This window comes from Luteimonas aestuarii (genome assembly GCF_004357985.1).
GTDB lineage: Bacteria > Pseudomonadota > Gammaproteobacteria > Xanthomonadales > Xanthomonadaceae > Luteimonas > Luteimonas aestuarii.
This window is the reverse complement of record NZ_SMTF01000005.1, coordinates 112,511-168,490: the sequence shown is the minus strand read 5'-3', so window position 1 is coordinate 168,490 and position 55,980 is coordinate 112,511. Positions and strand designations below refer to the sequence as shown.

Sequence of the window (55,980 nt, the reverse complement as noted above, 5' to 3'; positions counted from 1 at the left end):
CACCGACTACATGAACCCGCGCACCGCGCGCCTGTTCAACCAGAGCATGTCGCTGTCGCTGGAGGGCATCGGCGCGCAACTGCAGAAGCAGGACGACGTGGTGGTGATCCGCGAGCTGATCGCGGGCGGCCCGGCGATGTTGAGCGAGCAGTTCAAGCCCGGCGATCGCATCGTCGGCGTCGGCCAGGGAACCAGCGGCGCCATGGAAGACGTGGTGGGCTGGCGCATCGACGACGTGGTCGACAAGATCAAGGGACCGTCCGGCACCCAGGTGCGGCTGGACGTGATCCCGGCCGAAGCCACGCTCGACAGCACGCCCAACCGCATCGTGCTGACCCGCGCGCGCATCCGGCTGGAAGAGCAGGCCGCCAAGTCCGAGATCATCGAGATCCCGTCCGCCACCCAGGGCGCGCCGGCGCAGCGCATCGGCGTGATCAAGCTGCCGGCGTTCTACCAGGATTTCGAGCGTCGCCGCACGCGCGATGGCGACTACGCCTCGGCGACCCGCGACGTCGCCCGCATCCTCGAGCAGTACAAGTCGGACAACATCGATGGCGTGGTGCTGGACCTGCGCAACAATGGTGGCGGTTCGCTCAACGAAGCGATCGAACTCACCGGCCTGTTCATCGAACGCGGCCCGGTGGTGCAGGTGCGCCAGTCCGGTGGCCGCATCTCGGTCGAGAGCGATCGCAGCGGCGCCGTGGCCTGGACCGGCCCGCTGGCGGTGCTGACCAACCGCGGCTCGGCGTCGGCGTCGGAAATCGTGGCCGGTGCCATCCAGGACTACGGTCGTGGCCTGGTCATCGGCGAGGCGACCTTCGGCAAGGGCACGGTGCAGAACATCGTGCCGCTGGACCGCTGGCCGGCCAACGAGACCGAGCGCTTCGGCCACGTGAAGCTGACCGTCGCGCAGTTCTTCCGCCCCGGCGGCAGCAGCACCCAGAACAAGGGCGTGGTGCCCGACCTCGCGTTCCCGGTGACCGTCGATGCCACCGAGTACGGCGAGAGCACATACGACAATGCGCTGCCATGGCGACAGATCGCGGCCGTGCCGCACGAGACCTACGGCAACTTCGGCCAGCTGCTGCCGCGGCTGCAGTCGCTGCACCAGGCGCGCGTGGCCGAGGATCCCGAGTTCCGCTGGTGGAAGGAAGACGTGGCCGAGTTCCGTGCCGAGCGTGACAAGACCTGGATCTCGCTCAACGAGGCCGAACGCCGCGCCGAGCGCGACCGCCAGGACGCGCGCCGCCAGGCGCGGCAGGAAGAGCGTCGTCGCCTGGGCCTGGCGATCGACCCGCTGGGCGACGAGACCGACGATGGCCTGCAGGCCGGCGAGCGCAACGTGGCGCAGGATGCCGCACGGCAGAAGGCGGCCGAGAAGCGTCCGGACCCGCTGCTGCGTGAGTCCGCCGCGATCCTCGGAGATGCGATGCGGCTTCTCGACGGCGACCGCCAGCTGTCGGCCCAGGTGCTGCCGAGTTCGACCGCGCCAGGGCGCTGGACGCAGTAACCACGGCGGTAACCATGGCGCGCGCGGTCGCGATTGCGCTGGCGGCCGCCAGCGCAATCGCCTACACGGGGGAGACCGCAACGTTCACCGGGGACGAGGTTGCACCGCTACGCGTCCCCGAAGGCCGCTGGCAAGGTCAGGCGCCCCATGGCGGCGCGTTCCACGCGCAGTAGGGTTTCGCTGACGCCGATACCTTGCGCTTGCGCCGTTTCGCCGACGGCAGCTTCGCCACGGAGACCGATGGCAGCACGGTGACCTGGCGCAAGGGTGTGGTGGAGTCGTGCCGGGCCGGGTTCACCCGGCGGGCGACTGAGCTGGTCGACGGCAAGGCCTGCTTCGAACGGAGCGACGCGCCGAGTGCGGTCTGCTGGCAACGCCCGATGCCGCGACCTTCCACGTCGCCCAGCGTTGGACCGACGCACAAGGCCGCGCACGAGAGATGCGTCTTGCCCCTGCGTCGCATCGACGTGCCATAGGCGTGTCCGCGGCAACATGGTGTTCCACGCCCGTCGTTCGCCGCGGGCGTAGAATCCCGCCACCGGGCCAGGCCCGGCCGTCCTGTTCCCTTCCCGGTATCCGCGATGAGCGCCGATTCGACTGCGGCTGTTCCCCTGCGTGCCTCCGCCATGTCCGTCGCCTGCGCACTGGCGCTGGTGTACGTGGTCTGGGGTTCGACCTATCTCGCGATCCGGCTTGCGCTGGAGGGCGGCTGGCCGCCGCTGCTGATGGCGGGCAGCCGCTTCCTCGTCGCCGGCGGCCTGATGTACGCGGTGTTGCGCTGGCGCGGTGTACCGGCGCCCACCGGCGCGCAGTGGCGCAACGTCGCGGTGATGGCAGTGCTGCTGCTGGGCTTCGGCAACGGCATGGTCTGCATCGCAGAACAGACGGTGTCGTCGGGGCTCGCCGCGGTGGCGGTGGCCTCGGCACCGCTGTGGATGGGGTTGTTCGCGAGCCTTCGCGGCGAACGTCCGCAGGGACTGGAATGGATCGGTCTGGCGATCGGTTTCGTCGGGGTGTTGTGGCTCAATGCCGGCAGCAGCCTCACCGGCACGCCGGTGGGATTGATCGCCTTGCTGATCGCGCCGCTGGCGTGGGCCTATGGGTCGATCTGGAGCCGCGGCCGCGACCTGCCGTCGCCGTTCATGGGCGCAGCGGCGCAGATGCTGGTTGCCGGCGTGCTGCTGCCGCTGGCCGGTTTCGCCATGGGCGAGCGCCTGCACCAGTGGCCAACCTGGCAGTCCACGCTGTCGGTGGGTTACCTGGTGTCGTTCGGCTCCATCGTCGGCTTCACCGCCTACGTGTGGCTTCTGCACCACGTACGGCCTGCGCTGGCCGGCAGCTATGCCTACGTCAATCCGGTGATCGCGGTGGTGCTGGGCGCGTGGCTGGCGGCCGAGCGCTTCAGCGCGCACGACATCGGTGCGATGGTGGTGGTGCTGGCGGGCGTGGTGGCGATCACGCTGGCGAAGGCACGCAAGGCACCTGCGCCACGGCCGGTTGCGGTGGATGCCGAGCGTGGGTGACGCCACTTTGGACCGGCGCGGCTTGTGGGCCGGGTTCGCGGCGTTCGCGCTGTGGGGCTTGATGCCGCTGTACTGGCACCTGCTCAAGTCGGTGCCGTCGCTGCAGATCGTGCTGCATCGCGTGGTCTGGGGCGCGGCCTTCGTCTGTGCGTGGCTGCTGTGGAAGCAGGGCCGCGGCTGGTTGCGCGCGACGCTGCGGCAGCCGCGCGCGCTGGCCATGCTGACGCTCAGTGGCCTGCTGATCGCGTTCAACTGGGGCCTGTACATCTGGGCGGTGAATGCAGGCCATGTCATCGAGACCAGCCTGGGCTACTTCATCAACCCGCTGCTCAACGTGCTGATCGGCGTGCTGCTGCTGCGCGAGCGACTGCGCAGCGCGCAATGGGCGGCAGTCGGCATCGCCGCGCTCGGCGTGCTGTGGCTGACCTTCAACTACGGCAGCTTCCCGTGGATCGCGCTGCTGCTCGCCACGTCGTTCGGTCTGTACGGTTTGGTGCGCAAGCTGGTGGCCGTGGATGCTGTGGCCGGGCTGGGCGTGGAAAGCCTGGTGCTGCTGCTGCCGGCGCTCGCGTGGCTGGTGTGGATCGAAGGGCAGGGCGGCGGCGCGTTCCTCGCCGGTCACTGGCAGGTCGAAGCCCTGCTGGTGTTTGCCGGTGCGCTGACCGTGCTGCCGCTGGTGGGATTCGCCTACGCCGTGCGCCGGGTGCCGTATTCGACCATCGGCGTGCTGCAGTACGTCGCGCCGACGCTGCAGCTGCTGTGCGGCATCTTCGTGTTCCGCGAGCCGTTCGGCAGCGACCGCATGATCGGCTTCGCGTGCATCTGGGTCGCGCTGGCGGTGTATGCGGCCGATGGCATCACGGCGTCGCGGCGCAGTGCGAAGGCGGGTGGATAGCGGAGCAGGGCGACGTCCCGGCGCAACGCCTCGCGCGGTGTCTCAGGCAGGCGCCAGTGGATTCGGGCAGCCGCGCGCGGGCGAGGCCTGCCCCGTGTGATCGAGCCAGTCGATCACCGTCGGTGCCAGCAGGTCGAGGCGCATCGGCAGGCTGATGTGGTCCTCGCCGGGGACTTCCACATAGCGTGCACTTGGCGCCGCTGCGGCCAGTGCGCGGCCGTGCGCCACCGGCACGTGTTCGTCATCGCTGCCGTGCACCAGCAACACGCAGGCCTGCACGTCCGCCAGCGCCGCGCCGACGTCGATCGTGTCCAGCGGAAGCGACAGCGCATCGCCCGCGGACGCGATGGCGCGCTCCAGTGCCGCGTCGTCCATCCGCCAGCGCAGCCAGCGGTGCGTGAACTGCTGCGCCAGGGTTTCCGGCGCCTTGTGCAGCAGGTGCGGCACCATGTCGCGGATCGCGTGTCCCGCGTTCTCGAACGACTCGATCGCGACCACGCCGTCGATCACGCTGCCCAGGTCGCGCGCACTGAAGATCGCCGTGGCGGCACCGTAGGACACGCCCATCACGTGCAATGGGCCCGTGATCTCGCCATCCGCGCGCAAGGCCGCCACGACATCGGCGATGTCGCGTGCCTCGCGGGTGCCGTATCCGCTCGGAGCCGCGCCCGAGCGACCGTGGTTGCGCAGGTCGATGGTGATCGTGCGATAGCCGGCCTGCGCCAGCTGCAGCGACCATGGCAGCAGCGAGCCGCCATCCATCATCCAGCCATGCAACAGCAGCACCGTGCCACGGGGCGGCGCGTCGAAAGGCGTGGGCGCGGAAAAGTCGAGCGCGAAGTCCATGCGTCCGGGTTGGCCGCCGCCGGTGCGATAGGCGTAGTCAAGCCGATAGGCGCCCGGATCGAGCGTGCGCCAGTACAGCGCGATGCCAGATGACACATCGACATACCCCTCGCGATGCGGCAGCCGCGCAAAGGCCTGTTCGATGCGCCCGGGCTGCAGCAGCGGCGAAGCGGCGCCCGGCGCCACCAGGCGCTGGCTGAGCGCAGCCTCGGGTGCAGGCCAGGCGAAACCGGCGAGCAGCAGGAGGCAGGCGAGGGAGAGCAACAATGCGCGGCGCATCGGCAAGACCGGTCAATGAAACGGGCCGGGCAGGCTAGCGATCGCGCGCGCATCCAGCTACCGCATTTCCATGACACTGGCGTGACAGTGGGCTGCCGTTCACCAACGGCGGCGAGGGTCACGCGGCCGGGCAGGGCGCGCCGCCATCCATCCACGTGCGGAACGCAGCAACGAAGTCGGCGTGCGGCACCGGCACCGGCACGCGGTTGCCGCCCGGTGCCCAGCCCCACAGCACCAGCGCGTCGTCGGTGACGTGCTTGAGCATGGCGTCGAGATCACGATCGCCGGTCTGCCTGCGATCCTTGATCATCGCGCACAACTCGGCGGCGGGCAGTCCGATCCATGCCATCTTCTGGTCCGGCGGCGGCAGTGCCCAATGCGGCGCGCCGGGCGGCGCGTGCGGGCCGTAGCTGTCGGGCAGGTTCTTCTCGCCATGGCAGGCGCTGCAGGGCAGGCCTGGCGCACCGTGGCCTTCGGGGCCGCGCACCACGCCCTGTGCATGTACCAGTTGCGCGTCGAACTGCAGCGGTGCATCGCCGGGGATGTGGCAGTTGCTGCAGCGCGGGTGCTGGAACACCTGTTCGACGATGTCGAATGCCTGCAGCGCCTGCGCGGTTTGCTCCGGCGAGGCCTTGCTGCTGCAGCCGGCCAGCAGAAGCGCGGCGGCGAATGAGGCCGTGGCGAGGAATGCGATGCGGCAGATCTTCATGGCAGGGTCCTCACGAAGCCGTCGTGGCGGCAGGGGCGCCGGCAAGCCGGAGCGGCAGGCTGCGCAGCCGCTGCCCGGTCAACGCGAACACGGCATTGGCGACGGCCGGCGCGATCGGTGGCGTCCCCGGTTCGCCGACACCACCCATGCGTTCGGTGCTGGGCACGATATGCACTTCGACCTGCGGCATCTCGTCCATGCGCAGCACGCGGTAGTCGTGGTAGTTCGACTCCTGCACGCGCCCCTCCCTGAGCGTCAGCGTCGAATGCAGCGCCGCGCCCAAGCCGAACACGATGCCGCTTTCCATCTGCGCCACCACGTTGTCGGGATTGACCACGGGGCCGCAGTCGATCGCGCAGACCACGCGATGCACGCGGATGCGGCCGTCCTGCACCGACACTTCCGCCACCTGCGCGACGTAACTGCCGAACGATTCGTGCACCGCGACGCCATGGCCGCGGCCTTCGGCAGGCGCGGTGCCCCAGCCGGATTTCTCCGCGGCAAGGTTCAGCGCGGCCAAATGGCGGGGATGCTTCTCCAGCAGCCTGCGGCGATATGCCACAGGGTCCTGCCCGGCCGCATGCGCCAGTTCGTCGACCACGCTTTCCATCACGAAGCCGTTGACGCTGTGCCCGACCGAACGCCACCAAAGCACCGGGATGCCGGTGCGCGGCGAATGCAGGTCGACGCGGTGCGCGGCGGTGTCGAGCACGTAGGGAGAGTTGGCGACGCCTTCGGTCGAGGTGGCATCCACGCCGTCCTTGACCATCATCGCTTCCATGAAAGTGCCGGCCATGATCGACTGCCCCACCATGACCTGGTGCCAGCCCACCGGGACGCCATCCTCGCCCAGGCCGACGCGGACGCGCTCGACGAATGCCGAGCGATAGAAGCCGCCGCGGGTGTCGTCCTCGCGCGTCCACACCGTCTTGACCGGCGCGTTGGCAGCCTTCGCGATCTCGACCGCTTCGGCCACCACTTCGGAGCCGGGCGTGGCGCGGCGTCCGAAACCGCCGCCCAGGAACGGGGTATGGATCCTGACCTTGTCCGGCGCGATGCCGAGGATGCGCGCGGCCGCGCCCTGGTCGAGCGTCGGGAACTGGGTGCCGCACCAGATGTCGCATTCACCGTTGTCGATCTTCACCGTGCAGTTGAGCGGTTCCATCGCCGCATGCGCGAGGTAGGGCACGGCGTACTCGGCCTCGACGGTCTTCGCCGCCCCGCCGATCGCGGTGGCGACATCGCCGGCCTGCGCGGCGACCGGACCTTCGGTGGCCGCGAGTCGTGCAAACTCGGCACGTAGCGCATCACTGTCGAGCGTGCCGTGTGCGCCTTCGTCCCATTCCACGGTGAGCGCATCGCGTCCCAGTTTTGCGGCCCAGTAGTGATCGGCGACCACGGCGATGCCGCTGGGCACCTGCACCACGTGGCGCACGCCGGGCACGGCCTTCGCCGCGGCGGCGTCGAACGATGCCACCTTGCCGCCGAACACCGGCGCGCGCGCGACCACCGCGGTCAGCAGACCATCGAATTGCACGTCCATGCCGAATACGGCGCGGCCGGTGATCTTCTCCGGCGTGTCCAGCCGTTTGGTGGACTTGCCGATGACGCGCCAGTCCTTCGCTTCGCGCAGCGTGAGCGAAGCGGGGTCCGGCGGCGTCAGCTTGCCGGCATCGTCGGCGAGTTCGCCGTAGCGCAGGCGCTGGTCGCCGGCGATGACCACGCCGTTCTCGGTGCGGATTTCAGCGATCGGCACGCCGGTGCGCGCGGCCGCGGCCTGCACCAGCAGCGTGCGCGCCGCGGCACCGGCCTGGCGGTAGCGGTCGAACTCCGACCAGGTGCTGGTGGAGCCACCGGTGCCCTGCATGCCGAACACCGGGCTGTCGTAGGCCTTGTCGACCGGGCCGTGCTCGACGCGGATCCTCGACCAGTCGGCGTCGAGTTCCTCGGCGATCAGCATCGGCAACGTGGTCCAGATGCCCTGGCCCATTTCGGAGTGCGAGAGCAGCACGGTAATGGTGTCGTCCGCTGCCACGCGCAGGAAGGCGTTGGGCGCGAAGGCCGCGACGGCCGCCTGCGCTTCCTGCGCCTGTGCGAAGCGCCGCGCGGCGGGGATGGCGAAGCCGATCACCAGGCCGCCGCCAACGAGGGCTGACGTGCGCAGGAAATCGCGGCGCGAGAACTTGTTTTCAGAGGACTTGTTGTCGACGTTCACTGGATTGACTCCGTCGGACCCGTGGGAAGGCGACGCGCCGCGTCGCCGCTCAGGCCTTGCCGAGCTCGGCGGCGCGATGCACCGCCGCGCGAATGCGCTGGTACGTGCCGCAGCGGCAGAGGTTTCCCGAAAATGCACGGTCGATGTCCTGGTCGTCGGGCGAGGGCACTTGTGCCAGCAGCGCGACCGTGGTCATGATCTGCCCCGACTGGCAGTAGCCGCACTGCACCACGTCCAGTTCCGCCCACGCACGCTGCACCGGATGGCTGCCATCGGGAGAAAGGCCTTCGATGGTGGTGATCGGCTTGCCGGCGACCGCTTCCACCGGCGTGACGCAACTGCGCCGCGGCTCTCCGTCGACATGTACCGTGCAGGCACCGCATTGCGCGATGCCGCAACCGAACTTGGTGCCGGTCAGTCCCATCAGGTCGCGTAACACCCACAGCAGGGGCATGTCGGGCGGGGCGTCGACCTCGTGCTCGGTTCCGTTGACGTGCAGCTTCATCGGTGGCTCCCTGGCGTCGGCTTGGGACCTCACGACCTTACTCCTGCAAGGCGGCAACCGCCAGCGCTCCGGCGCGTTTCATCATGCCGATCCGAGGCGATCGGGATTGTCCCGTTTCGCATCGCGATTGTCCCGGGACCACGAACCCGATCGACGACGATGTGTGTCCGTCGATCCCGTGGCGGGCGGGTCGCGGCTGCCTTGCGTCGTGCGGGTGCGTGCGCCATCGTGGCCGCCATGTCCGCGCATCGCCACTTGCTCGAAGCCTCCGCGCATGCCGGCGAGACCGATGCGGCCGCGGCGTTGGCCGTGGTGGTCGAGACCGAAGGCTCCACCTACGTGCGCCGCGGCGCGATGGCGCTGTTTGGCGAGGACCTGCAGGTCGGCTGGCTGAGTGGTGGCTGCCTCGAACCGGAGATCGCCAGGCGTGCACAGGCGGCGATCACCAGTGGCCGCCTGGGCTGGATGGAGATCGACACCCGCGATGACGAGGACTTGCTGTCCGGTTCCGCGCCAGGTTGCCGCGGTCGCCTGCGCATTGCGCTGATGCCGCTGCGGGCGCTGCCCGGGTGGTCGGCGCCGGTCCGCGCATGGCTGCGCCGTGAAGGTGAACTGCAGTTGCGTTTGCAGGCTGATGGCGCGCTAGCGCTGCAGGCGGGGAAGGCGGCAGCCAGCTGGTCGCTGCCGTGCGATGCCCCGCCGTGGCAGTCGGAGGCGATGAGCGTGCGAGTGCCGGCGCCGCTGGCGATCACGCTGTTCGGCGCGGGACCGGAGACGCAGGTGCTGGTGCCGTTGCTCCGGCAACTGGGCTGGATGACGCAGGTGGTGGAGCGGCGCACGCGCTGGCTGGCCGCCGCATCCGTGGCCGACCATGTGCTGCAGGCGACGCCACGCGATGCCGCCGAGGCCATCGCAGGCATGGGTTGCAACGCCGCGCTGGTGATGCACCACGATTTCGAACTCGATCGCGAAGCACTGGATGTGCTGGCGCACAACGACGTGTCCTATATCGGGCTGCTGGGGCCGCGCCGCCGCCGCGACGATCTGTTCAAGCTGCTCACCCAAGGGATGCGCGAATCACTGCAGCCCCGGCTGCACTCGCCGGTGGGCATGCCGCTGGGCGGACACGGCCCGGAAGCGATCGCCCTGAGCATCGCCGCGCAACTGCAGGCGTGGCGCGCGGGTGTCGAAACCTCGTGACGACATCGATGCCCGCGCATGCCGCGGTGCTGCTGGCGGCAGGCGGCAGCCGGCGCCTCGGACAAGCGAAGCAACTACTGACGCGCGATGGCGAGACACTGGTGCATCGCGCCGCAAGGTTGTTGCACGACACACGCCCTTGCCGGCTGGTGGTCGTGGCCGGCGCGCAGGGCGATGCGGTGGAGTCGGCTGTGGACGACCTAAATGCCATGGTGGTGCGCAACGACGACTGGCAGGCAGGCCTGTCGGCAAGCCTGGGCGTGGCCGGTGCCGCGCTGGCCGGCTTCGACGGGCAGGTGTTGGTCACCACCTGCGACCAGCCGGCGCTGGAAGCGGTGCATCTGCATGCCCTGCTGATGGGTGCGGCCGACAGCCCCTCCGGCTGCGCGGCCTTGCTGCACAACGGACTTGCAGGCGTGCCGGCCGTGGTGCCCGTGGCGTGGCTGCATTCGCAGCCATCACGCAAGGATGATCGCGGCGATGTCGGATTGGGCGCACGCTTGCGCGCCATCCCGCAACAGGAACTGCACCTGCTTGATGCAGCGGAGGCGGCGTTCGACATCGACTCGCCGGACGATGTCGTGTTCGCGGTCGCGCGCGGCTGGCTGGATCCGCCAACCGCACGCTGACGCGACGGACCACGCGGCGACGGTCAGGCTGCGCGCAGGGCGTCGGTGACCGGCAGGCTGGCCGCGCGCAGTGCCGGGAACAGGCCGCCGACGAAGCCGATCGCCAATGCCCACTTAAGGCCCTGCCAGAGCAACTCCGGCGAGACTTTGAAGTCGAAGCTGAGGATGGCCACGCCGGTCGAAGTGGACGCGGTGTAGCCGTTGAACACCAGCCACGCGACCAGCCCGCCCAGCAGCCCGCCCAGCGCGGCGAGCAGCATCGTCTCCAGCATCACCGCCACCACCACCGGCAGGCCGCGGAAACCGATCGCGCGCAGCGTGGCGATCTCCCGCGCACGCGCCGCGACCGTGGCGAACATCGTGTTCAGCGCGCCGAACACCGCGCCCACCGCCATGATTGAACCGACCACGATGCCGATGATGCGCAACATGCGGGTGATGGCTTCGGACTGCTCGCGGAAGTACTCCAGCGTGGTCTTGGCCTCCACCTGCAGGCGCGGGTCGGCATCCAGCGTGGCCTTGAACGCGTTGAAGTCGCCGGCTTCGCGCAGCCTCGCCACCACCGAGGCGCGGCTGCTGCCGCGGTTGTAGGACGAGGCCACGATCTCGGCATCGGCCCACATTTCCGAATCCGTCGAATCGCCGGATTCGAACACGCCCACCACCGCCCAGACCTGGTTGCCGAGTCGCACCTCGTCGCCCGGGTCCAGGCCGGAGAACTGGCGCTGTGCGCCGCGGCCGACCACCAGTTCGCGGCGACCGGTCTCGAAGCGACGGCCTTCCGCCACGCGCAGTCCGGGCCGCACGGCCCACGCCATGTCGCCGACGCCGCGCAGGGTGACGCTGCCGTCCTGGCCATCGGCACGCGGCACGTTGGCCGACACCACGATCTCGGCCGACGCCAGCGGGCGCCCTTCGCCGTCGCGCGCGATTTCCGGCGCACGCTCGATCGCGGTGATCGCATCGTGCGACATCACCGACATCAGTTCCGCCGACGAACCGCCACGCAGCACGATCGCCGTGTCCTCGCTGCCGCTGCTGTCCATGGTGTGTCGGTAGCCCTCGGCCATCGCCAGCAGCGCGACCAGCACCCCGACCACGCCGGCGATGCCGACCACCACCACCGACGATGCGCCCAGGCGCTGGGTCAGCGTGCTCACGCCGACGCGGGTGACCGACGCGGCCTGGCGGCCGCTGCGGGTCAGGCCCATCCACAGTGCGAACAGCACCGCGATACCCAGCAACGCCTGCCAGGGCAGCATGATCCACGCGGCGAGGAACGCAGCGATGATGAGGAACAGCGCGAAACCGCGCAGGAAGCTTTTGATGATCTTCATGTCGTTTCCCTCAGCGGCCGGCCAATGCATCGACGATGTTCAGGCGCATCGCACGGATCGCCGGCAGGGCCCCCACCAGCAGGCCGATGCCACCCATCAGCGTGAGTCCCAGCAGCCAGCTTTGTGCCCCGATCGCCGGCAGGCTGATGGTGCCGCCGCTGAACGTGCCCACGGCCGGTCCCAGCACCGCGGCCAGGCCCAGTCCCAGCACGCCGCCGATGACGACCAGCAGCACCGATTCGGCCAGCACCATCGCCAGCACGCTGCCGCTGGTGAAGCCGATGGTCTTCAGCACCGCCAGTTCCGAGGTGCGCTCGCGCACGGCCTGCGCCATGGTGTTGCCGGTCAGCAGCAGCAGGGTGAAGAACACCGCGCCCATGATCGAGCCGACGATCAGGCCGATGTCGGCCATCTGGCTGATCTGCGCGGCCATCGCCGCCTGTTCGTTCATCGTGCGCGTTTCGTGCGGCGAGTTCATCGACAGCGCGTCGATGGCCTTGGCCGCGGCGTCGCTGCGGTTCACGTCGGACACGCGGCTGATGTACCAGCCGACGTTGGCGTTGACGTAGGGCGTGGATTCCTCGAAGTACTTGTAGTGCATCAGGATCAACGCTTCGGTGAAGCCCGCGCTGCGGCCTTCCTTCGCCTGGATCACGCCGACGATCTGGAACGACCAGTTCAGCGTGCCGTCGCTGTTGGGGAAGATGGTCGACTGCAGCGGGATGGTCTGCCCGACCTCCCACTTGAAGCGGTCCATCATCGCCTTGCCGACCAGGATGCCGGTGCGCGTGCGCTGCCATGCCTCCAGCTGGCCGGGGCCGACTTCGACTTCCGGGTACAGGTCGAGGTAGTTCGGCGCCACCGCGAAGGTGAACAGCTGGTTGCGCGGGTTCTGGTACGCGCCGCCGAACCAGTTGGCGTAGGTGACGGCCTCGATGTTGTCGACCTGGCGGATGCGGTTCTCGAGCGACAGCGGCAGGGTCTCGACCATCGACAGCCGCGACGTGGTCTGCAGGCGCTGCGCGCCGTCGGCGCTCTGGCCCAGCTGCGCGAACGTGGTGCGGATGCCGTCGAGCATGCCGAACAGCAGGAACGCCGCCATGATCGAGGCCAGCGTGAGGAAGGTGCGGGTCTTGCGCCGGAACAGCGCGGCCCAGATCAGGTGGAAGTATTTCATCTAGGTGTCTCCAGCGTTTCCTTCTCCCATCGGGAGAAGGTGCCCGAAGGGCGGATGAGGGGCGGCGAAGGGAAGGACGTCCGGATCGCTGTCGCTTCGCCGCACCCTCACTCCAACCCTCTCCCGGAGGGAGAGGGGCTACGGATTCAGGCGGCGTGCGCGGGTTCGCCGACCAGCGTGCCCTTGTCCAGGTGCAGGGTGTGGGTGGCGTACTCGGCGGCCTTCGGGTCGTGGGTGACCATCACGATGGTCTTGCCGTGCTCGCGGTTGAGCGTCTGCAGCAGGCCCAGGATGTCCTCGGCCGACTGGCGGTCGAGGTCGCCGGTGGGTTCGTCGCAGATCAGCAGGGTCGGGTCGGAGACGATGGCGCGGGCGATGGCCACGCGCTGCTGCTGGCCGCCGGAGAGTTCGTTGGGTTTGTGCGACTTGCGATCGGCCAGGCCCACCAGCTGCAGCGCGATCTCGGCATTGCGCTTGCGCTGCGCGCCACCCAGCCTGGTCAGCAGCAGCGGCAGTTCGACGTTCTTCTGCGCGGTCAGCGCCGGCATCAGGTTGTAGAACTGGAACACATAGCCGACGTTCTGGCTGCGCCAGTGCGAGAGCTGGCCACCGCCGAGCTGGTCGATGCGCTGGCCGCCGACGTCGATCTGCCCCGACGTAGGCGAGTCGAGTCCGCCGATCAGGTTGAGCAGGGTGGTCTTGCCGGAACCGGACGGGCCCATCAGCGCGACGAAGTCGCCGGCCTCGATGTCGAGGTCGACACCATGCAGCACTTCGACCTTCTCGGGTCCGCGCTGGTAGGTCTTGGTGAGGTTGCGGATCGATACCAGGGTTGCCATGGCGTGCCTCTTGGTGATGTGTTGCGTGATGTGTTGCCGGGAGCGTCCCGGTGGCGTGCGTCTAGGGAAACACGGACTTCCGTCATCCCGGCGCATGCCGGGACCCGGTACCTTTCCTTGCGAATCGCATCCATCGCCACGGCATCCCGCCGCGGCGCTTGACTCAGTTCGTCCCGGTGCCGACCACGTCGCTGTCGGCCAGCCCGTCGGGCGGCGACAGCACCACGGTTTCGCCCGGCGCCAGTCCCGAGACCACCTCGCGCTGTTCGCCCAGTGCATCGCCGGGCTGCACCCTGCGCAGCTCGACGCGGTTCTCGCGGCCGACCACGAACACCGCGTCGCCGCCGTCGCGCTGCACCAGCGCCGTCGCCGGTACGCGCACGCCGCGGCGCGGTTCGGCGTCGGGTTCCGGCGCCTTCTCCAGGAAACTCACGGTCACGCCCATGTCGGGCACGATGCGCGCGTCCTTTTCCCGCAGTGCCACGCGCACCTTCACGGTGGCCTTGCCACGGTCGGCGGTGGGGATGATGGCGATGACCTCGGCGGGGATCTTCCAGTCCGGGTAGGAGTTGAGCGTGGCCTCGACCGGCATCTTCGGCTGCACCCGGCCGATGTACGACTCGCCCACGTCCACTTCCACTTCCAGCGAATCCATGTCGACGATGGTGCCGATGCCGGTGCGGGTGAAGCCGCCGCCGGCCGACAGTGGCGACACGATCTCGCCCGGCTGCGCGGCCTTGGCGATCACCACGCCGGCGAACGGGGCGCGCACGATGGTGTTGTCCACGCCGATGTCGGAGATGCGCAGCGAATCGGAGGCGACCTGCGCATTGCGCTGCGCGGTCGACAACTGCGCGCGCAGCGAGTCGCGCGTGGCCACGGCCTGTTCGTACTGGGCGCGCGACACCAGCTGCTGGTCGACCAGCGAGCGCAGGCGAGAGGCGTTGGATTCGGCCTCGGTCAGCTGTGCACGCACGCCGTCGGCCTGGCTGCGCGCGGCGGCCAGCTGCGAACGCGAGAGCTCGCGCGCGGCGTCGGCGTCGATCGGGTCCAGCGTGGCCATCACCTGGCCGGCTTCCACCCGCATGCCTTCCTCGATCAGGACCTCGCGCACGCGGCCGGTGATCTTGGACGACACCGTGGCCATGCGCCGTGCCACCACGTAGCCGCTGGCGTCGAGCACCGAGGTCGAGGCATTGCCGGCGGCCAGCGACACCGCGGTCGCGGTCTGCACCGCCACCGGCTGTGCGCGTCCGAACAGCAGCCAGCCGACAACAGCCAGCAGCACGATGGCGGCCGCGATGCCGAGCGCGATCCACAGCCCCTTGCGCGAAGGCGGCGGGCCGGGCGAGCGGTCGATGCGGAGTTCCTTGAGCAGGTCGGCGTTGGTATTCATCGAAGGACAGGACGGGGGTTCGCGGCCATTGTGACCAATCCAGCGCGCCGGGGGTGTTGCCGGAAGTCACTTTCGCGTGGTGCACAGCCTAGGCGGCCGTGGGCGGCGCGGCCGCTGACAACTGTCATGACGTTCGCCTGACGGCGGCGAATGTCACGGTGCAGGCGGCCGCGCGAGGATGAGTCCATGGTCCGCCACCCGATTCCGCCGATGATTGCCCACCCCACCCGTGATGCTGTCCCACTGGCGCGCCTGCAGGGCATTCGCAAGCGCTACGGCGCGATCACCGCGCTCGATGGCCTGGACCTGACGCTGCATACGGGGCAGGTGACCGCGCTGCTGGGGGCGAACGGGGCAGGCAAGACCACCGCCGTCGGCCTGTTGCTGGGCCTGCTGTCCGCGGACGCAGGCACGGTGGAGGTATTCGGCCAGTCGCCATCGCGGCTGCACGTGCGCCAGCGCGTCGGCACCATGCTGCAGTCGGCGAACATCCCGGAGCGGCTGCAGGTCGGCGAACTGCTGGCGCTGGTGCGCAGCTATTACCCACGGCCGCGCAGCGTCGACGAATGCATCGCGATGGCGGGGCTGCAGGGACTGCTCGGTCGACGCTACGGCAAGCTTTCCGGCGGCCAGCAGCGGCGCGTGCAGTTCGCACTGGCGATCTGCGGCCGTCCCGCGCTGCTGTTCCTCGACGAGCCGACCACGGGGCTGGACATCGAGGCGCGCCAGGCGCTGTGGCAGGCGATCCGCGGCCTTGTCGCCGAAGGCGCCGCGGTGCTGCTGACCACGCATTACCTGGAGGAAGCCGAGGCGCTGTCGGATCGCGTCGCGGTGATCGACCAGGGCCGGCGCGTGGCCGAAGGCACCGTGCACGAGATCCGCGCGCACGTGTCGCTGCGCAGGATCCGCTGCATCACCACCCTGGCCGAGGACGAGGTGGCCGCGTGGCCGCAGGTGCGCGAGGTGGAACGCGACGGCGAGTACCTGCGGGTGGTGGCCGACGTCGCCGAGCCGGTGGTGCGCAGGCTGCTGGCGGCCGACGCCGACCTGCACGAACTCGAGATCCAGCGCGCCGGACTGGCCGATGCCTTCCTGGCGCTGACGCAGAAAGCGACCCGGGAGGCCACGTGATGGACGGCATGACGACTTCGATGGTGGCACGGCCCGCGCCGCGCTGGCGCAGCTATGTGCTGGAAGCGAAATGCGAGCTGCTGCGGCTGCTGCGCGAGCCAGCCTTCGGCGTGCCGGTCATCGCGTTCCCGGCGTTCTTCTACGTGCTGTTCGGCGTGCTGCTCAACCGCGGCAATGCGGGCGCGGCCGAATACCTGCTGGCGACCTATGGCGTGTTCGGCGTGGTCGGCGCGGCGATGTTCGGCTTCGGCGTGACCATCGCCATCGACCGCGAGCAGGGCTTCCTGCGCCTCAAGCGCGCGCTGCCCACGCCCACCGGTGCGCCGCTGCTGGCGAAGATGGCGATGGCGATGGTGTTCTGCGCGGTGATCTCGCTGGTGCTGGCGCTGCTGGCGGTGGCCGTTGCCGGGGTGCGGCTGTCGCCCGGGCAGTGGGCGCTGCTGCTGGTGGTGAACGTGCTGGGCAGCCTGCCGTTCGCCGCCATCGGCCTGTACATCGGCACCCTGGTCGGCGGCAACGCCGCGCCGGCCGTGCTCAACCTCATCTACCTGCCGATGGCCTTCCTGTCCGGCCTGTGGCTGCCGCTGACGATGCTGCCTGCGATCTTCGGCAAACTGGCGGCGCTGTGGCCGGCCTACCACCTGGGGCAGGCGGCATTGAAGGTCGTGGGCCACGATGCCGGGCAGCCGCTGTGGCTGCATGTCGTGGTGCTGCTGGTGGTCACGGTTGTGTTCGCGGTGCTCGCGCAGCGGCGGCTGTCGGCGGCGGAATGAACGGGGTGTCCGGTGTCATCGAGAAAAACCGCTGTTGATCGTCGCTCCTGCGCTGTCACGTATGGCCAGGATGATTCGAATTCCCTTTGAAGCCGAACGGCGGGAGCCTGATGATGAAGCGTTGGCCTGAACTGATCGCCGCCACTACCCTGTGCCTGGTCCTCGGCCTGGCGATGGCCATGACCACCCCTGCGCCGGCGTCGTCTTCCGCCGACGCCGATCCCGCTGGCTTCGTGGTACACGGCGCGCGCGTGTTCGATGGCGAGCGTGATCTCGGCGTCGCCACCGTCGTGGTGCGCGACGGCCGCGTCGAGGCGGTCGGTGCGGACATCGCCGTGCCCGAGGGCCTGCCGGTCGTCGATGGCGTCGGCAAGACCCTGCTGCCCGGCTTCTTCGACGCGCACGTGCATGCCTGGGGCGATGCGCAGCGCGACATGGCACGGTTCGGCGTGACCTCCGCACTGGACATGCATGGCATGGCCGAACGCCTTCCGGCCTTGCGCGCCGAGCGCGATTCGCGGGACAACGGCAGCCGCGCCGACCTGTGGGCCACCGGCTACGCGATCACCGCGCCTGGCGGCCACGGCACCCAGTACGGCTTCCCGGTGCCCACGGTCGATGCCGACACCGACATCGACGCCTTCATCGGCGAACGCATCGACGATGGCGCGGATTTCATCAAGCTGATCATCGAGGACCTGAGCGCCTATGGGTCCGCGCGCCGCCTGCCGACGTTGACGGACGCGCAGGTGCGCGCCACCGTTGCCGCGGCCCACGCGCGCCAGCGGCTCGCCGTGGCCCATGTCTCCACCCTGGCGACCGCGCGCGATGCCATCGACGCCGGTGCCGACGGGCTGGTGCACGTGTTCACCGATGCCGTTGCCGACGACGCCTTCGTCGACGCCATGCGCGCACGCGGTGCGTTCCTCGTACCGACGCTGTCGGTCATGGCCTCCATCGCCGGCGGCGGCGAGGGCAAGGCATTGGCCGCGGACGCGCGCATCGCACCGCTGCTGACCGCCGAACAGCGCGGCACGCTGGAAGCGGACTTCGGCGGGCCGAACCCGGAACGCCTGCAGCGCGCCATCGACAGCGTGCGTCGCCTGCATGCCGCGGGCGTGGACATCCTGGCCGGCAGCGACGCCCCGAACCCAGGCACCGCGCACGGCACCAGCCTGCACCACGAACTGGAACTGCTGGTGCGCGCAGGACTGACGCCGGTGCAGGCGCTGGCCGCGGCCACTTCGTTGCCGGCGCGCCGCTTCGGTATCGACGATCGCGGGCATATCGCGACCGGCCAGCGCGCGGACCTGGTACTGGTGGACGGCGATCCCTTGCAGGACATCACCGCCACGCGGGCGATCGCCGCCGTGTGGAAGAACGGCCACCGGGTCGAGCGCGTTGCGGGTGACGGCGTGGCGCACGCTGAAGCCGTGCCCACCGACACGCTGGTCAGCGATTTCGAAGGCGGTGTGGTCGCTGCGCACTTCGGCAGCTGGCAGCCGACCACCGACCAGATGGCGGGGGGCGCGTCGGTCGTCGAACACGGCCTGGTCGCGGGGGGTGCCGCCGGCTCGGGTGGCGCCCTGCGCGTGGCGGGCGAGGTCAGGCCGGGCTTCGCATTCCCGTGGGCTGGCGTGATGTGGTTCCCGGCGGCGCAGCCGATGGCACCGATGGACCTGTCCTCTCGCCGCCAGCTGGTGTTCCAGGTGCGTGGCGATGGCCGCGGCTACAGCGCGATGTTGTTTTCCGGCGCTTCGGCGCAGGCCATGCCCAGCGTGCAGGCCTTCGTGGCCGGGCCGGAATGGACCGAGGTGCGGCTGCCACTGGCGGCGTTCCAGGGCGGCGATCCGTCGCAGGTGCGTGGCATCGCGTTCACCGCGGGGCAGCCGCACGGGACGTTCGAGTTCTTCATCGATGCGATCGAACTGCGCTGAGCGCATCATGCCGTGGCGTAGTGGCGAACCGGGGGCGGGCATGCACGACAACCATCAAGACGGAGCGGCACGATGACGCGGCCGGGTTGGCCGGGCTGGCTCAGGCCGGCGCCGGATTCGATCACCGCGCAGACGCTGCGCCTGGGGCGGTCGCCGTGGACCGATGTCGTGCACGTGGCGTGGTCTGTGTGGGTCTTCATCACCCCATCGATGTCGGGCGGCATCTATGGCTACACCTGGCGCTGGGCGCTGTTGACGCTGGTGTCGTACCCGCTGTTCCTCGGGCTGTACGCAATGACGCTGTTGGCGCCTTCGCACCGGGCGCGATGGTGCGCGCTGGCGATGGTCGCGCTATGCCTGGTGCTGTTGCCCTGGTATCCGTCCGGACTGAGTTATTTCGTGTTCGGCTGCGTGTTGCTGCAGCCGCGCAGGGGGCGCCCGATCACCGACTACCTCGGTACGCTGGCGCTGCTCAACGCCGTGCTGGTGGGCTACGCGTACTGGATCGGCTATCCGTGGCAGGCCTTCGTCTGGATGCCGGTGGTCACCGCGGTGGTCGGCGTGGTGGTGGCGATGGAACGCATCAACAGCGTGCGCGATGCCGCACTGAAGTTGTCGCACGAGGAAGTGCGGCGCCTGGCGGGGCTGGCCGAACGCGAGCGCATCGGCCGCGACCTGCACGACCTGCTGGGCCACACGCTGTCGATGGTGGCGTTGAAGGCGGACCTGGCCGGTCGTCTGCTGGAACGCGACGCACGGGCCGCGCGCCGCGAGATCGATGATGTCAGCCGCGTGTCGCGCGAGGCGCTGTCGCAGGTACGGCGTGCGGTCAGCGGCATCCGCGCGGCCGGCATCGCCGCGGAACTGGCCTCGGCGAAACTGCTGCTGGAGACCGATGGCGTCGCGTTCGACTATCGCCTGGACAGGTCGTTCGGCGACAGCGCGCTGCCGGTCGGCGTGGAAAGCGTGCTGGCGCTGACCGTGCGCGAGGCCGCCACCAACATCCAGCGGCACGCGCGCGCGCAGCATGCGCACATCGACTTCGGCGTGGAAGGTGGCGAGGCCGTGCTGCGGATCGCCGACGATGGCCGTGGCGGCGCCATGGTGCCCGGCAACGGCCTGTCCGGCATGCGCGAGCGCGTCGAGGCCATCGGTGGCCGGCTGCACGTGGACAGTAGCCACGGGCGCGGCACGAGACTCGAGGTCCGGGTGCCGATGGCAGCCAACGATGACGTCGCGGGCGTTCTGCCGGCGAATCCCGACGACATCGCACATCCTTCGTAGGCGTATCCAACCGGCGCTAGCGCTCAAGAAGCCCCTTCGCCTGCGTGCCGGAGACTAGCCGGCCGGGCGATCTGGTAACTTGCCGCGCATGTCCCTGCATGCCCGCACGTCGTGATCCGCATCCTCATCGCCGAAGACCAGGCGATGCTGCGCGGCGCGCTCGCGGCACTGCTGGGCATGGAGAGCGACATCGAGGTGCTGGGCGCCGCGCCCGATGGCGAAACCGCCTGGCGCGACCTGCAGCGGCTGCGGCCCGACGTGCTGGTGACCGACATCGAGATGCCGGGCCTGACCGGGCTGGAACTCGCGCAGCGCATCCAGCGCCACGAACTGCCGGTGAAGGTGGTCATCGTCACCACGTTCGCGCGCGGCGGCTACCTGCGCCGCGCGCTGGACGCCGGCGTGTCGGGCTACCTGCTCAAGGATGCGCCGGCCGAACAGCTGGCCGATGCCCTGCGCCAGGTGCATCGCGGTGGCCGCGCCATCGACCCGCAGCTGGCGCTGGAAGCCTGGGGCGAGGCCGACCCGCTGAGCGACCGCGAGCGCAAGGTGCTGCGGCTGGCGGGCGAGGGCATGGGCGCGCAGGAGATCGCCGCGCAGCTCAACCTTTCGCATGGCACCGTGCGCAACTACCTGTCCGAGGCCATCGGCAAGCTGGGCGTGGGCAACCGCATCGAGGCCTACCGCCTCGCGCGTGAGAAGGGCTGGCTGTAGGGCGGGCCCGGGCCCGCCATTCCCACCTCGCCCGGTTGCTTCCCATCTACCCCACGCGCCGCCGCAGGCGTAGGCTTGCGCCACCTGCGATGGGCCCGGGAGGATTCCAATGACGACCAACGTTCCTGTTTCATTCCGCGTGGTGTCGGTGCTGGCGCTGCTGTGGAACCTCACCGGCGTGACGATGTTCTTCCTGCAGACGCGGATGACGCCGGAACAGATCGCCGCGTTGCCGGACGAACAGCGCGTGGTGTACGAGGCCATGCCGTCGTGGCTGGCGATCTTCTACGGGCTGGCCGTGTTCGGCGGTGCGCTTGGATCGTTGGGCCTGCTGCTGCGCAGGCGCTGGGCGCTGCCGTTGCTGGTGATCTCGCTGGCGGCGGTGCTGGTGCAGATGATCGCGATCTACGTGGTCACCCCGGCGTGGCAGGCATCCGGCGCCTCGGGACTGCCGATGAGCCTGCTGATCGTCGGCATCGCGGCGTTCCTGTTCTGGTACGCGCGCCGTGCGTCGGCGCGTGGCTGGCTGCGCTGAACCGGCATGCAGTCCGTGAAGCCCCCGCCATGGTTCTGGGTGGTGGCCGTGCTGGCACTGCTGTGGAACCTGCTCGGCGCGTGGATGTTCTGGCAGAACCTGGCGATGACGCCCGAAGCGCTGGCCGCGCTGCCCGATGCGCAGCGGCAGGTCACGCTGGCGCGTCCGCACTGGACCTTCGTGCCCTTCGGCATCGGCACGCTGGGCGGCGTGCTCGGTGCGCTGGGCCTGCTGCTGCGCAGGCGCTGGGCGGTGCCGGTGCTGCTGCTGTCGCTGCTGGGGATCGCGGTGCTGTTCGCCGCGATGTACGCGGCGACGCCGGTGTGGGCGTTGACCGGCGTGCGCGGCGCGGTGTTCCCGATCGTGCTGGTGCTGATCGGGGGGCTGCTCTGGCTGTACGCACGCAAGTCCGCGGCGCGCGGCTGGCTGCGCTGATTGGCGCGATCAGCCCGGGTAGCGCGCCTTGAGCATCGCGTAGGCCGAGCGCAACGCCAGTGCTTCGCCGCCCGCGGGGCGGCCGGGGCGTGCGCTGTCGTTCCAGGCGTACACGTCCAGGTGCGCCCATGGCGTGGCCTCGGGCACGAAGCGTTCGAGGTACAGCGCGGCGGTGACCGCGCCGGCCATGCGCGAACCCGCGTTGGCGATGTCGGCGACGTTGCTGGTCAGGTAGCGCAGGTACGGGCGCCACAGCGGCATGCGCCAGACCGGGTCGCGTTCGCGTTCGCCGGCGCTGATCCACGCCTGCGCCAGTGCGTCGTCGTTGGCGAACAGCGCTGGCAGGTCGGGCCCCAGCGCGATGCGCGCGGCGCCGGTGAGGGTGGCGAAATCGAGGATGGTGTGCGGCGACAGTTCCGACGCCAGCGCCAGCGCATCGCACAGCACCACGCGGCCTTCGGCGTCGGTGTTGTCGATCTCCACGCTGGTGCCCTTGCGCGTGGCGATGACATCGCCGGGGCGGTAGGCGTCCGGGCCCAGCGCGTTCTCCACCGCGGGTACCAGCAGGGTGATGCGCAGCGGCAGCTTGCGTGCCATCACCAGTTCGGCCAGCGCGATCGCGTGCGCGGCGCCGCCCATGTCCTTCTTCATGTTGCGCATGCCATCGGCGGGCTTCACGTCCAGGCCGCCGGTGTCGAAGCACACGCCCTTGCCCACCAGCACCACGTGCGGATGCGTCGCATCGCCCCAGTGCAGCCTGATCAATCGTGGCGCGCGATGCGAGGCGCGGCCCACGGCATGGATCGCGGGGAAGTTCTTCGCCAGCAGCTCCTCGCCGACGATGCTCTCGAACGTGGCGCCATGCGCCTGCGCGATGCCGCGGGCGACGGCTTCCAGTTCCTCCGGCCCCATGTGCTCGGTCGGGGTGTTGACCAGGTCGCGCACGCGCACGCAGGCGGCCAGCAGGTCGGCGGCCTCGGCATCCAGCGCCTCCACGGCCAGGCGCGCGGGTGCGCGTGGCGCGGCCTTGTAGCGGGTGAAGCGGTAGGCCCCCAGGCCCCAGCCCAGTTGCAGCGCGCGCCACGTGTCGGCGTCGTGCGCGCTGGCAACGCGCCAGTCGCCGACCGGCAGCGCGGACGGCGCATGCGCATAGGCGTACGCGTCCAGCGGATCGCCGATGCCGACCACCGCGCCGCCGATGCCATCGTCGCCCGGCAGCAGCACGGCGCTGCCGGCGGATGCGGTGAAGGCCTGCGCTTCAAGCCATGCCTGCGTGCTCGTCGGCTGTTGCGCGCGCCAGGCCGGCAGGTCGGCCGTGGAGACGAAGTGGACGGGAAGGGCGTTGTCGCTGGCGGCGCAGAAGCCGCTGGGAAAGGAATTGGTCATGCCCCTAGTGTGCCGCAGTCGGCACGCGAGGCACACGCAGCGCTATTCGTCCTCGTCGCCGCCGGTGAGATGGAAGCGCGCCGCCAGCGCATCGCCGTCGATGGCCGTGGCGTGCATGAATACTGGCCGGCGACTGCGTTCGCGGAACCCGGCCGCGCGCCAGCCCGCCCGCGGCAGCATGCCGGCCAGTTCCACCCAGACCACGGTCGCATCCGCTTCCCGCGCCGCACGCAACAGCGCGGCCGCGCGGGGCTGCGACAGGCCGGCGATGGCATCGTCCGACCAGAAGTCCTGCACGGTGAGGATGCCGGCATCCTCTTCGCGCCGGCACGCGAACCAGGCCCGCAGCCGACCCGCGCGGTCGCGCAGCAGCAGATAGCGCGTCCGCACCAGCGGGTTCCGGTCGAAGCGCCAGCGCAGGTACGCGGTATCGCGCACCGTGAGCAGGCCGTCGCCGCGCGCGCTGCCTTGCCACAAGGCATCCATCTCGTCGATGGCACGATCGCTCCACGTGGCGTAGAGGCCGCGGGCGCTCCAGCGCAGGTGCGGCCCATCCACCAGCGACAGTGCGGCGCCTGCCACCGCGGCCAGCGCGCGCGGGAGGTGGCGCGCCAGGTAGCGGCCGTAGTGGACCACGCGGGCATGGCGCACCGCATCGCCGGCATGGCGGTAGCCTGCCCGCTGGTAGACCGGCGCGGCGCGTTCGTTGGGGAATGCGTACAGCACCTCGGCCTGCTCGAGCGCCAGCCGGATCGCCTGGCGCTGCAGCACCAGCGCCGGACCCAGCGAGCGATGGCCTGCGTCCACGGCGAAATCCACCATCAACCCGGCGCGGATCGGCGCGCCGCGCCATTGCATGCGGCGCTGGCCGGCGGCCACTGCGCCCACCGGTGGCCCCCCGTCGCGATGGTGCAGCAGGGCGAGCATCGGCATCCCGTCGGGGTTGCCGAGGTAGAACCAGTCGTACTTGGCCGGCATGCGCCTGCCGTCGCCCAGGCTGCCGTGCCAGACCGCCAGCGCGGTCTCCCGTTCGGCGACCACGTCGGCGGACGAGACGGTGTAGGCGGGCGCAGTCATTGCATGCTCCCGGCAGGCACGTCGCCACGGCCACGGCCGGGCGTCCACGATCGAGGCCTGGCGAGGTTGCAACCGGTGGGTCGGGGGCCAGCCCCGGCAGTGGTGGGCAAATCGATCGTCCTTGCGGGCGGGGGCGTGCCGAGCATCGTGTGCGTTGCGGTCCATGTTCAACGCGAAACGGGGGCGGATGCGGACGATGGTGGGTCTCACCAGCACGTGCGCTTGCGACGCCTCCTGCGGCCGGACGGTCGCGGCATGGCGCAAGGCGTTGGCCCGATCCGCCTGCGGTTTGCGTTGAAACAGGCAGGGGAAGCCGTATAAGCCGTGGCCTGATGGATGTCGTGACGCGCTGGGGGCCGCTGGACGGCCTGACCGCGCAGGAAGTTTCCGAGTGGAGTGGGCTTGGGCACGACGCACCGTGGTCGAGCCCGTTCGTAATGCCGGAGTTCGTGCTTCCGGCCGCGCAATGGCTGGCGCCGGAGGCCCGGCCCCATGTGCTCCGCGTGTTCGATGGCCGCGGGCCTGCTGCAAGGCTGCTGGGCGTCGCCTGCCTGGTCGAACTGCCCGCGGACCTGTTCTCGCCGCTGCCGCGACTGGGCAGCTTCCTGACCCTGCATTCGTTCCGCACCGGCGTGCTGGCGCGTGGGGGTGCCGACGACATCGTCGCCGATGCCCTGGTCCGGTTCGCGCGCGACAGCCACCACGGGCTCGCGTTCGACAAGCTGGCCTTGGACGATCCACTGTCGGCGAGCCTGTCGCACTCGGTGGCGCGCGCAGGTGGCAAGTGGCACCCGCGCGCCGGGTTCGAGCGGCCGGTGTGGCGTCTCGACGGCGACGCGATCGATGCGCGCCTGCCGTCGTCGCTGCGCAAGGACCTGGCGCGTCGCCTGCGCCGCCTGCGCGAGCAGGGTGAAGTCGAGTTCCGGCTGCTGCACGGCGATGCGGCCGATGCCGATGCGGTCGAAACCCACCTCCACCTGGAGCACCAGGGCTGGAAGCGCGAGGCCGGCACCTCGATGCTTGCCAGCGACGCCGAGGCGGCGTTCTTCCGCGACATGTGCGCGCGCTTCCGCGACAGCGGCGCCCTGGTCTTCGGCGAGCTCCTGCTCGACGGCGCAGCCATCGCCTCCAGCAGCAACATCCGGCTTGGCGGCACCCTGCACGCGTTCAAGAGTGGCTGGGCGCCCGACTACGCCCGCTACAGCCCGGGCCGCCTCAACGAATGGTTGCTGATGCAGGCGATTCCCGGCGCCTGGCCGCGGTTGCGATGCTTCGACAGCATGTCCACGGCGGATGGGCACATGGGCGAGCTGCTGCCCGACCGCGAGGAAATCGCCACCGGCGTGTACTCGCTGGGCACGACCGGCAACCTGGCGATGCGTGCCGCGCGCGCGTGGCGTCCGCTGGCGTACCGCTTGTCGCGCGACTGAGGTACGACGCTTCGGCTCGCGACCTTCAGGCTTCGCTGGCAATTCCCGCGGCCACCGAGGGCGCCTGCCGCGGCCACGCCGGGTCGCGACCCGATATCCGCCTGGTCGGCGCGGCCACGGCAGGCGCTCCCGGTTCTCCGCCGCGCCCGGCGGAAAGCACGACAATGACGACACCGCTGCCCTGCGTCGAGGAAGTTCGCGACGATCGGGCCTGCGCCACCGCACGACGCTGCCGTCCCGCGACCGGGTGAACGACGGGACTTCAGTGGGCTTCCAGCCAGTCGGCCAGTCCGGCCAGCGTGTCGAAGTGCAGGTCGGGGGCGAGGTCGTCGTGCGGCCACATCGCCTCCACGCGATTGATCCAGCAGCTGCGCAGGCCTGCCAGCGACGCGCCGCGCACGTCGGCGTCGACGTGGTCGCCCACGTGCAGCACCTCGCCGGGCGCGCATCGCAGCCCGGCGCATGCGGCCAGGAAGATGCTGGCCTCGGGTTTCGCCGCGCCGTGCTCGCGCGAATGCAGCTGCAGCGCGAACAGGTGGCGGATGCCGATGGCGTCGAGGTCGGCGTTGCCGTTGCTGACCGCGGCAACAGGCACGCGGCGCGCGATGCGTTCCAGCGCCTCGCGCGCGTCGGGATAGAACTCCACGCGGTTGCGTTCGGCATAGAACGCGTCGTAGGCGGCGTCCAGCAGGGCGAGGTCGCCGCCGCTGTCGCGCAGCGCCGCTTCCAGTGTCATCCGCCGCAGTGCGCTGAGGTCGTGGGCCAGTTGCGGGTTCTGCTGCCACACGCGCTCGCGCAGCGCGCGCATCGCCTCGGGCGGGAACGCAGCCGCGGTGGCGGGACTGTGCATGCGCATCCACGCATCCAGCACCCGCTCGATGCGTTCGCCGATCGGCGCGAACGGCCACAGCGTGTCGTCGAGGTCGAGGGTGATGGCGCGCACGGTGAAGCTCACGGCGCGCATTGTAGGGCGTGTCCCGGGCGCGGTCGCGGAAAGGGTCCTGGCCACCGCGTACAAACCGTCATCCCCGCTTGACCAGGCATTCCTCTGTTGAAACCCGCGGGGATGACGGATTCGTTCCAATGGTTCCCGGCTGGCCGCGGCATAGGCCCGTCACCGCGCCCTGATCGGGCGGTACCTGCCGTCGGCGCCGTGCGCTTTGGCGGAAGGGTCGATGTTGGCGCACAGGCCATCGCCGCACAGCACCACGTCGGCGCGGTTGAAGGCTTCCAGGTACCGGGCCTCCACGCGTTGCCGTTCGATCTGCCCGAGCTGCGCCCGTGCGTACGACCAAGTGCCGGCCACTGCCAGCACCGAGCCGATCAACAGCGCAACCAGGCTCTTCCAGACCAGCGACGTTTGCACGGCGGACGCGCGCTCCGTACCTTTGGCCAGGGTCGCCAGCACGTCCCTCGTGTGCGCGAGGCTGCCGTCCATCTGCTGCCTGAAACGCCCGACGGCATCGCCCAGGCCGTCGTGAAGTGCCTGCCGGCCCTGTGCCTCGATCGTGTCCACGAGCGCGCGCGCCAGTGATTGCGAGCCTTCGCTGAGCGCCGTACCGGCATGGCGCAGTTGCGCCAGGCTGGCCTGGTGCTGTTCCTGCTGGTACTGCAACAGCACTGCCGTCTGTGCCATGAGCTTTTCCTGTCCCGCCAACACGTCCCGAAGCTGTCGCTGCCAGTCGCTTCCTTGCATCTTCCGTGCTCCCGTCCTGAGGTTGCGTGCCGTCGTTGCCGGCCGATGAAGTCACATCGTCCGCGCGAATCCCTGCGATGCCTGCTGCCGTTGCGCCAGTTCCGCTTCGGCGGCCTGCCGCTGCTGCTCCTGTTGCCAGGAGGCGTAGCCCTCGCGCCCTTGCGCCATCCACGCCTGCATGCCGTCCGTCCTGGCGTAGTCGGCCACCAGCACGGATGGCGCGGTGGGGTCCTTTCGCTGGATCGCGTCGATGAAGCGGTCGAGGAACTGTCCGGCCTCCGAGGCGGGGCGGGCCGATGCGCCCGCGCCGTCGAGTCCCGGTGCAGTCGTTTTCGCATCGTGGTCGCGCAAGCCCTCGCGCACCGCCCGTTCTTCGCCGGCGATCCTGTGGTTGAGGCTCGGCACCACGGTTTCGGTCATCAAATGGCGTTCAAACGCCTCCGTGCCCGCCGTCCGGGCCTGCGCCGCCAATGTTGTCGTGCGGAGGCTGTTGAGGGCGCCGGAGAACGTATTCGGTGCGTGCTGCACGGCAAATGCGACCGAGCCGGCGGCCGTGCTGCCGAGCGCAGCGCCAGCCACCGGGGCGCGTGCGCCCGCGCCGGTCGCGGCTCGGCCCGACCCGTCCAGCACGTCGTCCGCCAACTGTCCGCCGCGTGTGACCAGGCCGCGCGTCAGTTCGCCGGCGCCTGCGATCCGCTGCGCGACCGTACCCGCCACCGCATCGGCCCGAGCGCGGATCGCGTCCGCAGCCTCGCGCCCAGCGCGACGTGCCGCCTCCGCTTCCTCCCGGTTGGCCTGTTCCGCCCGCTGGCCTGCCAGCTCGATCTTGCCGGCCATCGCTTCCAGCCTGTCCCCGGGCGTCCAGGCATCCACCTTGCGCAGCAGGCCGGCGCCCAACTCCGCGGCGAGTCCCTGTACCTGGCCCTGTAGCCGGTCGACCTGCGCACCAATCACGCCGATGGTCTCGCGGCCACGCGCCAGGGTGTCTCCGGATTGCCGGATCGCAGCGTCCGCCACTGCGCCCGCGCCCTGTGTCGCCTGCGCCGACAGGTCGCCGGCGCGCCGGGTGGTGCCGGCGACGATGCTGCCGGACACGCCTAGCGCCTGTTCGGCGATCCTGCCGGTGGCCGCCACCGCTTCGCCGCCTTCCCGCCCAAACCGCGCGCCCGCCGCCGCTGCGTGCACGGCGTTCATCACCGGGCGGGCCAGCGGGGACAACTCCCGCAGCGATTGTGCATGCAGGCGTTGCACCAGTTCGCCGTCGCGCTCGGTCATCGGCGCCAGCGGGGGTTGTTGCCGTCCTGCGGCCAGCGGCAGCTCCCGCACCAGTTGCGCGGCATTCCGGGTGGCAAGGTGTTCGACGAATGCGTTGGCCGAATCGTGTGCGTGTCGAGGGAGCGTCCTATGCAGTGCGTTCTCCAGCAGCATCCGGCCCTGCGGCACTTCGTGCAGCAGGGTGGCGGTCTCCTTCAGCACCGCGCCCAACTGCGCCTGGCGGATGGCGCCCAGGTTGCGAAGGTTGTCCTGCACGCCGTCGTTGAGCAGTTCGCCGCGCACCTGGTAGGCGGTGACGGTGCGGTCGGTGTCGTACAGCGCCAGGCCGTGGCGCCGGGCGTAGTCGGGGGCGGTCACCGGATGCAGGCCGGCGGCGTTGAAGGTCGTGGCGCGCATGCCGGTGACCGCCGATGCCGCCGAGGCCATGCCGCCGGCAAGGCTGTGGCCGGCAAGGTCGAATTGTCGTGGACTCTCGCGGAGTGCCACTGCCAATTCCATCGCACGGTCGTAGTAGTCGGTGCGCAGGCCGACCGATTGCGGAAAATTGTTGGCAATGAAATCCTCGGCCGTGGTGTCGCGCAGCGTGCCGTCGGGCCCACGCACCTGGCCGGAAGAACCCTTGAACACGAGGGTGGGCTTGTGGCCAGGGCCCAGTACGGCAGGGTCGGGCAGGTAGATCTCGGCGCGGAAGCCGGACTCTTTGGGTTTGAGCAACGCCATCAATCGCTCGTCGCTCGCGGGCAGCCCCGGGAAGGCTGCACGCAACGCTGGCAGGTCGTCGCTCCCCCGTCGCCAACCGACCGGCGGACGACCTTCGCCCTTGGCTGCGTCGTAGACATCGTCGGCCAGCAATGCCTTCTCGAAGTCGTGGTACTGCTGCTGCAGCGCCTCGGCACGTTGCACCAGCGCCGGGTCACCGCTGTCGCGCAGCGACTGCAGTAATGCTTGTTGCGAGCGATGGCGCTCGGTCATCGTGCGTCTCCTTGCACGTCAGTCGCAGGTTCGGGCAGCGGAATGTCGACTGCCTCGGTCGGAAAGCCGAAGGTCTCACGCATCTCCCGATACTGGATTGGCATTGGCGGGCGTGGGTGGCCGTGCGCCAGCAGCCATTGCTGACACTTGCGCTGCCAACTGGGGTCGTCGGGGTTGCCCGGGTGCCAGTAGATGGCCTTGATTGAGCGCGAGTCGGCCATGCGCATAGGCTTCCCGAAGTGATATTCCAGCGTCGGGTCGGCACCGTGTTGCAGCAGCCAGTACGCCATCTCGAACCCGCCGCGCGCGGCATAAGTGCCCAGAATCGTACCCATCCCCCCAGCATCGATATTCACATCCGCGCCACCCTCCACAAGCACCTGCACGTTTTGCCACTGGTTCTGCTTGATGAAGGCGTGATACAGCAGCGCCTCGTTGTTGGCGCTGCGGGTATCGGGATCGCCGCCGTGGGCCAGCAGCAGTTGCAGGTACACCGGGTCGTGCTGCTCGGCGGCCCAGACCATGGCGTTGGAATGGTTGGTTTGCGTGCGTCCTTCCTCGTGCGGATAGGGCCGTGCCACGTTGGGATCGGCGCCGTTCTCCAGCATCGCGCGCAGCCCTTCCGGACTCCTGGCGTAGATCGGCCAGGCCAGCAGCGGAAAACCATCTTCATCCGCGAAGATCACGTCCGGGTTGACGCCCTCGTCGCGCATCCAGCGGCGTACCTCGTCGGCATCGCCGCGCTCGGCGGCCATCGCCAGCGCCTGTGCCTTGGGGTCGGGGAACGAGGAGGCGAGGGTGACCGAGTAACGCGATTGCCGCGCCGGCTCCGGCGTGGCCGCCCAACAGCCGCCGAGGTGGGCGGCCAACAACAACACCAGCAATGCCCGCATCCATGGCATGGTCGTGCTCCTTATCGGGTGCCTAACTGCGCCCGTGCATGCACCATAGCAAATGTCGCGCAATCGCCGCTGTCGCGCAGCAATTGCAACAACACCTGTTGCGAGCGATGGCGCTCGGTCATCGTGCGTCTCCTTGCACGTCAGCCGCAGGTTCGGGCAGAGGAATGTCGGCTTCGTCGGTCGGGAAGCCGAAGGTCTGGCGCATCCGGCGATAGTGTTCCGGCATTGGCGGGCGCTGATGGCCGTGCGACAGCAGCCATTGCTGGCATTTGTGTTGCCAACTCGGATCGTCGGGGTTGCCCGGGTGCCAGTAAATGGCTTCGATGGCATGGGAGTCGGTGCGGCGAACAGGTTCTCCCATGATGTAGTCAAGCATCGGGTCTGCACCGCGTTGCAGCAACCAGTGCGCCATCTCGAACCCGCCGCGACCCGCATACGTACTCAGAATCGTACCCATCCCCCCAGCATCGATATTCACATCCGCGCCGCCCTCCACCAGCACCTGCACGTTCTGCCACTGGTTCTGCTTGATGAAGGCGTGATACAGCAATGCCTCGTTGTTGGCGCTGCGGGTATCGGGATCGCCGCCGTGGGCCAACAGCAGTTGCAGGTACACCGGATCGTGCTGCTCGGCGGCCCAGACCATGGCGTTGGAATGGTTGGTTTGCGTGCGTCCTTCCTCGTGCGGATAGGGCCGTGCCACGTTGGGATCGGCGCCGTTCTCCAGCATCGCGCGCAGCCCTTCCGGACTCCTGGCGTAGATCGGCCAGGCCAGCAGCGGAAAGCCATCTTCATCCGCGAAGATCACGTCCGGGTTGACGCCCTCGTCGCGCATCCAGCGGCGTACCTCGTCGGCATCGCCGCGCTCGGCGGCCACCGCCAGCGCCTGTGCCTTGGGGTCGGGGAACGAGGAGGCGAGGGTGACCGAGTAACGCGATTGCCGCGCCGGCTCCGGCGTAGCCGCCCAACAGCCGCCGAGGTGGGCGGCCAACAACAACACCAGCAATGCCCGCATCCATGGCATGGTCGTGCTCCTTATCGGGTGCCTAACTGCGCCCGTGCATGCACCATAGCAAATGTCGCGCAATCCATTGCGGTCGCACGAAACGGCACTCAGCTCGTGGTCGAGGTTCGCATCGTGGTCCTTTCGCGTAATGCGCGCATCGCCTCGGGCGGGAACGCAGCCGCGGTGGCGGGACTGTGCATGCGCATCCACGCATCCAGCACCCGCTCGATGCGTTCGCCGATCGGCGCGAACGGCCACAGCGTGTCGTCGAGGTCGAGGGTGATCGCGCGCACGGGGAACCGCATCGCGCCATTGTAGGGCGGGCCCCGGCCCGCCATCGGCAGCCGCCGCCCCGGATCACTCCAGCAGCCGCGCCCAGCCTTCCATGCCTTCCACGCGTGCCAGCACCAGCTTCACGCAGACCAGCAGCGGCACCGCGAGCAGCAGGCCGATGATCCCCCACAGCCAGCCGAACAGCATCAGCGCCAGGATCAGCACCAGCGGCGACAGCGCCATGCGCTTGCCGAGGATGATCGGCGTCAGCAGCTGGCCCTCGATGGTCTGCAGCACGATGTAGGCCGCGGCGGGCAGCAGCGCCTGCAGCGGATCGTCGAAGGTGACGAAGCCCACCAGCAGGATCACGATCCAGCCCATCAGCGGGCCCACGTACGGCGCGTAATTGAGCAGGGCCACCATCGTGCCCCACAGCAGGGCCTCGTTCGGCGCGAACCCCAGCCATGCCAGCACGCCCGCGAACGCCAGGCCCAGGCCGACGTTGATCAGGGTGATCGTCAGCACGTAGCGCGACACCTCGCGCTCGATGCGCTGCAGGATGTCGACGGTGAATTTCTGCTGCTGGCGCCCGGGCAGCAGGGCGATGGCGCTGCGCTGCAGCTTCTCGCCGTAGACCATGAAGAAGAACGTCAGCAGCACCACCGCCAGTGCCGCCGCCACCAGGCGCGGCGTGCGCGCCAGCATGCGGTAGGGATCGTCCTGCGCGGTGCGCACCACCTGCGGCTGGCGGCCGGTCTCGCCGCCGGCGGCGCGCGCCAGGCTCTCGGCGGCCTTGTTGGCTTCCTGCACAGGGCGCGTGATCTGTTGCAGCTTCGGCGCCAGCTGGCGCATCTGTCGCGGCGCTTCGCTGGCCCAGTCCATCGCCGGTGGCAGCATCTGCTGGCCGAGCAGGATGGCGGCCGCCAGTCCGCCGCTCAGCACCGCCAGCGCACCGATGAAACGCGGGATGTAGGCCTTGCGCAGCAGCCGGATCAGCGGATTGCCCACCAGCGCGAAGAACATCGCCAGCAGCACCGGCAGCAGCACGCCTTGCGCAGCCCAGAGGGTGAAGCCGACGGCCAGCACGGCAAGGACCAGTACCGCCATCGAGGCGCGCGGCCGCGGCTGCGTGGCGTCGGGCGTGGCCGGCATCGATGCCGGCGCTGGCACGGGAATGGGGGGAACGTCGCTGCCCATGGCGGCCCTGGTCCGGAAAGTCCGCGATTATGTCGCCGCGCCGTGCCACGGCCGGGTGATGGTCGCCGCTCGGGTCAGCGCTCGGGTTCGGACAGTTCGGTCGCGGCTTCTGCCGGGCGCGGCTCGCGCTCGAACGGCGCATCCGGCCGCCGCCGTGCATCGGACACCGCGCGCGGCGCTGGCGGCTCCGTCGCGGTGGCGGGCGATGCCGTTGCGCCCGCAGCAACGCCGGTTTCCTCGGCCACCGCCTCGGCGGTATCCGCCGCATGCCCGGCTTCTTCCGCGGCGGTTTCCGCGGTTTCCGCCGCGTAGGCGGCCTTCAGCGAAGCCATCAGCCCGGACAGGCTGCTGGCCAGCTGGATCCACTTGGTCGCGGACACCGCGCGGATCGAGCGCATCGGGCGCGCCCGCGCCACCAGGAAACCGCCCAGCAAACCGGCGACCAGGATGCGGCCGGGCGTGATCGCCTGGCGCACGTTGCTGTCGAGTCGCGCGCGGTGGCAGCGCACCTGCTCGATGCGGCCATGGAACAGCACCTCGGCGCGCTCGACGCGGCTTCTCAAGCCTTCGAAGTTCATGCCGCTCCCTTGCCGGTGGTGCCGGTCGCGACGGGTGCGGCACCGTCGTCCTCGTCGTCTTCGCCGGCCTCGTTGAACAGCCCCAGCTGCGACAGCGCGCGACGCGTGGCGTGCATGCCGGCCATGTCGAAGAACACCGACACGCGCCACGCCGCAAGCCCAGCCACCGCGAGGCTGATGAAAGCCGCCGACGAGATCGATGCCAGCCACGAGAAGCCGAACGCCTGCATCAACGCGATCATCGCGCCCATCAGCAGCAGCCAGGCCGACGCGCCGAACACCACGGCCACGGCGGTCCACGCCAGGCCACGGCCCAGCGCGCTGCGCGCCAGCGCAAAATCCGCCGATGCCAGCCGCCGCAACGCGCGGCCGGTGTCGAGCGCCGAGTCCAGCGTGGCCCGGCCTTCCGCGCCGATCGCGCGCACGCTCTCGTCGAAGCTGGCAGGCTTGCGCGTGCCGGCGTCGTCGTGCGCCTGCGCGCCGGTGCTGGTGGGTGGTGTCTCCCCGGTCACGTCCCGCAGCGTCGCTTACTTCGAGCTGCGGGCGAGCTTGGCGATGACGAAGCCGACGGCAAACGCCACGCCGAACGAGGCGATGGGGCGCTCGCGGATCAGGTCGGCGGCGCTGTCGATCAGGTCGCGGCCCTTGTCCATCAGCGCGTCCACCTGCTCCTTGGCGGCGGCACCACCGTCTTCCAGCGCGGCAATGCCGGCCAGCGCGGAGTCGGCCAGGTCGGCCTTGACGTTGGCTCGGCCCACCTTGAGTTCGTCGGCGGCGACACCGGCGGCGTTCTTCAGCGCGACGCCCGCGTCGCTGGCGGCCTGCTTCAGGTGGGTGCCGGCTTCGCTCAGGTCGGCCTTGAGGTTTTCGGTGGAGGTGGGGCTCATCGTCGATCTCCTGTCTTGGGATGCGTGGTGTGTCGCGTGGAGGCAGAAACCGCGCTGCGGTCACTCCATGATGAGGTTGCCGATGCGTCCGCGACGTGAAACCTGCAGGACGAGCTGTCGCGGCTCTTCCACCACTGTATCGCGGAAGCCTGCCAGGTCGCGGAATTCGCCGCTGTTGGCGGCGACGATCAGGTCGCCCTCGCGCAGTCCGCTGCGGTACGCGCGGCTGTCGGCGGCCACGCGCTCGACCAGCACGCCGCGCGCACGCGGGTTCTGCCGGCGCAGCGCCTCGGGCAGGTCGGCGAAGGTGGCGCCGGTGAGGCGCGCGTCGTAGCTGGCGCCGTCGCGCGGCAGCGCGCGCAGGCGCGTGGTGACGCGGGTGTTCTCGCCGTTGCGCAGCACGTCCAGCGTCACCGCGCTGTCCAGCGGCTGCAGGCCCTGGAAGTTGCGCAGCGCGTCGCTGCTGTCGATGCGCTGGCCGTTGGCCGCGGTGACCACGTCGCCGGTGCGCAGGCCCGACTGGGCGCCGCCGCCGTACACGCGCGTCACCACCGCTCCGCGCGTGGTCGCCGGCAGGCCCAGGCCTTCGGCGATGCGCGCGTCCACCGTCTGCGTGTCCACGCCCAGGGTGCCGCGGCGCACTTCGCCGGTATCCAGCAACTGCTGCATCACGTTGCGCGCCAGGTCGATGGGGATGGCGAAGCCCAGGCCGATGTTGCCGGCCATGCTGCCGCGGGTGTTGAAGCTGGCGGTGTTGATGCCCACCAGTTCGCCGCGCAGGTTGACCAGCGCGCCGCCGGAGTTGCCCGGGTTGATCGAGGCGTCGGTCTGGATGAAGTTCTGGAAGCCCACGCCCGGCACGTTGCTGCGGCCCACCGCGGACACGATGCCGGAAGTCACCGTCTGGCTGAAGCCGAACGGGTTGCCCACCGCCACCACGAAATCGCCCGGCTGCAGCGCGCTGGCATCGGCCAGCGGGATCGCGCTCAGGCGTTCGGACGGGATCTTCATCAGCGCCACGTCGGTGTCCGGGTCGGAGCCGATGAACTCCGCGGTCAGCGTACGGCCGTCGGACAGCGTGATGGATACGTCGTCGGCGCCCTCGATCACGTGGTGGTTGGTGAGGATGTAGCCCTGCGCCGCGTCCACGATCACGCCCGAGCCCAGCGACTCGGCGATGCGCTCCTCGGGGATGCCGAACATGCGCCGGAAGAACGGGTCGTTGCCGAACGGCGTGTTCACCCGCACCCGTTGCTTGGTGTGCACGCTGACCACCGACGGCGTGACCCGCTGCAGCATCGGTGCCAGCGACGGCAGCGGCTGGCCGTCCACCGCGGTCGGCAGCGCGGCCAGGGTGCGCACCGTGGCGGGCGCGGCAGGCTCGGCCTGCGCCGGCTGTTGCAGCACGTCGCGCATGGCGGTGGCGGCGAACCCGCCGAAGGCGGCGGCAAGGACGAGGGCGAGGAGGGTCGGGGCAGCGCGCATGGGTCGGCTCGGCGGGTGCTTGTCTGGTGGTAGGGGGGACACGACAGTGTCGCGAGGCTGGCTGAATCTGGCGTCTGTTGCCGATGACGCAAGGGCGCGAAAGCGTCGCCACCGGCCCGTCCACAATGCCTGCGCGACGGTGGGCCGAACCTGAATGGACGGCTGCGGCGGCGCATTGGCGGATGTGCACCGCAGCATTGCGGCAGGTGGCCGCAAACCGCGGTTTCGCTGTTGACTTCCGCTGGAACGGGGCGTAGCGTGGCCCTCCGTCCCGCCACTACATCTTGGGGTTGGCGAGGTAGGCCAAGCCCAAGTGGTTGGGGATTGGCGGAAATTCGCAGCGGTCGGGCGGATTCCAGCCATTTTCCCGCCGAAGGGCGCGCGACCGATGGGGAACGGCACGCGAATGGGAGCGGCAACCGGCAGCACACGGCACCACAACATATCGAGAGGCAGCGTCCACGGCGACGCTGTTGGCGTCATCCCGTCGGCGTTCCGGACCATCCGGGCGCGGTGGGGCTCACAAGAACAACAGGCCGGGGCAAGCACCCCGTCCGGCAACAGGGAGTAACACAGCGACATGAGTACGGTTCGGCTGGAGGCAGTGAAGCAGCGCAGCGAACAGGAGATCCCGATGCAGCCCGCATCGCAGGACATCTGGGACAAGAAGTACCGCCTGAAGACCAAGTCGGGCGACGCGGTGGACGCCGACATCGACGGCACCTACCAGCGCGTGGCCAAGGCCCTGGCCGAGGCAGAGCCCACGCCCGACAAGCAGAAGTACTGGAACGAGCGGTTCCTGTGGGCGCTGCGCCGCGGCGCCATCCCCGCCGGCCGCATCACCTCCAACGCCGGCGCGCTGGCGCACAAGCCCGCCACCAGCACCATCAACTGCACCGTGTCGGGCACCATCACCGACTCGATGGACGGCATCCTCGACAAGGTCCACGAAGCGGGCCTGACGCTGAAGGCCGGCTGCGGCATCGGTTACGAGTTCAGCACGCTGCGCCCGCGCGGTGCGTTCGTCGCAGGCGCCGGCGCGTATACCTCGGGCCCGATGTCCTTCATGGATATCTACGACAAGATGTGCTTCACCGTCAGCTCCGCCGGTGGCCGCCGCGGCGCGCAGATGGGCACGTTCGACGTCAGCCACCCCGACGTGAAGGACTTCATCCGCGCCAAGCGCGAGGACGGCCGCCTGCGCCAGTTCAACCTGTCGCTGCTGATCACCGACGGCTTCATGCAGGCCGTGGACGAAGACGCCGACTGGCCGCTGGTGTTCCCGGTCAGCGACAAGGAGACCGGCGACATCGACCTGTCCTCTGCCTCCCAGGTGGTCTGGCGCGACTGGCCGCAGCACAAGGGCTACATCGTCCGCGACGACGGCCTGGTCGCCTGCAAGATCTACGGCCACATCAAGGCGCGGCACCTGTGGGACATGATCATGGTGTCCACCTACGACTACGCCGAGCCCGGCTTCATCCTGATCGACAAGGTCAACGAGATGAACAACAACTGGTGGTGCGAGAACATCCGCGCCACCAACCCCTGCGGCGAACAGCCGCTGCCGCCCTACGGCGCCTGCCTGCTGGGCTCGGTCAACCTGACCAAGTTCGTGCGCAACCCCTTCACCGACCAGGCCACGTTCGACTGGGAGGAATACAAGGAAGTGGTGCGCGTGTTCACCCGCATGCTCGACAACGTGGTGGAAGTGAACGGCCTGCCGTTGCAGCAGCAGCGCGACGAAATCATGCGCAAGCGCCGCCACGGCATGGGCTTCCTGGGCCTGGGCAGCACCGTGACCATGCTGCAGATGAAGTACGGCTCGAAGGACTCGTGCGAGTTCACCGAGCGCATCGCCCGCGAGATGGCCGTCGCCGGCTGGGAAACCGGCCTGGCGCTGGCGCAGGAGAAGGGCCCGGCGCCGATCATGGAAGAGCGCTTCACCGTGACCGCCGAGATGCTGCGCAAGCGCCCGGAAATGGCGGCCGACGGCTGGAAGCTGGGCCAGGAGATCCCCGGCAAGGTGCTGCACGCGCGCTACAGCCGCTACATGCAGCAGGTGGCCAGCGTGGCACCCGAGCTGGTGGACAACCTGGCCGAGACCGGCGCGCGCTTCACCCACCACAGCTCCATCGCGCCCACCGGCACCATCTCGTTGTCGCTGGCCAACAACGCCTCCAACGGCATCGAACCGTCGTTCGCCCACCACTACAGCCGCAACGTGATCCGCGAAGGCAAGAAGTCCAAGGAAAAGGTGGACGTGTGGTCGTACGAACTGCTGGCCTACCGCGAGCTGGTCAACCCCAAGGCCATGCCCTTCGCCGAGGATGACGACGCCCGCCTGCCCGACTACTTCATCGCCGCCGACGACATCACGCCCAAGGAACACGTGGACGTGCAGGCCGCCGCGCAGAAGTGGGTGGACAGCTCGATCTCCAAGACCGCGAACGTCCCCACGGACTACCCGTACGAGGACTTCAAGGACATCTACACCTACGCCTACAAGCAGGGCCTGAAGGGCTGCACCACCTTCCGCTTCAACCCCGCCGCCTTCCAGGGCGTGCTGGTGAAGGAAGCCGACCTTGAAAACACCACCTACCGCTTCGAGCTGGAAGACGGCAACGTGATCGAGGTCAAGGGCAACGAACAGATCGAATACGACGGCGAAATGCACACCGCCGCCAACCTGTTCGACGCGCTCAAGGAAGGCTACTACGGCAAGTTCTGACCCCCCGCACATCTCCCTCCTCCGCAAAGCGGGGGAGGGCCGGGGAGGGGGCGCTCTTGACTTCTTCCGCCTGCCGAATACTCGCAACACACCCACTTCGCGCTACATTCCGCACCACGGGCGTCGTGCCCGTAACCAAGACTCTGACGAGGACACCACCATGAGTAACGGCAACGGGGTGACGGAAACCCTGAGCAATGCCGCAGAGGCCGTCGCGGACACCGCGAAATCGGTCGGCAAGAAGGTTGCGAAGAAGGCCAGCGGCGCAGTGAAGAGCGCCAAGAAGACCGCCAGCAAGGCGACCAAGGCCGTCAGCAAGACCGTGGCCAACGCCAAGAAGAAGCTGGCATCGGCCAGCGCTTCGGCCAAGAAGGAAGCGGCCAGCCTGAAGAAGAAGGGCAAGAAGAAGCCCGCCAAGAAGGCCGCTGCCAAGAAGACCGCGAAGAAGGCCACCGCGAAGAAGACCCCGCGCAAGGTCGCCGGCAAGAAGGCCGCCGCCAAGAAGGCCACCCGCAAGGTTGCCGGCAAGAAGGCCGCGGTGAAGAAGTCGGCCACGAAGGTCGCGAAGAAGGCGACCGCCAAGAAGGCCGCCACCAAGAAGACCGTGAAGAAAGCCGCCAAGAAGGCCGCCCCCAAGAAGGCGACCCGCAAGGCAGCCAAGAAGAAGTAAGCCCGCTTTGCTCCACCTCCTCTCCCGCACGCGGGAGGGACGCTCCACTCCCTCCCCCGCTTGCGGGGGAGGGCCGGGGTGGGGGCCCGCAGATCGCTCCACTCCCTCCCGCTCGCGGGAGAGCCGCTCCTCCCCTCGCACGCACGCCGGGGAGGGGCAGGGGTGAGGGCAAGCAGGTCGCACCACCCCCACAGCACACCGCAACCGCAACCCAGCACCAACAGGAACAGCGTCATGGCCGTCAAGATCGACAAGAAAATCAAGGGTTATTCCGTCGTCACCCCCGAAGACCGCGAAAAGGAAAAGGCCATCGCCGCCGCCTCCGTCTCGCGCCAGGAGGCGGAAGCGGAGTTCCCCACGGCCGACGTGATCCAGATGCACGAGCGCATCGAGCGCCCCGAAGTGCTGATCGGCAGCACCTACAAGATCAAGTCGCCGCTGGTGGAGCACGCCTTCTACGTGACCATCAACGACATCGTGCTCAACGCCGGCACCGAGCACGAACTGCGCCGCCCGTTCGAGATCTTCATCAACTCCAAGTCGATGGAGCATTTCCAGTGGATCGTCGCGCTCACCCGCATCATGAGCGCCGTGTTCCGCAAGGGCGGCGACGTGACCTTCATCGTCGACGAGATGAAGGCCGTGTTCGACCCCAAGGGCGGCTACTTCAAGGCCGGCGGCGTGTACATGCCGTCGCTGGTCGCCGAACTGGGCAGCATCGTCGAAGACCACCTCAAGTCCATCGGCCTGCTGCACGACCCCGAGATGAGCGTGCACCAGCGCGCCCTGATCGCCGAAAAGCGCAAGCAGTACGAAGAGCGCTCAAAAAAAAACTCTGACGTAGCCGCTCCTGGCGCTTCTCCTTCCCCCGCCCAAGCGGGGGAAGGCCGGGATGGGGGCGCTCTTGCCTCCATGACCTCCGCCGACCACGAAGAAGACATCGCCGTCACCGGCGACGGCGCGAGTTTCCCGCCGTCGGCCACCATGTGCCACAAGTGCAGCACCAAGGCGCTGGTGCTGATGGATGGGTGTGCGACTTGTTTGAATTGTGGGTATTCGAAGTGTGGGTGAGGGTGCTGAAGCTGTTGTCATGCGTCTAAGCAATACGCAGATAGACAAAATAGGCGAGAAGCTCCGCACAGATGCTGTGGATGCGGACTGCCTCAAAAAACTGGAAACATTTCGTGCCTTGTATGCTGACGCGTATAAGTATGTAGAGCGCGTTCTTGTCGACCAGACAGGCCACAAGATTACGGGCCGACCCTCAAAATCCACGGTCGCAATCATTGAGAAGTTAAAGCGCGAAACGATTCGACTTAACCAAATTCAAGATATTGCTGGGTGCCGTGTTTTGGTGGATGGTCTGGCGGAGCAAGACAGTCTCGTTGAGGCCTTGCTGATATTGTTCCCTGACGTCGACGTAGATGACAAACGAAAGTTGCCCACGAATGGGTACAGAGCGGTCCACGTGATCGTTAGGAAGGATGGGCGTCCTGTCGAGATTCAAATCCGGACAAGACTTCAGCATGCGTGGGCAGAGATTTCTGAGAAGGTCTCAGATGAGCACGGACACGAGATCAAGTATGGGAAAGGCGATGAAGGTGCAATCGACTTCTTGACGAAGCTGTCTGTATCGACTGATAGGCTTGAGCAAATTCGCCACCGGCACAGAGTTTTGCTCGGCAGAAAGCGGGTGCAAGGTAAAAGCCAGGGTCTTGTTCGGGAGATCAAGGCGAACAACAATGAAGAGCGTGAATGCGTGCGGGAGATTCGGCATATTTTTTCTGGCAAAGCATAAGGCGAGACGATGATTTTTCTAATCCATTACGATCGTGCAAAGAGCACGCTTGTCAGCATGGATAGTTTCGGCGATGACGATCGGGCGCGCGCATCCGCAGCCAAGCTTGATCTGGAAATCTCGTTGCTTGGGAAGAACGGGTCATCCGAAGTTGTCTTATTAGAAGCGCCAAGCGAAGAGCATCTACGGACAACTCATCGTCGATACTTCGAAACCTTTGCATCGTTGAAAGCCAACAAGACCGCACAAAAGCAAGCGGCTGACTGAAAGGGGTGAGCGAAACTAGCCTGATGTAGTCCGTTGCAATCTTTTTCTTCTCTGAGACGGGTAGGGGTGTTGGTGATGCCGTTCTGGCTCGAGTATTAAACGGGAAAGGTGTCAGGGACAATTGCCAGGAAAAAGGGGTCAGGTTCATTTAATTGATCTGCGTTGCGTCAGAGCCGGGGCGGAGTCAACGTTTTCTGGCGACCGTAAGAGATGGTCGTGATGAATGGGTGCGCGTTTGATGAGCAGTGAGCCGGTTATGGTGGGATATGTGCTGGTGCCCGCGACAGTCGCGGCCATGACAGCGGTTGCGGCGGGGGCATGGATCGTTGCACGAGCGATGCGGACGCGCGCGAGTCACTGGCTGTTTGCGTTTGTGGTGGCGTCCATTGCATGGATTCCCGCGTCACTGGCGATGCATGTGTATCTGCCGGGCATTCTTGGCCGTCTATACATGGATGAAGTGCTTTCGCCGCGTGCGCTGATCTGGGTCGAAGCCGCGGGCTTTGCGTTTGTCGTCACGGGCGCTGCGCTTTGCTTTCTCCTGGTGGCGCTGCAGGTCCGCGCCTCGCGAGAAGCATCGCTTGGCAAGCCGGATCAGGCTTAAGGAGAATGGGGTCAGGTTCATTTTTCTGCTTGAATGAGGTCAGGTTTATCTGTTCCAGAGCGTAAGGAAGCCTCGGGGACATTTTCTCGCGCTGCCGAACCATTGGAGACGCATTGATGTCATCCAACTGGAAATCAAGGGACTGGGTGCTGACGGCCGCAGTTGCGTACCTTTTCACTTCAATTGCGCTGGCTTGCGCCCATGTTGAAGTGCCAGCGATCTCGAGAGAGTGGTTGGTGAGGACGCATAGATTGACCGTTATGGAGACCATTCGCCCGGAGTTTGCGTACCTTCCAAGCTATTTGACGATCATGCTTATGCTGCAGGTGCCAGTGATTCTTGTTACATGCGCAGACATGTACAGGAAGATCGACCGCATAGTTCTACGGACCAGCAGAAGATCCTATGTCGTTTACTGCTTGACATCAGCTGCTGTGGCGGCAATCACTCTCTATACCACCTTGTTTGGCGGAGAAGTCGAGGGAGCAATCTCCCAGCGCTCTAGGTGGTTCACTCACTTCTGGTACCTCAACGATCTAACGGCCGGGCTTGTCTTTTTCATGATGCTCTGGCTCTCCGCCGTGATGGTGTCGTTATCCTGGCTGTGCGGGATACTGGCCTATCGTGCGAAGTACTGATCTCTTGGGAGCAAAGAAAGCGTAAAAAGGTCAGGTTCATTTTCTTGCGGAGTTGACCTGACCCAATTCCCCTTGGGAACTGCCGATGTGGAAAAGGTGTCGGTGGAAAAGGTGTCGGGGACATTAAGAGCGACAGGGGCGAAGGAATTAAGTAGTGGCGGGTTTAGTTCTCATTCGCCCCCTTAAAGTCGTCCCCTTATAATCGGAATTTATGAGGAGCCTGCGTGCGTAGATTCTGGTCCGTTCTGCTGGCTTCGATGCTTGCGGGATGCTCGGCAGACTCTGTGGTCGAGAGAAGGCTTAAACCGCTTTACGACCAAGCAAATGAAGCTGGTGACCGCTGCGAGGCCGTGCAGATCATCAATGCTCGTTATGACTACAATCAGCCTAGAAACTGGCAACCTGGGCCAATTGAGCGCTACCGATTCTCTAAGTGGATGATGAGGTTGGACAGGCACAAAGCCCTGTGCGAGGTTGCTCCCGTTGAGAGCGGGCAATCTTTGCGAGCGGACGACAGCCAGTCGCAATCTGCCCACGACAGTGCGCCTATCCATTCCAGTGAGGACGGCGAGAGGGGCGGAAAAGGGGTCAGGTTCATTTTCTTGCGGAGTTGACCTGACCCAATTCCCGTTGGGAACTACCAAAACAGCGGTCAGAGTCGACTTTCTGACGAGTGAGGCGGGCCTTTCGTGTGTCTGAAACAGCTAAGGCGTTCCGTCCGCTTCGCGGCCGGGTAACTTTCTCTTGCTGGCCCAAGAGAAAGTCACCAACGAGAAGGGCCTTTCCCCGACAGAGCTCACCGGCCACGCGTGTCTCGACCGGATTTTTCGACAGGACATCCCTGTCCTGTCGAAAAACGTCCGGCATCCATGCCGGCCGCCCTCCGGGTCTGCGAGCATCGATGAGATTGCGGGTGAAGAACTCGCGCAAGGCGGGCCTGAGCCCGCCCTTTGCGTTTCCGGAAGAAGCAGGGCGTTCCGCGCGCTGTCGCGGCCGGGTCGCGTTCTCTTCCTGGCCCAGGGCGGGACAGGTGGCGCAGGTCAGTGCGCCTACGCCTTCGACTTGCGCCGCGCCAGCCGCGACCGGTTGCGCACGGCCGCGTTGCGGGCCGGTCGCAGGGCGGCATTGCCTACGCCGATCCACAGCTCCGCCATCGCCATCCAGGCGTCCAGGGAGCCGGTGGCCGACCATGAGGCGGGGCGGGCGCCGACCTGCATCAGGCGATAGGGCAGCATCGCCAGTTCCATGCCCGCCGCCGCCATGCCGGCGTTCACCGCCGCGACCTTTTCGGTGCCCATGCGCCGCAGTTCGGAGGCGTGCCAGGGCGACCACGGTCCCCCTGGCGTGGAGAAGGCGAGCATGCGCGCCGCGATGACGCTGGCAGACGCGGCGCTTGCGGTCGTCAACAGCAGCGGCGTGGCGCGGGAAGGGTGGCGGGGTGGCATGGCGCGCTCCGGATCGATGGGCATGCACGGTGCGCCCCGCGCGATGAACCCGCTGTGCAGTGTTGGTGGCCATGGCGGCGGCGGACGCCGACCGTGCGGCGATCGGCGATGGCAGTGCATGTCCACGCTGGAGCGAAGTGGGCCTCGGCCGTGCATGGCGGCGTGGCGCCTGAGAGGAATGGGGTCAGGTTCATTTGGTTGATCTGCATTGGGAGGGCGGGCGTTGCCCGCCTTTCGTTTTTCCATGAAACGCAACGTGCCTCGCCCGGCGCCGTATCCATCGTTGTCCAACAGCCAGGCGACTCGCATGCCTGTTCAGGAAGAAAGTGCCAGTGACAATTCCCAATGACATAGCAGATTAAGCTGTGCGAATAGTGCTGGGTCATTACAGGTCTGTCCTCATGCGCAGGGTCGCGTCACGGGCGCAGCGAGCGTGTAATCTGCTGGTTCTCTCCGTAGATCGATCCGCCATGAGTGAAGCCGTCCGAACCCGTCCTTCTGCACCGCGCTGGAAACGCCGGCGCGTCGAGCTGCTCATGCAGGTGTCGCTGGTGATCCTGGGCGCGCTGCTGGCGTTCGGATTCGGCCAGTGGAAGGAGCAACGCGACGAACAGGCGCGGGCGCGCGTGGCCCTGGAGAGCATTCGCTCGGAGCTGCGCACCAACCGCGACGAGGTGGAGCGCGCGCGCCGGTACCACGCCGTGCTCGCCGATCGCTTCGAACAGCTGGAGCAGCGCGGCGCGGCGCAGCCGGGTTGGGACGACTTTCCGCAGGGGTTGCTGTCGCCTGCGCGCGTGGTGTCCACGGCGTGGCAGTCCGCGATGACGACCGGCGTCGCCGCGCAATGGCCGTACGAGGAATTGCTGGCGCTGTCGAGCATCTACGAGACACAGGCGTCCTATGCACGGCTCAGCGACGCGCTGCTGGCCTCGACCTACCAGGACCTGATGCGCAATGGGCCGCGCCGCCTGCTGGACGGTTACGCGAACTTCGTGCCTCTGCAGCGGGATTTTTCCGGCAAGGAATCCGAGCTGGTGGCAGCCTACGACCGTGTGCTCGCCGCCATCGCGAACTGACGCGGGGTCGACGCGGGCAGTTGCAAAAGTAGAAAGGGTGTCAGGGACAAGTTCCGTGCCGGGCGCGTTCGTTGCCCGCATCGGGATGCAGGGCCGACGTTGAGGAAGAACGGGGTCAGGTTCATTTGTCTGACCTGCATTGAAAAGGCGGGCGTTGCCCGCCTTTCGTTTTTCCTTGAAATGCAACGTGCTTCGCCCGGCGCCGTATCCATCGTTGTCCAACAGCCAGGCGACTCATGGACGTGTTGACGTGCGTCGGCATCGATGTTCAGATTCGTGCCGGGTTGGGCTGGTCTGGATTCGCCATGGGGATGGCGCCAGCGCAGGGGCATGGCGCAACGGGGGAAGTGCGATGGAAGCGCAGCAAGTGAGCGGCGGGTCGGTACAGGCAGATCCGGACGTGCGTGCGTGGCCGCGCTACTTCGCGCGCATGATCGACATCTTCGTGTTCTCGTTCGCCTTGATCGCGATCGTCGTGCTCTACATCGAGCTGGTGCATGCCGATGTCGCGCTGGTGGACAGGTTGCTGGGGGTGTTCGAGGGCGTCGGCGGCACGGTGCTTTCCAACGTCGTGTCGCCGGTCATGGCGATAGTGCCGGTCGCCTTGTTGCTCGCCTGCGGGCAAACGCCGGGGAAGTGGCTGTTCGGCATCCGGGTACGTGATCGCGAGGGGCGACGGATCGGGTTCCTCGCGGCGCTCCGGCGCGAGGCAATGATCTACGTGCGCGGCCTGGGTCTCGGGCTGCCCCTCGTGACCCTGTACACCCTGGCCACCAGCTTTGGCGACCTGAAAAACGAAGGCACCACGCACTGGGACCGGGCGCTTGGGTTGCAGGTGTCCCACGCACCCGCGACGTGGTTCTGGTGGGTCCGCGCGACCCTGGGTGGTGCGCTGGTGCTGGCCATGGTGTTGGCAGGGTCTCTCGATGTGTTTGGATCGATGGCCTGACGCCCGGGTGGGCGAGGGCCGGTCGGGGGTGCGTTTCGCTCCTGGAACGCGAGGACGCAAGGCGCACCCATGGTGTCGCTGGCCCGGTCCAGTCACATAGATGCGTTGACAGGGGAGGGGGGAGTGATGGGCAGCGTGTTTGGGCATGCGATGGTGGTGGCCGTCCTGGCGGCAGGGGGCCTTGTGCCAGCCATGGCGACCGAGCGCACGGCCGGCGAGCGACTGACGGACATCAGTGGCTTCCGGGAGAGCTACCAGAGTGGCGAGGATGTGTGCCTGGAGCGGATGGCGGGCATCGACCCTGGGCAGGAGTTGGCCGGAAATCCGGACCTGCTGGGAGGCATCGTCCCATCCGATCCCGAGTGGGACGCGGCATGGCCGCTCTACCTCGACCTGAGCCGGTCGGTCTGCCAGCAGGACATCGATGCAGCGGCGGCGGTGTTCGCGCAGACGCTCGACGCCGAGCTGTCGGAGGGCGACCTCCACGCGTTGGTTGCCTTCTACCAGACCGGGCTGGGCCAGAACTATCGCGCGGCATCCCTCGTGGCGAACACGGCGACGTACCGCATGCTGATGGAGTCGGCGTCATCGAACGCCAACTACGCGGCGTTCGGCGAGGCGATCGCCGGGCTGGTTGCCGCACGGACCGCCCCGCCAACGAAGGAACCGTCGCAGAAGACCGCGATTGCCCTGCCCGATGCCGACGCCGCAGTCGCATTGTCCGACCGCGCCATGCGGGCCGTCGTGGAAGGGCGCGTCGCGGATGCGCTGGAGATGGTCAAGCCGCATACCACGACGCCCGACGCGCAGTTCGATGCACTGCTGGAGCAGCTCGAGCAGCAGGGGCCGAACATCGCGGCCCGGTTCGGCGCAAGCGACGGCTACGAGTTGCTGCGCAACGACACCATTGGCGATTCGCTGGTCCGGCCCGTATTCCTGCATCGTTTCGACAACAGCGCGATGATCTGGCTGTTCACGTGGTATCGCGGCACGCAAGGCTGGGTGATGACCGGCGTGCGCTATGCCGACGACGTGAGCCTGCTGTTCCGGTAGGCAAGGCAGGACACGAAGCGAACAAGCTGCGGCGGGTGATTCCCCGTTATCGGCCTTGTTCTGCCAACGCTGTCGCGCTTCGATTTGACTGCAGTCGGGCAGGATGTACGCTGACCCTTCGTACAATGCCGACGCCGCTTCGCGGCACGGGTTGTTCCAGGCCTAGGATTTCACATGAGACATCCGGTTTTTCTCTTGCTTCTGGTTGCGCTCTCCGGCTGTGCAGGGGTGCATGACCTTGGCGATCGGAATTGTCTGCCCCTGCAAGTACCGGCTGATGTCATCCTGGTGCAGGAGGTTGGCCTCTACACACGAGGGGAGACGGCCACGAAACTGCTGATGGAGCATCCGCGTGACGCAGCCAATGACGCATCTGCCCGGATCCGGCTTGAAACAACCCTGGAGCCCGGCACTTCCATTCGAATTCAACGTCTCGTGCAAGAGTGGGGATACGACATCGGCCAAGCGTCCATCAAGGCGATGGGACTCACGCCAGACGGCGACAAGTTCGAATACCACTGGGGCTTTGGCGACAAGATCTATCGGGCGCCTTGGGAGCCGGAAACGAGCGACGTACGCGTAGTGGCTTGCAAGACCTGACGGTTCGTCGGAGCCGACGCTGCTTCGCGGCGCAACGACCAAGGGGGCGGAGGCAATCGACCGGCTTCGATCCCGATCTCTTCACCCTCCGACGCCCGGCATCAGATGCCAAGGAACGTCGACAGACGCTTCATTTCATCGTCCAGTGCGGTCCGGAACGCGGCCCCCTTGGGCTTGGCGTCGACATAGCCAAAATCCGGCTGCAGGTGGCCATCGCGCACGACGACGTTGGCCCAGCCGATCACTTGCTCGCGCCACAGCATCGGCAGCGCGTAGTAGCCGAGCCGGCGCTTGGCCGCGGGCGTGTAGGCCTCGAACTTGTAGGTCCAGCCCCACAGCATCGTGAAGCGACGCCGGTCCCAGGCCACCGGGTCGAACGGGGCGAGCAGGCGCAACGAGGCATCCACCGCATGGCGGCGCGAGGCCGGGTCTTCGCCCGCGGGCCAGTACCAGGTCACGCCATCGATCCGGACGTTGGGCAAGTGTTCGCGTGCATGCCTTAGTGCGGCCTGGGCCTGCATCGCCAGCTGCGGCGCTCCGTAACCCAGCAAGCGGACCAGGTAGGTCAGGCTGGCCGCAGGCAGTGGCGCGTACTTGTCCAGCACCAGGTCGACCAGTGCAGTCGCACGGTATGCGCGCCGCTCCGGGCCGTCATCGACGGCGGGATGTGTAACCGCTTCGTACACACGCGTCCCACCGTCCCGGCGCGCGACCCGCAACAGCCCCCGGTAGTGCATGCCGTCCAGCAGATGCGTGGTGGCGTTGCTCGAGCCACCCCAGTAGTTGCGCACGCGGCCATGCGCGAAGTGCTGCTCCACCTGGCGCGGATGCACTGGCCCGTGTTCGCGCACGAAGGCCAGCACCTCCGCCGCCCGTTGTCGCGTCTTCGCATCCCACGCACGGCGTGGCGTCCGCGGATGCAGCAGCGCAAGGTGCTCGCGCGGCAGGAACCCGTAGTTGACCAGGCAGTCCTCTTCCACCGCCAGGCGCGGGTAGCGGCGCTCCAGGTCGCCGGCGCGATAATCCTTCACCCGATGGCGCAGGGTCAGGTCCTGCGCACGTGCCGGCGCGCGGATGGGGTCGGCCTGCACGAAGCCCAGGCGTCGGATCGCATGCGCCAAGGTGGTGGGCGTGAACAGCGTGCGTGCGATGGCGTACCGGCGGAGGGCATCGAGATCGGGCGTAGGCATCAACGTCGGGGGCATGTGCTTCCGCGGCAGGATAGCCCGCACCGGCAAGGCAGGGCGGGGAGTCCAAGGCGAGCCGACCAGGTCCCCCTTGGGGTGTACCGGGTAGTCCCGGGTTCAGGCCGGCATTGGATGCGCGGGTCGAGCCGATGCGCAGGAGTCGTGCATCGGCCGGGTTTGCCCGCCACGGTGGATGGCACGTAACCTGAGCGCCGCTTCCGCCACTCCAAGCCCCCATGCGCCTCCAGCTCAGTACCTGGCCTGACATCCAGCACTACCTGCAGCACTCGACCGGCATCCTCGTGCCGATCGGTTCCACCGAGCAGCACGGCCCCAACGGACTGATCGGCACCGACGCCATCTGCCCCGAAGTGGTCGCGCATGCGGTGGGCGAGCGCATCGGTGCGCTGGTGGCGCCGACGTTGAACATCGGCATGGCCCAGCACCACCTCGGGTTCCCGGGGTCCATCGCCTTCCGCCCCACCACGCTGATCGCGGTGATCCGCGACGTGGTGCAGTCGCTGGCGCGGCATGGGTTCCGCCACGTGTACTTCCTCAACGGCCACGGCGGCAACGTCGCCACCGCGAACGCGGCGTTCGCCGAGATCCATTCCGACAACAGCTTCAGCGGGCGCGAGGACGCCATGCCCGCGCTCAGGTTCGCCAACTGGTACATGGGCCAGCGCGTGCAGGTGCTGTCGCGCGAACTGTTCGCCGACAGCGAGGGCAGCCATGCCACCCCATCGGAAATCTCGCTGACCTGGCACGCGTATCCCGATTGCGCGCGGCCGATGACGCTGGAGCCGCGCCTCGCGCCCAGCAGCGGATTTGCCGATGCCGCGGACTATCGACGGCGCTTCCCCGATGGCCGCATCGGCTCCGACCCGTCGCTGGCGTCGGTGGACGCCGGCACGCGCCTGTTCGAAGCCAGCGTGGCGGACACCCTCGAGGATTACCAGGCCTTCGTGCGGGCGGATTGATCGCGGTGGGGGCGCGGGTTCCGCGCCGGGCGATGGCGGTGGCTGCAGGCAACCTTTGCGATGCGGCCGGCATCGAACCGCTGATCCCGTTGGAGGTGGCGGATGCACAAGATCGGCATGGTCGCACTGGGGTGCCTGCTCTGGCTGGCGGCCCTTGGCGCGGTGGCGGGCGAAGCGCGGCAAGGTGGGTTCCTCGACCGCACGGTGGAGCTGGCGGGCCAGCGCTGGCCGTACCAGGTGTACGTGCCGCCGGAAGGCGGGGACGACGCGCTGCCTGTCATCCTCTTCCTGCATGGCGCGGGGGAGCGTGGCGGTGACGGATTGCGACAGACCATCACCGGCCTGCCTGCGGCGATCCGCCAGGACCGCACGCGGTTCCCGTTCCTCGTGGTGATGCCGCAGGCTCCGTCGGAGCGGCGCTGGGCGTACGCCACGACCGAGGCCGCGATGGCGGCGCTGGAGGATGCCGTGGTGGCGTTCGGTGGCGACCGCGAACGCATCTATGTCACCGGGCTGTCGCTCGGTGCGGAAGGCGCATGGAGCCTGGCGGGCAAGCCCCCGGACGTGTTCGCCGCGCTGGTGCCGGTGAGCGGATCGGTGACGCGCGATGCGACCGGCGTCAACGTGGAAGGCGATGGGCGCATGCACACGGCCACGCTGGACCCGCACGACCCTGCGGAGCCATTCGATGCGATTGCGCAGCGCCTGCGCCACCTCCCGGTGTGGATGCTGCACGGCGATGCCGACGACGTGGCGTCGGTGCACGGTCCGCGCAGGATGCGCGCCGCACTGGAGGCAGCGGGCGGCGAGGTGCGGCTGACCGAATACAGCGGCGTCGGCCACGATGCGTGGGATCGTGCCTATGCCGAACCGGACCTGGCACCGTGGCTGTTGTCGCATCGGCGCAGGGCGGCGGGTTCGCACTGAGGGTGCGTGGAGCCGACGCTGCATTGTCCTGGCATGTGGAGCGAGCCACACAGGCAGCGGCACCTTTTGCATGAATGCGTGACGGGTCGCGCAACGGCACCGCCTTTCGCGGCATGGCGCTGCACGCCGGCTGCGTGACGTGGCGCGGCAAGGGCCGCAGTCAGCAACCGTTGGCATTCGTCATGCGGAAACAGCGCTTCCTTAACGCATCGGACGTTTCCGGTCACGCGTCGTGGACACCCGCCGCACCACACTGCGCCCACTTTCCACGCTTGGAGCACAGACGATGAATACCCGCCTCCCCCTCGCCATTGCCCTGACTTCCGCCATGGCGTTCGCCGTTGGCTGCGCCGACAGGAACGCCGAGGACCGCACCGCGATGCAGCCGGTCGACCAGACCCCGGCCGACACGATCCCGCCGGCAGGCACCGCGGCGAACGATCCGATGGTGAACGATCCGGCGGCGCAGGATTCGCTTTACTCGGCCGACGCTGCGCAGGACGGGATGCTGGACCGCGAGTCCGACCAGCCGGTCAATGACACATGGATCACCACCAAGGTGAAGTCCTCGCTGCTGGCCGACTCGGACGTGTCGGGCCTGGACATCAACGTCGAGACCGTCAACGGCGTGGTCACGCTGTCGGGTGACGTCGAGCAGCAGTCCCAGGTCGAGCACGCGACCCGCATCGCGCGCGAGATCGAGGGCGTGACCGACGTCAACAACACGGCGCTGGTCGCACGCTAATCCTCGCATCAGCAGGAGGCTGCCCGCAGCGATGCGGGCATCGCTCCTCGACGCGACGAGCAAGATCGACGTGCCGCAGGCCTCCGGGTCTGCGGCACGGTTGTTTCCGGCGTGCGTCTCGCGATGCCGCGGGTCAGGCAGGCCGCCCGTCACCGCGCTGGCGGCACGTTGGACTCCTCGGAGCGCAGCGGGCAGGCACCTGCACCGAGATGCGGCCATCTGGACACGCGTTGCGTGGATCGACGACGATCGCATCCATCCCGGCGCCGTCACCTTGTCGAACATCCCGCCACCGCCGGCACCGAGGCCACCATGCTCGACCTGCAGGACGTCACGTGCCCTTACTGCGGTGAAGTCATCAGCCTGGCGCTGGATGCCAGCGCGGGCGCGCAGCACTACATCGAGGACTGCCACGTCTGCTGCCGGCCGATCACCGTGTTGCTGGACGTGGATGAGGATGGCGATGCCTCGGTGCAGGTGCAGGCGCAGGACGACGCATAGCCGCGTCAGTCCGCCGGCGTGATCCGCTCGTCCAGCCGGTCGGACGACACCAGGTAACCCGCTTCCTCCACCGCCGCGCGCACATCCATCAGCGCGGTGTCGAGTGCGTCGAGTTCATCGGCCCCGGCCGCGCCCACGATCTGGATGCAGCGCCCGTTGAACCATTCCCAGAACTGGCGGAACGTCTTGCCATGCCAGTGCTCGTGGCGAATGCCTTGGTATATCTCGCCGATGGCGATGGTGGTGGCGTCGCGCATGGCGTGGTCCCGGCGTGTCCGATGGGCGTTGATTCTCGCCGATCTCCAGCGGCCACGGTATGCGTCGCGCCATCGCGCGTCAGCCGCGCCCCGGACGCGACGCCAAGGCCACGCGCAGGAGGATGAATTCGGCCGGCTTGAGCATCGCCAGCCCGACGATGGCGACGACGCGGCCACCGGCGACATCGGCGTCCGTCATGGTGCCGGCATCGCAGCGGACGAACCATGCGTGGTCCGGACGGGTGCCCGCCAGCGTGCCCTTCGTCCATTCCCGTGCAAGGAACTCCTCGATCGCGCCACGTACCTTCACCCAGAGCGATGGGCCATTTTCCTCAAGCGACACCCAGTCCAGGCCACGGCCGATCGATGCTTCCACGTAGTCGATGTAGCGTCGGACGTTGACGTAGATCCATTCGGGGCTCGACGAGGTGGTGCGGCTACCCCATACCCGGTGCCCGCGGCCGGGGAAGCTGCGCAGGCAGTTCACGCCTTCCGGGTTCAATTGCTCCTGCTGTGGCGTGGTGATGGTGCGCTCGAAACCCGTTGCCGACCGCAACGCCTGGTTCGCGGCGGCAACATGCACCCCGCGTTCGACATCGTTGCGTGCGTACACCCCGCACACGAAGCCGGAGGGCGGCTGCAGCAACCGGGCGGGTGCTCCCGTGGCGTCCGTGCCACGCGTTTCGACCCAGGGGTAGTAGAGCGCCGCGTGCGGGCTTTCCAGCTTGCGCCGCAGGTCCAGCACGCTTTCGGTGCCGGCGCCGCGTGGTGCATCCAGGACCGCGAAGCGGTGCATGCGCGGTTGCGCGGCATGCGTGATCAGCGCTTGCGCCAGCGCGGCGGGATCGTCGCACCATTCCGTGGCGCCAGGCGCGGCCACGGTGCGGATGTCCTCCACGGCCTCCAGGGCGCGCAAGGCATGGGCGTAGTCGCTCACTTCGAATGGGCGATCGCGTCCGCCGCATTCGACCGCACGTGCCACCGGCGAGACGTGCAGGCGGCGCCCGCCTTCGGCGAAGAACGCGCGCACGGCATGCGCGAGATAGTGCGGCGTTGCGTGGCCTTCGAATGACAGGTCCGCGGCATCGCCATAGTGGCGTTCGAACTCCGCGACGCTGGTCAGCAGCGGCGGCGGCTCACCCGGCGCAAGAGCGGCATGGGTGGGGCCAACGAAGGCGCAAGTGGTGGTGTCGACGCCGGTGATGGTCTCCGTGCGCAAGCCGACTTCTTCGACATAGACGCCTGGGGTGCGGTAGGTGGGCATCACGGACTCCGCGTATTTGCTGGTGCCAACGCAAAGCGGGGCGGAATCCGGCACGCGCGAGGGTCCTGCGCCTGCAGCGCCGTGGTATGCCCCTCAGCGCGGCACCGGGTGCGTGCGCAGGACCTGGAACTCGGCATGGTGCCCGGCCACGCCATCGCCCGGCTGTCCACCGCCCACGAATACGCGGTAGCGTCCCGGCATCACCTGCCGGTCGCCGGCCGCGTCCACCGCGCTGAGATCGCGCGGGTCGAGGTCGAACTGCAGCGTGCGCGCTTCGCCGGGCGCAAGCGTTACGCGCCGGAAGCCACGCAGGGCGATGCGCGGGACGCCTTCAAGGTCGGGGAAATCGAGGTACAACTGCGCGACCTCGTCGCCGGCGCGATCGCCGGTGTTGCGGACTTCGGTGGTGACGCGCAGGCCTTCGCCGGCATCCCGGCCGTTGGCCTGCACGACCAGTGGCGCGTAATCGAATCGCGTGTAGCTCAGGCCGTGGCCGAAGGGATACACCGGCGTGCCTTCGAAGTAGCGATAGGTGCGGCCGCGCATGTCGTAGTCGCCGAACGGCGGCAGGTCGTCGACCGAGCGGTAGAAGGTGAGCGGCAGTCGCCCGCCCGGGTTGGTGATGCCGGCGATGACGTTGGCCACGGCGAGGCCGCCGGACTGGCCGGGATACCAGGCTTCGATGATCGCGTCGGCGTGTTCGCGTGCCCATGCGAGATTGACCTGGCTGCCGTTCATCAGCACCACCACCAGCGGCTTGCCGGTGGCTTTCGCCGCTTCCAGCAGCGCCTGCTGGTCGGCCAACAGGTCGAGCGATGTCTTGTCGCCGCCCTTGAACCCGGGCACCTCGATCGGTGCTTCCTCGGCCTCGAGATCCGACGTGAGGCCGACCACGGCGACCAGCACGTCACTGTCGGCAGCGGCGGCGCGCAGGTCGTCCCCGGGCGTCTCCGAAATGCGCTTCCAGACCATGCCGATGCCGGTGAGCACGCGCGCCTCGGTGGTGACGGTGACCGGGTACTGGCGGCCACCCTCAAGGCGCACGGTCTTCATCGTCGGCAGGCTGTTCCACGACGCGCCGCGCAGGTCGACGAAGGGCTTGCCGTCGAAGCTCATCTCGCCGTTGAAGCCGCCCAGTCCCAGCCGATACGTGCCGCTCACCGGCGGCACCAGGTAGCCGCGCCATTCCACGCGATGCACGTCGTGCACCTGTGCGAGGTCGAGGCTGCGCGAGTTCACGTCGGGCTCGGTGCGACTGACGATCGGTTCGGCATCGAAGCCGATGCGCTCCACCCATGCGTCCAGCTCGCCCTCGCCGAAACGTGTCGGCGGCACGGCGGCGGCGTTGTAGTAGCGGGCCAGCAGCCCCGGTGCGCCATCGGGCGTGCGCAGGGCGCTGGTGGGCACCGGGTCGCCGTCGGTGTAGGTGGCGCCGAACGGCACGTGGCGGACCTGCGCGTCCGGCATCGCGCGGCGCAGGCCTTCGAGTACGGAGATGGGCGGCGCAGACTGCGGCGAGGAGTAGTTGCCACGCAGCACGCGGGTGGCATCGCCCAGGGGGCCGATCACCGCGATCCGCGGCGTGCCCGCGAGCGGCAGCACGCCGTCGTTCTTCAGCAGCACCAGGCTCTTTTCAGCGGCCTCGAGCGCGAGTTCGGCATGCGCGGGCGCACCGACATCCTCCGGCGACACGCTGTCGGTGGACAGCGGGCGCAGGCCGGGCAGGTCGCCGGTGCGCAAGCGCGCGGCGAACAGACGTACCAGGGCCCGGTCGACGTCGGCCAGGGTGATCAGGCCGCGTGCCAGGGCATCGCGCCAGGGCTGCTCGAGGTTGGCGCTGTCGGTAAGCGTGGCGCCGCTGCACTCGTTGTCCACGCCGGCGCGCATGGCCGCCGCGACGGCCGTGGCGGCGTCGGGCGCGAAGCGGTGGTGCAGGCGGATGTCGCTCACGGCGTCGCAGTCGGAGACCACGTAGCCGGTGAAGCCCCAGTCGTTGCGCAGGATGTCGCCCAGCAACAGGTCGCTGGCGCAGGCGGGCAGGCCATCGACGCGGTTGTAGGCGCACATGATCGAACCGGCGCGTCCCTCGACGATGGCGGCGCGGAATGCCGGCAGGTAGGTGTCCTCCAGGTCGCGGCGCGACACGAACACGTTGGCTTCGTGCCGGGTGGATTCCGGCCCGCTGTGCACGGCGTAGTGCTTGGGCGTGGCCACGATGTCCAGCCACTCGGGATGGTCGCCCTGCACGCCGCGCA

The 55,980-nt window shown here is 68.2% G+C and carries 54 protein-coding genes and 1 pseudogene (2 of these 55 only partly in view); 29 read left to right on the top strand and 26 right to left on the bottom strand.

Annotated features, from left to right (window positions below; genetic code table 11):
* The 4 genes from E2F46_RS09070 to rarD form a co-directional block, all read left to right on the top strand.
* A protein-coding gene (locus E2F46_RS09070) for a carboxy terminal-processing peptidase (protein WP_133321751.1) crosses the window boundary here: on the top strand, positions 1-1,510 show its 3' portion. 674 nt of this gene lie to the left of the window's left edge; the window shows 1,510 of its 2,184 coding nt (coding positions 675-2,184); its start codon lies beyond the left edge, outside the window; its stop codon occupies positions 1,508-1,510.
* A 200-nt stretch (positions 1,511-1,710) separates the two neighbouring features.
* Positions 1,711-1,986, top strand: a complete 276-nt coding sequence (locus E2F46_RS09065) for a hypothetical protein (protein ID WP_133321750.1) — start codon at positions 1,711-1,713, stop codon at positions 1,984-1,986.
* Between the two features lie 105 nt (positions 1,987-2,091).
* Positions 2,092-3,033 carry a drug/metabolite exporter YedA gene (yedA, locus tag E2F46_RS09060; RefSeq protein WP_133321749.1) on the top strand — a complete coding sequence of 314 codons (942 nt, stop codon included), beginning with the start codon at positions 2,092-2,094 and terminating at the stop codon, positions 3,031-3,033.
* Complete coding sequence (gene rarD, locus E2F46_RS09055) at positions 3,017-3,928, top strand: EamA family transporter RarD (protein ID WP_133321748.1); 912 nt, start codon at positions 3,017-3,019, stop codon at positions 3,926-3,928. Before yedA ends, rarD begins: the two co-directional genes overlap by 17 nt.
* A 42-nt stretch (positions 3,929-3,970) precedes the next feature.
* On the opposite strand, the gene E2F46_RS09050 is transcribed toward rarD, so the two are convergent.
* The 4 genes from E2F46_RS09050 to E2F46_RS09035 form a co-directional block, all read right to left on the bottom strand.
* Complete coding sequence (locus tag E2F46_RS09050) at positions 3,971-5,053, bottom strand: alpha/beta fold hydrolase (RefSeq protein WP_133321747.1); 1,083 nt, start codon at positions 5,051-5,053, stop codon at positions 3,971-3,973.
* A 118-nt stretch (positions 5,054-5,171) separates the two neighbouring features.
* Positions 5,172-5,762, bottom strand: coding sequence for a hypothetical protein (locus E2F46_RS09045; RefSeq protein ID WP_133321746.1), 591 nt, complete (start codon positions 5,760-5,762; stop codon positions 5,172-5,174).
* A 10-nt stretch (positions 5,763-5,772) separates the two neighbouring features.
* On the bottom strand, positions 5,773-7,977 hold the full coding sequence (locus tag E2F46_RS09040; RefSeq protein ID WP_133321745.1) for a xanthine dehydrogenase family protein molybdopterin-binding subunit: 2,205 nt from the start codon (positions 7,975-7,977) through the stop codon (positions 5,773-5,775).
* A gap of 49 nt (positions 7,978-8,026) precedes the next feature.
* Complete coding sequence (locus tag E2F46_RS09035; protein WP_133321744.1) at positions 8,027-8,482, bottom strand: (2Fe-2S)-binding protein; 456 nt, start codon at positions 8,480-8,482, stop codon at positions 8,027-8,029.
* A gap of 237 nt (positions 8,483-8,719) precedes the next feature.
* Between E2F46_RS09035 and E2F46_RS09030 the strand changes: the two genes are divergently transcribed.
* Both E2F46_RS09030 and E2F46_RS09025 read left to right on the top strand, forming a co-directional pair.
* Entirely contained in the window at positions 8,720-9,682 is a 963-nt protein-coding gene (locus E2F46_RS09030; RefSeq protein WP_133321743.1) for an XdhC family protein, read from the top strand.
* 8 nt (positions 9,683-9,690) lie between these two features.
* Entirely contained in the window at positions 9,691-10,311 is a 621-nt protein-coding gene (locus tag E2F46_RS09025; protein ID WP_133321742.1) for a nucleotidyltransferase family protein, read from the top strand.
* Between the two features lie 23 nt (positions 10,312-10,334).
* Here E2F46_RS09025 and E2F46_RS09020 read toward each other — a convergent pair whose 3' ends face one another.
* The 4 genes from E2F46_RS09020 to E2F46_RS09005 form a co-directional block, all read right to left on the bottom strand.
* Complete coding sequence (locus E2F46_RS09020) at positions 10,335-11,648, bottom strand: ABC transporter permease (protein WP_133321741.1); 1,314 nt, start codon at positions 11,646-11,648, stop codon at positions 10,335-10,337.
* 10 nt (positions 11,649-11,658) lie between these two features.
* Entirely contained in the window at positions 11,659-12,825 is a 1,167-nt protein-coding gene (locus tag E2F46_RS09015) for an ABC transporter permease (RefSeq protein ID WP_133321740.1), read from the bottom strand.
* Between the two features lie 146 nt (positions 12,826-12,971).
* On the bottom strand, positions 12,972-13,664 hold the full coding sequence (locus tag E2F46_RS09010; RefSeq protein WP_133321739.1) for an ABC transporter ATP-binding protein: 693 nt from the start codon (positions 13,662-13,664) through the stop codon (positions 12,972-12,974).
* A gap of 163 nt (positions 13,665-13,827) precedes the next feature.
* Positions 13,828-15,060 carry an efflux RND transporter periplasmic adaptor subunit gene (locus tag E2F46_RS09005; RefSeq protein ID WP_133321738.1) on the bottom strand — a complete coding sequence of 411 codons (1,233 nt, stop codon included), beginning with the start codon at positions 15,058-15,060 and terminating at the stop codon, positions 13,828-13,830.
* Between the two features lie 210 nt (positions 15,061-15,270).
* Between E2F46_RS09005 and E2F46_RS09000 the strand changes: the two genes are divergently transcribed.
* The 7 genes from E2F46_RS09000 (at position 15,271) to E2F46_RS08970 (ending at position 21,869) form a co-directional block, all read left to right on the top strand.
* Positions 15,271-16,191: an ABC transporter ATP-binding protein gene (locus E2F46_RS09000; RefSeq protein WP_133321737.1), complete on the top strand. Its 921-nt coding sequence runs from the start codon at positions 15,271-15,273 to the stop codon at positions 16,189-16,191.
* Positions 16,191-16,964, top strand: a complete 774-nt coding sequence (locus E2F46_RS08995) for an ABC transporter permease (protein WP_133321736.1) — start codon at positions 16,191-16,193, stop codon at positions 16,962-16,964. The genes E2F46_RS09000 and E2F46_RS08995 overlap by 1 nt, the downstream gene beginning before the upstream one ends.
* A 113-nt stretch (positions 16,965-17,077) precedes the next feature.
* Positions 17,078-18,901 carry a CIA30 family protein gene (locus E2F46_RS08990; protein ID WP_133321735.1) on the top strand — a complete coding sequence of 608 codons (1,824 nt, stop codon included), beginning with the start codon at positions 17,078-17,080 and terminating at the stop codon, positions 18,899-18,901.
* A gap of 72 nt (positions 18,902-18,973) precedes the next feature.
* Positions 18,974-20,185 carry a sensor histidine kinase gene (locus tag E2F46_RS08985; protein WP_133321734.1) on the top strand — a complete coding sequence of 404 codons (1,212 nt, stop codon included), beginning with the start codon at positions 18,974-18,976 and terminating at the stop codon, positions 20,183-20,185.
* Between the two features lie 111 nt (positions 20,186-20,296).
* Positions 20,297-20,899 (top strand): response regulator transcription factor, encoded by a 603-nt coding sequence (locus tag E2F46_RS08980; protein ID WP_133321733.1) that lies wholly within the window; start codon positions 20,297-20,299, stop codon positions 20,897-20,899.
* A gap of 109 nt (positions 20,900-21,008) precedes the next feature.
* Positions 21,009-21,434 carry a hypothetical protein gene (locus E2F46_RS08975; RefSeq protein ID WP_133321732.1) on the top strand — a complete coding sequence of 142 codons (426 nt, stop codon included), beginning with the start codon at positions 21,009-21,011 and terminating at the stop codon, positions 21,432-21,434.
* A gap of 15 nt (positions 21,435-21,449) precedes the next feature.
* Positions 21,450-21,869: a hypothetical protein gene (locus E2F46_RS08970; protein ID WP_133321731.1), complete on the top strand. Its 420-nt coding sequence runs from the start codon at positions 21,450-21,452 to the stop codon at positions 21,867-21,869.
* Positions 21,870-21,878: 9 nt separating this feature from the next.
* On the opposite strand, the gene E2F46_RS08965 is transcribed toward E2F46_RS08970, so the two are convergent.
* Positions 21,879-23,255, bottom strand: a complete 1,377-nt coding sequence (locus tag E2F46_RS08965; protein WP_133321730.1) for a leucyl aminopeptidase family protein — start codon at positions 23,253-23,255, stop codon at positions 21,879-21,881.
* Positions 23,256-23,297: 42 nt separating this feature from the next.
* Complete coding sequence (locus E2F46_RS08960; protein WP_165967412.1) at positions 23,298-24,332, bottom strand: GNAT family N-acetyltransferase; 1,035 nt, start codon at positions 24,330-24,332, stop codon at positions 23,298-23,300.
* 332 nt (positions 24,333-24,664) lie between these two features.
* On the opposite strand from E2F46_RS08960, the gene E2F46_RS17455 reads away from it, so the two are divergent.
* A complete protein-coding gene (locus E2F46_RS17455) occupies positions 24,665-25,762 on the top strand; it encodes a GNAT family N-acetyltransferase (RefSeq protein ID WP_165967411.1) in 1,098 nt (365 codons plus the stop codon).
* Between the two features lie 262 nt (positions 25,763-26,024).
* Here the strand turns inward: E2F46_RS17455 and E2F46_RS08950 are convergent, their stop codons facing one another.
* The 11 genes and pseudogenes from E2F46_RS08950 to E2F46_RS08900 form a co-directional block, all read right to left on the bottom strand.
* On the bottom strand, positions 26,025-26,717 hold the full coding sequence (locus tag E2F46_RS08950; protein ID WP_133321727.1) for an HAD family hydrolase: 693 nt from the start codon (positions 26,715-26,717) through the stop codon (positions 26,025-26,027).
* Between the two features lie 159 nt (positions 26,718-26,876).
* The gene (locus E2F46_RS08945; protein WP_133321726.1) at positions 26,877-27,398 is read right to left on the bottom strand and encodes a hypothetical protein; all 522 of its coding nucleotides are present in this window, start codon (positions 27,396-27,398) and stop codon (positions 26,877-26,879) included.
* A gap of 111 nt (positions 27,399-27,509) precedes the next feature.
* Entirely contained in the window at positions 27,510-29,705 is a 2,196-nt protein-coding gene (locus E2F46_RS08940) for a Tle-like phospholipase domain-containing protein (RefSeq protein ID WP_133321725.1), read from the bottom strand.
* Positions 29,702-30,607 (bottom strand): ankyrin repeat domain-containing protein, encoded by a 906-nt coding sequence (locus E2F46_RS08935; RefSeq protein WP_133321724.1) that lies wholly within the window; start codon positions 30,605-30,607, stop codon positions 29,702-29,704. The genes E2F46_RS08940 and E2F46_RS08935 overlap by 4 nt, the downstream gene beginning before the upstream one ends.
* Before the next feature lie 118 nt (positions 30,608-30,725).
* A complete protein-coding gene (locus E2F46_RS08930; RefSeq protein ID WP_341777556.1) occupies positions 30,726-31,607 on the bottom strand; it encodes an ankyrin repeat domain-containing protein in 882 nt (293 codons plus the stop codon).
* 143 nt (positions 31,608-31,750) lie between these two features.
* Positions 31,751-31,918: pseudogene (locus E2F46_RS08925) on the bottom strand (HAD family hydrolase); the annotation flags it as partial.
* Between the two features lie 52 nt (positions 31,919-31,970).
* Positions 31,971-33,083, bottom strand: a complete 1,113-nt coding sequence (locus E2F46_RS08920; RefSeq protein WP_425599817.1) for an AI-2E family transporter — start codon at positions 33,081-33,083, stop codon at positions 31,971-31,973.
* 74 nt (positions 33,084-33,157) lie between these two features.
* The gene (locus tag E2F46_RS08915; RefSeq protein WP_133321723.1) at positions 33,158-33,661 is read right to left on the bottom strand and encodes a protein sip-5; all 504 of its coding nucleotides are present in this window, start codon (positions 33,659-33,661) and stop codon (positions 33,158-33,160) included.
* Positions 33,658-34,173 carry a phage holin family protein gene (locus E2F46_RS08910; protein ID WP_425599816.1) on the bottom strand — a complete coding sequence of 172 codons (516 nt, stop codon included), beginning with the start codon at positions 34,171-34,173 and terminating at the stop codon, positions 33,658-33,660. Before E2F46_RS08910 ends, E2F46_RS08915 begins: the two co-directional genes overlap by 4 nt.
* A gap of 15 nt (positions 34,174-34,188) precedes the next feature.
* Entirely contained in the window at positions 34,189-34,548 is a 360-nt protein-coding gene (locus E2F46_RS08905) for a hypothetical protein (protein ID WP_133321722.1), read from the bottom strand.
* Positions 34,549-34,608: 60 nt separating this feature from the next.
* On the bottom strand, positions 34,609-36,033 hold the full coding sequence (locus E2F46_RS08900) for a trypsin-like peptidase domain-containing protein (protein ID WP_133321721.1): 1,425 nt from the start codon (positions 36,031-36,033) through the stop codon (positions 34,609-34,611).
* Positions 36,034-36,613: 580 nt separating this feature from the next.
* On the opposite strand from E2F46_RS08900, the gene E2F46_RS08895 reads away from it, so the two are divergent.
* From E2F46_RS08895 to E2F46_RS08865, 7 genes are all read left to right on the top strand, one after another.
* Entirely contained in the window at positions 36,614-38,764 is a 2,151-nt protein-coding gene (locus tag E2F46_RS08895; RefSeq protein ID WP_133321720.1) for an adenosylcobalamin-dependent ribonucleoside-diphosphate reductase, read from the top strand.
* A gap of 160 nt (positions 38,765-38,924) precedes the next feature.
* Positions 38,925-39,434: a hypothetical protein gene (locus E2F46_RS17830; RefSeq protein WP_133321719.1), complete on the top strand. Its 510-nt coding sequence runs from the start codon at positions 38,925-38,927 to the stop codon at positions 39,432-39,434.
* A 234-nt stretch (positions 39,435-39,668) separates the two neighbouring features.
* Entirely contained in the window at positions 39,669-40,505 is an 837-nt protein-coding gene (locus E2F46_RS08885; protein ID WP_133321718.1) for a TSCPD domain-containing protein, read from the top strand.
* Positions 40,506-40,524: 19 nt separating this feature from the next.
* Positions 40,525-41,232 (top strand): nucleotidyltransferase family protein, encoded by a 708-nt coding sequence (locus E2F46_RS08880; RefSeq protein ID WP_165967410.1) that lies wholly within the window; start codon positions 40,525-40,527, stop codon positions 41,230-41,232.
* 57 nt (positions 41,233-41,289) lie between these two features.
* Complete coding sequence (locus tag E2F46_RS08875) at positions 41,290-41,499, top strand: hypothetical protein (RefSeq protein ID WP_133321716.1); 210 nt, start codon at positions 41,290-41,292, stop codon at positions 41,497-41,499.
* A gap of 238 nt (positions 41,500-41,737) precedes the next feature.
* Positions 41,738-42,103: a hypothetical protein gene (locus E2F46_RS08870; RefSeq protein ID WP_133321715.1), complete on the top strand. Its 366-nt coding sequence runs from the start codon at positions 41,738-41,740 to the stop codon at positions 42,101-42,103.
* 116 nt (positions 42,104-42,219) lie between these two features.
* Positions 42,220-42,741 (top strand): hypothetical protein, encoded by a 522-nt coding sequence (locus E2F46_RS08865; protein ID WP_133321714.1) that lies wholly within the window; start codon positions 42,220-42,222, stop codon positions 42,739-42,741.
* Positions 42,742-43,790: 1,049 nt separating this feature from the next.
* On the opposite strand, the gene E2F46_RS08860 is transcribed toward E2F46_RS08865, so the two are convergent.
* Entirely contained in the window at positions 43,791-44,186 is a 396-nt protein-coding gene (locus E2F46_RS08860) for a hypothetical protein (protein ID WP_133321713.1), read from the bottom strand.
* Positions 44,187-44,656: 470 nt separating this feature from the next.
* On the opposite strand from E2F46_RS08860, the gene E2F46_RS08855 reads away from it, so the two are divergent.
* The 4 genes from E2F46_RS08855 (at position 44,657) to E2F46_RS08840 (ending at position 47,864) form a co-directional block, all read left to right on the top strand.
* Positions 44,657-45,262 (top strand): hypothetical protein, encoded by a 606-nt coding sequence (locus E2F46_RS08855; RefSeq protein ID WP_133321712.1) that lies wholly within the window; start codon positions 44,657-44,659, stop codon positions 45,260-45,262.
* A 352-nt stretch (positions 45,263-45,614) separates the two neighbouring features.
* On the top strand, positions 45,615-46,211 hold the full coding sequence (locus tag E2F46_RS08850) for an RDD family protein (protein ID WP_133321711.1): 597 nt from the start codon (positions 45,615-45,617) through the stop codon (positions 46,209-46,211).
* Between the two features lie 126 nt (positions 46,212-46,337).
* Positions 46,338-47,264, top strand: a complete 927-nt coding sequence (locus tag E2F46_RS08845) for a DUF2059 domain-containing protein (RefSeq protein ID WP_165967408.1) — start codon at positions 46,338-46,340, stop codon at positions 47,262-47,264.
* Positions 47,265-47,438: 174 nt separating this feature from the next.
* Positions 47,439-47,864, top strand: a complete 426-nt coding sequence (locus tag E2F46_RS08840) for a hypothetical protein (RefSeq protein ID WP_133321709.1) — start codon at positions 47,439-47,441, stop codon at positions 47,862-47,864.
* A 101-nt stretch (positions 47,865-47,965) separates the two neighbouring features.
* On the opposite strand, the gene E2F46_RS08835 is transcribed toward E2F46_RS08840, so the two are convergent.
* Positions 47,966-49,054, bottom strand: coding sequence for a DNA glycosylase AlkZ-like family protein (locus E2F46_RS08835; RefSeq protein WP_133321708.1), 1,089 nt, complete (start codon positions 49,052-49,054; stop codon positions 47,966-47,968).
* A gap of 233 nt (positions 49,055-49,287) precedes the next feature.
* Between E2F46_RS08835 and E2F46_RS08830 the strand changes: the two genes are divergently transcribed.
* The 4 genes from E2F46_RS08830 (at position 49,288) to E2F46_RS08815 (ending at position 52,204) form a co-directional block, all read left to right on the top strand.
* Positions 49,288-50,031: a creatininase family protein gene (locus E2F46_RS08830; protein WP_133321707.1), complete on the top strand. Its 744-nt coding sequence runs from the start codon at positions 49,288-49,290 to the stop codon at positions 50,029-50,031.
* Positions 50,032-50,133: 102 nt separating this feature from the next.
* Entirely contained in the window at positions 50,134-50,958 is an 825-nt protein-coding gene (locus tag E2F46_RS08825) for a carboxylesterase family protein (protein ID WP_133321706.1), read from the top strand.
* Between the two features lie 286 nt (positions 50,959-51,244).
* Positions 51,245-51,703, top strand: coding sequence for a BON domain-containing protein (locus E2F46_RS08820; RefSeq protein ID WP_243720363.1), 459 nt, complete (start codon positions 51,245-51,247; stop codon positions 51,701-51,703).
* Between the two features lie 312 nt (positions 51,704-52,015).
* Entirely contained in the window at positions 52,016-52,204 is a 189-nt protein-coding gene (locus E2F46_RS08815) for a CPXCG motif-containing cysteine-rich protein (RefSeq protein ID WP_133321815.1), read from the top strand.
* Positions 52,205-52,209: 5 nt separating this feature from the next.
* Here E2F46_RS08815 and E2F46_RS08810 read toward each other — a convergent pair whose 3' ends face one another.
* The 3 genes from E2F46_RS08810 to E2F46_RS08800 form a co-directional block, all read right to left on the bottom strand.
* The gene (locus tag E2F46_RS08810) at positions 52,210-52,461 is read right to left on the bottom strand and encodes a hypothetical protein (RefSeq protein ID WP_133321705.1); all 252 of its coding nucleotides are present in this window, start codon (positions 52,459-52,461) and stop codon (positions 52,210-52,212) included.
* 79 nt (positions 52,462-52,540) lie between these two features.
* The gene (locus E2F46_RS08805; protein WP_133321704.1) at positions 52,541-53,725 is read right to left on the bottom strand and encodes a phage tail sheath family protein; all 1,185 of its coding nucleotides are present in this window, start codon (positions 53,723-53,725) and stop codon (positions 52,541-52,543) included.
* A 93-nt stretch (positions 53,726-53,818) separates the two neighbouring features.
* A protein-coding gene (locus E2F46_RS08800) for a glycoside hydrolase family 3 C-terminal domain-containing protein (RefSeq protein WP_133321703.1) crosses the window boundary here: on the bottom strand, positions 53,819-55,980 show its 3' portion. It continues 526 nt past the right edge of the window; the window shows 2,162 of its 2,688 coding nt (coding positions 527-2,688); its start codon lies off the right edge, out of view; it ends in the stop codon at positions 53,819-53,821.

Excerpts from the sequence above, each read along its gene's own strand:
- yedA (WP_133321749.1), top strand. The coding sequence starts at position 2,092 with ATGAGCGCCGATTCGACTGCGGCTGTTCCCCTGCGTGCCTCCGCCATG.
- rarD (WP_133321748.1), top strand. The coding sequence starts at position 3,017 with ATGCCGAGCGTGGGTGACGCCACTTTGGACCGGCGCGGCTTGTGGGCC.
- E2F46_RS09050 (WP_133321747.1), bottom strand. The coding sequence starts at position 5,053 with ATGCGCCGCGCATTGTTGCTCTCCCTCGCCTGCCTCCTGCTGCTCGCC.
- E2F46_RS09045 (WP_133321746.1), bottom strand. The coding sequence starts at position 5,762 with ATGAAGATCTGCCGCATCGCATTCCTCGCCACGGCCTCATTCGCCGCC.
- E2F46_RS09035 (WP_133321744.1), bottom strand. The coding sequence starts at position 8,482 with ATGAAGCTGCACGTCAACGGAACCGAGCACGAGGTCGACGCCCCGCCC.
- E2F46_RS09030 (WP_133321743.1), top strand. The coding sequence starts at position 8,720 with ATGTCCGCGCATCGCCACTTGCTCGAAGCCTCCGCGCATGCCGGCGAG.
- E2F46_RS09025 (WP_133321742.1), top strand. The coding sequence starts at position 9,691 with ATGCCCGCGCATGCCGCGGTGCTGCTGGCGGCAGGCGGCAGCCGGCGC.
- E2F46_RS09020 (WP_133321741.1), bottom strand. The coding sequence starts at position 11,648 with ATGAAGATCATCAAAAGCTTCCTGCGCGGTTTCGCGCTGTTCCTCATC.
- E2F46_RS09015 (WP_133321740.1), bottom strand. The coding sequence starts at position 12,825 with ATGAAATACTTCCACCTGATCTGGGCCGCGCTGTTCCGGCGCAAGACC.
- E2F46_RS09010 (WP_133321739.1), bottom strand. The coding sequence starts at position 13,664 with ATGGCAACCCTGGTATCGATCCGCAACCTCACCAAGACCTACCAGCGC.
- E2F46_RS09005 (WP_133321738.1), bottom strand. The coding sequence starts at position 15,060 with ATGAATACCAACGCCGACCTGCTCAAGGAACTCCGCATCGACCGCTCG.
- E2F46_RS09000 (WP_133321737.1), top strand. The coding sequence starts at position 15,271 with ATGATTGCCCACCCCACCCGTGATGCTGTCCCACTGGCGCGCCTGCAG.
- E2F46_RS08995 (WP_133321736.1), top strand. The coding sequence starts at position 16,191 with ATGGACGGCATGACGACTTCGATGGTGGCACGGCCCGCGCCGCGCTGG.
- E2F46_RS08990 (WP_133321735.1), top strand. The coding sequence starts at position 17,078 with ATGAAGCGTTGGCCTGAACTGATCGCCGCCACTACCCTGTGCCTGGTC.
- E2F46_RS08985 (WP_133321734.1), top strand. The coding sequence starts at position 18,974 with ATGACGCGGCCGGGTTGGCCGGGCTGGCTCAGGCCGGCGCCGGATTCG.
- E2F46_RS08975 (WP_133321732.1), top strand. The coding sequence starts at position 21,009 with ATGACGACCAACGTTCCTGTTTCATTCCGCGTGGTGTCGGTGCTGGCG.
- E2F46_RS08965 (WP_133321730.1), bottom strand. The coding sequence starts at position 23,255 with ATGACCAATTCCTTTCCCAGCGGCTTCTGCGCCGCCAGCGACAACGCC.
- E2F46_RS08960 (WP_165967412.1), bottom strand. The coding sequence starts at position 24,332 with ATGACTGCGCCCGCCTACACCGTCTCGTCCGCCGACGTGGTCGCCGAA.
- E2F46_RS17455 (WP_165967411.1), top strand. The coding sequence starts at position 24,665 with ATGGATGTCGTGACGCGCTGGGGGCCGCTGGACGGCCTGACCGCGCAG.
- E2F46_RS08945 (WP_133321726.1), bottom strand. The coding sequence starts at position 27,398 with ATGGCACAGACGGCAGTGCTGTTGCAGTACCAGCAGGAACAGCACCAG.
- E2F46_RS08940 (WP_133321725.1), bottom strand. The coding sequence starts at position 29,705 with ATGACCGAGCGCCATCGCTCGCAACAAGCATTACTGCAGTCGCTGCGC.
- E2F46_RS08935 (WP_133321724.1), bottom strand. The coding sequence starts at position 30,607 with ATGCCATGGATGCGGGCATTGCTGGTGTTGTTGTTGGCCGCCCACCTC.
- E2F46_RS08920 (WP_425599817.1), bottom strand. The coding sequence starts at position 33,083 with ATGGGCAGCGACGTTCCCCCCATTCCCGTGCCAGCGCCGGCATCGATG.
- E2F46_RS08915 (WP_133321723.1), bottom strand. The coding sequence starts at position 33,661 with ATGAACTTCGAAGGCTTGAGAAGCCGCGTCGAGCGCGCCGAGGTGCTG.
- E2F46_RS08905 (WP_133321722.1), bottom strand. The coding sequence starts at position 34,548 with ATGAGCCCCACCTCCACCGAAAACCTCAAGGCCGACCTGAGCGAAGCC.
- E2F46_RS08900 (WP_133321721.1), bottom strand. The coding sequence starts at position 36,033 with ATGCGCGCTGCCCCGACCCTCCTCGCCCTCGTCCTTGCCGCCGCCTTC.
- E2F46_RS08895 (WP_133321720.1), top strand. The coding sequence starts at position 36,614 with ATGAGTACGGTTCGGCTGGAGGCAGTGAAGCAGCGCAGCGAACAGGAG.
- E2F46_RS17830 (WP_133321719.1), top strand. The coding sequence starts at position 38,925 with ATGAGTAACGGCAACGGGGTGACGGAAACCCTGAGCAATGCCGCAGAG.
- E2F46_RS08885 (WP_133321718.1), top strand. The coding sequence starts at position 39,669 with ATGGCCGTCAAGATCGACAAGAAAATCAAGGGTTATTCCGTCGTCACC.
- E2F46_RS08880 (WP_165967410.1), top strand. The coding sequence starts at position 40,525 with ATGCGTCTAAGCAATACGCAGATAGACAAAATAGGCGAGAAGCTCCGC.
- E2F46_RS08875 (WP_133321716.1), top strand. The coding sequence starts at position 41,290 with ATGGATAGTTTCGGCGATGACGATCGGGCGCGCGCATCCGCAGCCAAG.
- E2F46_RS08870 (WP_133321715.1), top strand. The coding sequence starts at position 41,738 with ATGAGCAGTGAGCCGGTTATGGTGGGATATGTGCTGGTGCCCGCGACA.
- E2F46_RS08865 (WP_133321714.1), top strand. The coding sequence starts at position 42,220 with ATGTCATCCAACTGGAAATCAAGGGACTGGGTGCTGACGGCCGCAGTT.
- E2F46_RS08860 (WP_133321713.1), bottom strand. The coding sequence starts at position 44,186 with ATGCCACCCCGCCACCCTTCCCGCGCCACGCCGCTGCTGTTGACGACC.
- E2F46_RS08855 (WP_133321712.1), top strand. The coding sequence starts at position 44,657 with ATGAGTGAAGCCGTCCGAACCCGTCCTTCTGCACCGCGCTGGAAACGC.
- E2F46_RS08850 (WP_133321711.1), top strand. The coding sequence starts at position 45,615 with ATGGAAGCGCAGCAAGTGAGCGGCGGGTCGGTACAGGCAGATCCGGAC.
- E2F46_RS08845 (WP_165967408.1), top strand. The coding sequence starts at position 46,338 with ATGGGCAGCGTGTTTGGGCATGCGATGGTGGTGGCCGTCCTGGCGGCA.
- E2F46_RS08840 (WP_133321709.1), top strand. The coding sequence starts at position 47,439 with ATGAGACATCCGGTTTTTCTCTTGCTTCTGGTTGCGCTCTCCGGCTGT.
- E2F46_RS08835 (WP_133321708.1), bottom strand. The coding sequence starts at position 49,054 with ATGCCTACGCCCGATCTCGATGCCCTCCGCCGGTACGCCATCGCACGC.
- E2F46_RS08830 (WP_133321707.1), top strand. The coding sequence starts at position 49,288 with ATGCGCCTCCAGCTCAGTACCTGGCCTGACATCCAGCACTACCTGCAG.
- E2F46_RS08825 (WP_133321706.1), top strand. The coding sequence starts at position 50,134 with ATGCACAAGATCGGCATGGTCGCACTGGGGTGCCTGCTCTGGCTGGCG.
- E2F46_RS08820 (WP_243720363.1), top strand. The coding sequence starts at position 51,245 with ATGAATACCCGCCTCCCCCTCGCCATTGCCCTGACTTCCGCCATGGCG.
- E2F46_RS08815 (WP_133321815.1), top strand. The coding sequence starts at position 52,016 with ATGCTCGACCTGCAGGACGTCACGTGCCCTTACTGCGGTGAAGTCATC.
- E2F46_RS08810 (WP_133321705.1), bottom strand. The coding sequence starts at position 52,461 with ATGCGCGACGCCACCACCATCGCCATCGGCGAGATATACCAAGGCATT.
- E2F46_RS08805 (WP_133321704.1), bottom strand. The coding sequence starts at position 53,725 with ATGCCCACCTACCGCACCCCAGGCGTCTATGTCGAAGAAGTCGGCTTG.